The organism is Sphingopyxis indica (assembly GCF_032879645.1).
In the GTDB taxonomy this organism is placed as follows: domain Bacteria; phylum Pseudomonadota; class Alphaproteobacteria; order Sphingomonadales; family Sphingomonadaceae; genus Sphingopyxis; species Sphingopyxis indica.
In genome coordinates, this window is the sequence record NZ_CP076394.1 from 1,907,223 (window position 1) to 1,963,835 (window position 56,613).

The 56,613-nt window shown below is 64.7% G+C and carries 52 protein-coding genes (2 of these 52 running past the window's edge); 33 read left to right on the forward strand and 19 right to left on the reverse strand.

Annotation, left to right across the window (positions count from 1 at the left end):
- Positions 1-1,547 carry the 3' portion of a cation-translocating P-type ATPase gene (locus KNJ79_RS08995; RefSeq protein WP_317153657.1) on the forward strand. The gene continues 1,039 nt to the left of window position 1, outside the view, so the window shows 1,547 of its 2,586 coding nt (coding positions 1,040-2,586); its start codon lies off the left edge, out of view; its stop codon occupies positions 1,545-1,547.
- Positions 1,548-1,852: 305 nt separating this feature from the next.
- A complete protein-coding gene (locus KNJ79_RS09000) occupies positions 1,853-2,914 on the forward strand; it encodes a DMT family transporter (protein WP_317153658.1) in 1,062 nt (353 codons plus the stop codon).
- An 11-nt stretch (positions 2,915-2,925) separates the two neighbouring features.
- Here KNJ79_RS09000 and KNJ79_RS09005 read toward each other — a convergent pair whose 3' ends face one another.
- The 6 genes from KNJ79_RS09005 to KNJ79_RS09030 form a co-directional block, all read right to left on the reverse strand.
- Complete coding sequence (locus KNJ79_RS09005) at positions 2,926-3,906, reverse strand: YncE family protein (RefSeq protein ID WP_317153659.1); 981 nt, start codon at positions 3,904-3,906, stop codon at positions 2,926-2,928.
- A 9-nt stretch (positions 3,907-3,915) separates the two neighbouring features.
- Positions 3,916-4,809: a DUF1259 domain-containing protein gene (locus tag KNJ79_RS09010; protein WP_317153660.1), complete on the reverse strand. Its 894-nt coding sequence runs from the start codon at positions 4,807-4,809 to the stop codon at positions 3,916-3,918.
- A gap of 26 nt (positions 4,810-4,835) precedes the next feature.
- A complete protein-coding gene (chrA, locus tag KNJ79_RS09015) occupies positions 4,836-6,248 on the reverse strand; it encodes a chromate efflux transporter (protein WP_317153661.1) in 1,413 nt (470 codons plus the stop codon).
- Complete coding sequence (locus KNJ79_RS09020) at positions 6,245-7,099, reverse strand: sulfurtransferase/chromate resistance protein (protein WP_317153662.1); 855 nt, start codon at positions 7,097-7,099, stop codon at positions 6,245-6,247. Before KNJ79_RS09020 ends, chrA begins: the two co-directional genes overlap by 4 nt.
- 447 nt (positions 7,100-7,546) lie before the next feature.
- Positions 7,547-8,539, reverse strand: coding sequence for a L,D-transpeptidase (locus KNJ79_RS09025; RefSeq protein WP_317153663.1), 993 nt, complete (start codon positions 8,537-8,539; stop codon positions 7,547-7,549).
- A 272-nt stretch (positions 8,540-8,811) separates the two neighbouring features.
- Positions 8,812-9,369, reverse strand: coding sequence for a nitroreductase family protein (locus KNJ79_RS09030; protein ID WP_317153664.1), 558 nt, complete (start codon positions 9,367-9,369; stop codon positions 8,812-8,814).
- 255 nt (positions 9,370-9,624) lie between these two features.
- On the opposite strand from KNJ79_RS09030, the gene KNJ79_RS09035 reads away from it, so the two are divergent.
- The 3 genes from KNJ79_RS09035 to KNJ79_RS09045 all read left to right on the forward strand — a co-directional run bounded on the left by KNJ79_RS09035 (position 9,625) and on the right by KNJ79_RS09045 (position 11,825).
- Entirely contained in the window at positions 9,625-10,203 is a 579-nt protein-coding gene (locus tag KNJ79_RS09035) for a hypothetical protein (protein WP_317153665.1), read from the forward strand.
- 116 nt (positions 10,204-10,319) lie between these two features.
- Entirely contained in the window at positions 10,320-11,084 is a 765-nt protein-coding gene (locus KNJ79_RS09040; protein ID WP_001389365.1) for an IS6-like element IS6100 family transposase, read from the forward strand.
- Between the two features lie 84 nt (positions 11,085-11,168).
- The gene (locus KNJ79_RS09045) at positions 11,169-11,825 is read left to right on the forward strand and encodes a cytochrome c3 family protein (protein ID WP_317153666.1); all 657 of its coding nucleotides are present in this window, start codon (positions 11,169-11,171) and stop codon (positions 11,823-11,825) included.
- A 94-nt stretch (positions 11,826-11,919) separates the two neighbouring features.
- Here KNJ79_RS09045 and KNJ79_RS09050 read toward each other — a convergent pair whose 3' ends face one another.
- Positions 11,920-12,096 (reverse strand): hypothetical protein, encoded by a 177-nt coding sequence (locus KNJ79_RS09050; RefSeq protein ID WP_317153667.1) that lies wholly within the window; start codon positions 12,094-12,096, stop codon positions 11,920-11,922.
- 49 nt (positions 12,097-12,145) lie between these two features.
- On the opposite strand from KNJ79_RS09050, the gene KNJ79_RS09055 reads away from it, so the two are divergent.
- Complete coding sequence (locus KNJ79_RS09055) at positions 12,146-13,948, forward strand: PHA/PHB synthase family protein (RefSeq protein ID WP_317153668.1); 1,803 nt, start codon at positions 12,146-12,148, stop codon at positions 13,946-13,948.
- 273 nt (positions 13,949-14,221) lie between these two features.
- On the opposite strand, the gene KNJ79_RS09060 is transcribed toward KNJ79_RS09055, so the two are convergent.
- Positions 14,222-14,707: a hypothetical protein gene (locus KNJ79_RS09060; protein ID WP_317153669.1), complete on the reverse strand. Its 486-nt coding sequence runs from the start codon at positions 14,705-14,707 to the stop codon at positions 14,222-14,224.
- Positions 14,708-14,949: 242 nt separating this feature from the next.
- On the opposite strand from KNJ79_RS09060, the gene KNJ79_RS09065 reads away from it, so the two are divergent.
- From KNJ79_RS09065 to KNJ79_RS09085, 5 genes are all read left to right on the forward strand, one after another.
- Complete coding sequence (locus tag KNJ79_RS09065; protein ID WP_317153670.1) at positions 14,950-15,765, forward strand: universal stress protein; 816 nt, start codon at positions 14,950-14,952, stop codon at positions 15,763-15,765.
- A 1,020-nt stretch (positions 15,766-16,785) separates the two neighbouring features.
- The gene (locus KNJ79_RS09070) at positions 16,786-17,823 is read left to right on the forward strand and encodes an MlaE family ABC transporter permease (protein ID WP_317153671.1); all 1,038 of its coding nucleotides are present in this window, start codon (positions 16,786-16,788) and stop codon (positions 17,821-17,823) included.
- A gap of 110 nt (positions 17,824-17,933) precedes the next feature.
- A complete protein-coding gene (locus KNJ79_RS09075; protein ID WP_317153672.1) occupies positions 17,934-18,587 on the forward strand; it encodes an ABC transporter ATP-binding protein in 654 nt (217 codons plus the stop codon).
- Positions 18,587-19,531, forward strand: coding sequence for an MlaD family protein (locus KNJ79_RS09080; protein ID WP_317153673.1), 945 nt, complete (start codon positions 18,587-18,589; stop codon positions 19,529-19,531). Before KNJ79_RS09075 ends, KNJ79_RS09080 begins: the two co-directional genes overlap by 1 nt.
- Positions 19,528-20,178 carry an ABC-type transport auxiliary lipoprotein family protein gene (locus tag KNJ79_RS09085; RefSeq protein ID WP_317153674.1) on the forward strand — a complete coding sequence of 217 codons (651 nt, stop codon included), beginning with the start codon at positions 19,528-19,530 and terminating at the stop codon, positions 20,176-20,178. Before KNJ79_RS09080 ends, KNJ79_RS09085 begins: the two co-directional genes overlap by 4 nt.
- Before the next feature lie 43 nt (positions 20,179-20,221).
- Here KNJ79_RS09085 and lptB read toward each other — a convergent pair whose 3' ends face one another.
- Positions 20,222-20,989, reverse strand: a complete 768-nt coding sequence (gene lptB / locus KNJ79_RS09090; protein WP_317153893.1) for an LPS export ABC transporter ATP-binding protein — start codon at positions 20,987-20,989, stop codon at positions 20,222-20,224.
- A gap of 413 nt (positions 20,990-21,402) precedes the next feature.
- The gene (locus KNJ79_RS09095; RefSeq protein WP_317153675.1) at positions 21,403-21,831 is read right to left on the reverse strand and encodes a MarR family winged helix-turn-helix transcriptional regulator; all 429 of its coding nucleotides are present in this window, start codon (positions 21,829-21,831) and stop codon (positions 21,403-21,405) included.
- Positions 21,832-21,912: 81 nt separating this feature from the next.
- On the opposite strand from KNJ79_RS09095, the gene KNJ79_RS09100 reads away from it, so the two are divergent.
- From KNJ79_RS09100 to KNJ79_RS09140, 9 genes are all read left to right on the forward strand, one after another.
- Positions 21,913-22,404 (forward strand): rhodanese-like domain-containing protein, encoded by a 492-nt coding sequence (locus KNJ79_RS09100; RefSeq protein ID WP_317153676.1) that lies wholly within the window; start codon positions 21,913-21,915, stop codon positions 22,402-22,404.
- A 98-nt stretch (positions 22,405-22,502) separates the two neighbouring features.
- A complete protein-coding gene (locus tag KNJ79_RS09105) occupies positions 22,503-23,258 on the forward strand; it encodes a cytochrome b/b6 domain-containing protein (RefSeq protein WP_317153677.1) in 756 nt (251 codons plus the stop codon).
- A gap of 129 nt (positions 23,259-23,387) precedes the next feature.
- Positions 23,388-24,065 (forward strand): response regulator transcription factor, encoded by a 678-nt coding sequence (locus tag KNJ79_RS09110; protein ID WP_317153678.1) that lies wholly within the window; start codon positions 23,388-23,390, stop codon positions 24,063-24,065.
- The gene (locus KNJ79_RS09115; protein WP_317153679.1) at positions 24,062-25,078 is read left to right on the forward strand and encodes a sensor histidine kinase; all 1,017 of its coding nucleotides are present in this window, start codon (positions 24,062-24,064) and stop codon (positions 25,076-25,078) included. Before KNJ79_RS09110 ends, KNJ79_RS09115 begins: the two co-directional genes overlap by 4 nt.
- Before the next feature lie 68 nt (positions 25,079-25,146).
- Positions 25,147-26,268 (forward strand): efflux RND transporter periplasmic adaptor subunit, encoded by a 1,122-nt coding sequence (locus KNJ79_RS09120; protein ID WP_317153680.1) that lies wholly within the window; start codon positions 25,147-25,149, stop codon positions 26,266-26,268.
- 10 nt (positions 26,269-26,278) lie between these two features.
- Positions 26,279-29,350, forward strand: a complete 3,072-nt coding sequence (locus KNJ79_RS09125; protein ID WP_317153681.1) for an efflux RND transporter permease subunit — start codon at positions 26,279-26,281, stop codon at positions 29,348-29,350.
- Positions 29,343-29,642, forward strand: a complete 300-nt coding sequence (locus tag KNJ79_RS09130) for a DUF3240 family protein (protein ID WP_317153682.1) — start codon at positions 29,343-29,345, stop codon at positions 29,640-29,642. Before KNJ79_RS09125 ends, KNJ79_RS09130 begins: the two co-directional genes overlap by 8 nt.
- Positions 29,639-30,886, forward strand: a complete 1,248-nt coding sequence (locus tag KNJ79_RS09135) for a TolC family protein (protein ID WP_317153683.1) — start codon at positions 29,639-29,641, stop codon at positions 30,884-30,886. Before KNJ79_RS09130 ends, KNJ79_RS09135 begins: the two co-directional genes overlap by 4 nt.
- Before the next feature lie 96 nt (positions 30,887-30,982).
- Positions 30,983-32,218, forward strand: a complete 1,236-nt coding sequence (locus KNJ79_RS09140) for an MFS transporter (RefSeq protein WP_317153684.1) — start codon at positions 30,983-30,985, stop codon at positions 32,216-32,218.
- Between the two features lie 95 nt (positions 32,219-32,313).
- Here KNJ79_RS09140 and KNJ79_RS09145 read toward each other — a convergent pair whose 3' ends face one another.
- Genes KNJ79_RS09145 through phbB (KNJ79_RS09160) form a run of 4 tightly spaced genes read right to left on the reverse strand, consistent with a single transcriptional unit; the run spans position 32,314 to position 35,160 of the window.
- On the reverse strand, positions 32,314-32,565 hold the full coding sequence (locus KNJ79_RS09145; RefSeq protein WP_317153685.1) for a hypothetical protein: 252 nt from the start codon (positions 32,563-32,565) through the stop codon (positions 32,314-32,316).
- A 31-nt stretch (positions 32,566-32,596) separates the two neighbouring features.
- Positions 32,597-33,175 (reverse strand): HdeD family acid-resistance protein, encoded by a 579-nt coding sequence (locus KNJ79_RS09150; RefSeq protein WP_317153686.1) that lies wholly within the window; start codon positions 33,173-33,175, stop codon positions 32,597-32,599.
- A 26-nt stretch (positions 33,176-33,201) separates the two neighbouring features.
- Entirely contained in the window at positions 33,202-34,386 is a 1,185-nt protein-coding gene (locus tag KNJ79_RS09155) for an acetyl-CoA C-acetyltransferase (protein ID WP_317153687.1), read from the reverse strand.
- A 51-nt stretch (positions 34,387-34,437) separates the two neighbouring features.
- On the reverse strand, positions 34,438-35,160 hold the full coding sequence (gene phbB, locus KNJ79_RS09160; RefSeq protein ID WP_317153688.1) for an acetoacetyl-CoA reductase: 723 nt from the start codon (positions 35,158-35,160) through the stop codon (positions 34,438-34,440).
- Between the two features lie 389 nt (positions 35,161-35,549).
- On the opposite strand from phbB (KNJ79_RS09160), the gene KNJ79_RS09165 reads away from it, so the two are divergent.
- From KNJ79_RS09165 to KNJ79_RS09180, 4 genes are read left to right on the forward strand one after another with little or no spacing between them, the layout of a single operon-like run.
- Positions 35,550-37,307, forward strand: coding sequence for a PHA/PHB synthase family protein (locus tag KNJ79_RS09165; RefSeq protein WP_317153689.1), 1,758 nt, complete (start codon positions 35,550-35,552; stop codon positions 37,305-37,307).
- A 3-nt stretch (positions 37,308-37,310) separates the two neighbouring features.
- On the forward strand, positions 37,311-38,735 hold the full coding sequence (locus KNJ79_RS09170) for a bifunctional enoyl-CoA hydratase/phosphate acetyltransferase (protein ID WP_317153690.1): 1,425 nt from the start codon (positions 37,311-37,313) through the stop codon (positions 38,733-38,735).
- The gene (locus tag KNJ79_RS09175) at positions 38,732-39,961 is read left to right on the forward strand and encodes an acetate/propionate family kinase (protein WP_317153691.1); all 1,230 of its coding nucleotides are present in this window, start codon (positions 38,732-38,734) and stop codon (positions 39,959-39,961) included. Before KNJ79_RS09170 ends, KNJ79_RS09175 begins: the two co-directional genes overlap by 4 nt.
- The gene (locus tag KNJ79_RS09180; protein WP_317153692.1) at positions 39,958-41,151 is read left to right on the forward strand and encodes a phospholipase A; all 1,194 of its coding nucleotides are present in this window, start codon (positions 39,958-39,960) and stop codon (positions 41,149-41,151) included. The genes KNJ79_RS09175 and KNJ79_RS09180 overlap by 4 nt, the downstream gene beginning before the upstream one ends.
- Positions 41,152-41,235: 84 nt before the next feature.
- Here KNJ79_RS09180 and KNJ79_RS09185 read toward each other — a convergent pair whose 3' ends face one another.
- Positions 41,236-41,910: a TetR/AcrR family transcriptional regulator gene (locus KNJ79_RS09185; RefSeq protein WP_317153693.1), complete on the reverse strand. Its 675-nt coding sequence runs from the start codon at positions 41,908-41,910 to the stop codon at positions 41,236-41,238.
- A gap of 160 nt (positions 41,911-42,070) precedes the next feature.
- On the opposite strand from KNJ79_RS09185, the gene phbB (KNJ79_RS09190) reads away from it, so the two are divergent.
- The 6 genes from phbB (KNJ79_RS09190) to KNJ79_RS09215 all read left to right on the forward strand — a co-directional run bounded on the left by phbB (KNJ79_RS09190) (position 42,071) and on the right by KNJ79_RS09215 (position 49,834).
- Positions 42,071-42,799 (forward strand): acetoacetyl-CoA reductase, encoded by a 729-nt coding sequence (gene phbB, locus KNJ79_RS09190; protein WP_317153694.1) that lies wholly within the window; start codon positions 42,071-42,073, stop codon positions 42,797-42,799.
- Between the two features lie 41 nt (positions 42,800-42,840).
- Positions 42,841-43,302, forward strand: coding sequence for a hypothetical protein (locus tag KNJ79_RS09195; protein WP_317153695.1), 462 nt, complete (start codon positions 42,841-42,843; stop codon positions 43,300-43,302).
- A 68-nt stretch (positions 43,303-43,370) separates the two neighbouring features.
- The gene (locus KNJ79_RS09200) at positions 43,371-44,855 is read left to right on the forward strand and encodes an efflux transporter outer membrane subunit (protein WP_317153696.1); all 1,485 of its coding nucleotides are present in this window, start codon (positions 43,371-43,373) and stop codon (positions 44,853-44,855) included.
- Entirely contained in the window at positions 44,852-45,925 is a 1,074-nt protein-coding gene (locus KNJ79_RS09205) for an HlyD family secretion protein (protein ID WP_317153697.1), read from the forward strand. The genes KNJ79_RS09200 and KNJ79_RS09205 overlap by 4 nt, the downstream gene beginning before the upstream one ends.
- Complete coding sequence (gene rbbA, locus KNJ79_RS09210) at positions 45,922-48,708, forward strand: ribosome-associated ATPase/putative transporter RbbA (RefSeq protein WP_317153698.1); 2,787 nt, start codon at positions 45,922-45,924, stop codon at positions 48,706-48,708. Before KNJ79_RS09205 ends, rbbA begins: the two co-directional genes overlap by 4 nt.
- Position 48,709: 1 nt before the next feature.
- Entirely contained in the window at positions 48,710-49,834 is a 1,125-nt protein-coding gene (locus tag KNJ79_RS09215; RefSeq protein ID WP_317153699.1) for an ABC transporter permease, read from the forward strand.
- A gap of 610 nt (positions 49,835-50,444) precedes the next feature.
- Here KNJ79_RS09215 and KNJ79_RS09220 read toward each other — a convergent pair.
- The 4 genes from KNJ79_RS09220 to KNJ79_RS09235 form a co-directional block, all read right to left on the reverse strand.
- Positions 50,445-51,236 (reverse strand): endonuclease/exonuclease/phosphatase family protein, encoded by a 792-nt coding sequence (locus KNJ79_RS09220; RefSeq protein ID WP_317153700.1) that lies wholly within the window; start codon positions 51,234-51,236, stop codon positions 50,445-50,447.
- 11 nt (positions 51,237-51,247) lie between these two features.
- Positions 51,248-51,844: a cation transporter gene (locus KNJ79_RS09225; RefSeq protein WP_317153701.1), complete on the reverse strand. Its 597-nt coding sequence runs from the start codon at positions 51,842-51,844 to the stop codon at positions 51,248-51,250.
- Positions 51,841-52,413: a Chromate resistance protein ChrB gene (locus KNJ79_RS09230; protein ID WP_317153702.1), complete on the reverse strand. Its 573-nt coding sequence runs from the start codon at positions 52,411-52,413 to the stop codon at positions 51,841-51,843. Before KNJ79_RS09230 ends, KNJ79_RS09225 begins: the two co-directional genes overlap by 4 nt.
- Positions 52,414-52,478: 65 nt before the next feature.
- Positions 52,479-52,643 (reverse strand): hypothetical protein, encoded by a 165-nt coding sequence (locus tag KNJ79_RS09235; protein ID WP_317153703.1) that lies wholly within the window; start codon positions 52,641-52,643, stop codon positions 52,479-52,481.
- A gap of 620 nt (positions 52,644-53,263) precedes the next feature.
- Between KNJ79_RS09235 and KNJ79_RS09240 the strand changes: the two genes are divergently transcribed.
- The 3 genes from KNJ79_RS09240 to KNJ79_RS09250 all read left to right on the forward strand — a co-directional run.
- Positions 53,264-53,641 (forward strand): hypothetical protein, encoded by a 378-nt coding sequence (locus KNJ79_RS09240; protein WP_317153704.1) that lies wholly within the window; start codon positions 53,264-53,266, stop codon positions 53,639-53,641.
- 283 nt (positions 53,642-53,924) lie between these two features.
- Entirely contained in the window at positions 53,925-54,305 is a 381-nt protein-coding gene (locus tag KNJ79_RS09245) for a hypothetical protein (RefSeq protein ID WP_317153705.1), read from the forward strand.
- Positions 54,306-54,522: 217 nt separating this feature from the next.
- A protein-coding gene (locus tag KNJ79_RS09250; RefSeq protein WP_317153706.1) for an FAD-dependent oxidoreductase crosses the window boundary here: on the forward strand, positions 54,523-56,613 show its 5' portion. The gene runs 288 nt beyond the window's last position; the window shows 2,091 of its 2,379 coding nt (coding positions 1-2,091); its start codon is at positions 54,523-54,525; its stop codon lies beyond the right edge, outside the window.

Here is a 56,613-nt window from a genome sequence, read left to right on the forward strand (position 1 = left end):
AACTCGACGCCATCGCTTCCGCCGATGGGCCGTTTCGCGACCTTCTCGCCAACAGCGTGCTGGCGAGCGCGCCGGTGCCCGTCGACCCTATGGAGATCGCCTTTCACTCGGCGGCGGCCATCAAGGCCGACGACCGGCGGGTGCTGCTTCACACCTATGGCTTGCGCCCGGACCTGCTGGCGATGTCCAATGTCTGGCAGGATTCGGACATGCCCGGCCGGCAGATGATCACCGCCAAGGGCGCGCCGGAGGCGATCGCGGGCCTGTGCCGTCTTGCGGCGGACGAACGGGAGCGGCTGACGCGGGCCGTCGATACGATGGCGAGGGAGGGCATGCGGGTGATCGGCGTCGCGACAGCACGTGGCGACGGATCATCGATCGCATCCTCGCAGCGGGACTATGAATTTACGCTCTCGGGATTGATCGGGCTCTCCGACCCGATCCGGCCGGCCGTGCCGGCGGCCGTCGCTGAATGTCGCGGCGCGGGCATCAAGGTGGTGATGATTACCGGGGACTATGCCGCAACGGCGCGTTCCATCGCCGCCCAGGCCGGGATCGAGGATGGCGACGTGCTGACCGGAGAGGAACTCGACAGGCTGGACGAAGCCGCACTCGCCGACCGGCTGAGGGCAGTGACCGTGTTCGCGCGGATCATGCCCGAGCAGAAGCTCAGGATCGTCACGGCCTTCAAGGCCAACGGCGAGGTGGTCGCGATGACGGGGGATGGCGTCAACGATGCGCCGTCGCTGAAAGCGGCCCATATCGGGATCGCCATGGGCAAGCGAGGCACCGACGTCGCCCGCGAGGCGTCCGCGATCGTCCTGCTCGACGACGATTTCGGGTCGATCGTGAGGGCCATCCGGCTCGGGCGGCGGATCTACGACAATATCCGCAAGGCGATGGCGTTCATCTTCGCAGTGCACGTGCCGATCGCCGGGCTGGCGCTGCTTCCTCTGCTCACGGGCCTGCCCATCCTGTTCGGGCCGATCCATATTGCGCTGCTGGAGATGATCATAGACCCGGCCTGCGCCCTGGTGTTCGAGGGCGAGCCCGAGGAGAGCGACGTCATGCGGCGTAAGCCCCGCGATCCCGATGCGCGTCTTTTCTCGCTGCGAATGATTTCGTGGAGCGTCATCGAAGGCGGGATCGCCTTTCTGCTGCTCGCCGCGATCTTCGTCGGAGGCAGCCTGGCCGGCATGTCCGAACCCGAAGTGCGCGCCGCGACCTTCTTTGCACTGGTCGGCGCCATATTCGCGCTGATCTTCGCCAATCGCTCGTTCGACACATCATTCGTCCATGCCTTGCTCGGGGCGAACAAGGCGCTTCGCTACGTGGCGGCCGGCGTGGCCGCGGCCGCGATCGTAATCCTCTTGGTGGCGCCCATCAGGATGCTTCTCGGCTTCGGGGAGGCAACCGGCATGGGGATGGTCTCGCTCGCCTCGTCTGCGGTGGTGATGCTGATGGTGTTCGAGGCACTGAAGCGCATCGCCGGCACGGCGCGCAGGAGAGATGTGATGGAGGCCCGATCCCTTGATGTCGAAGCGTAAAAGGCCGTCCGCAGCTGGTTTGGTGCGAGAGGAGCTATCTGCAGGAAACGGCCTGTTGTCAGTTATCGGCGCCAAGAATGGCTGATGCGCGTGGATTGCGGATCTTCCGCGCAGGCCGACCGGATCGACCATGCCGTTGATGATCTCGGCGACAAACAGCCGATGGCTTGCCAGATCGATCGCGACATGCTCCCTCTCGACCTCTGCGAGCACGATCCTCCTTTGGGGCAGCCCCTGGGCGGCATAGGCGCGCGCCAAGTCACAAGGGTAAGCGATCCGCATTTCGGACATGCTAAGGAAGAGTCGTGGTTCGTGTCGTTTCCTATCCCGGCCCCGCAATGGCGCTGCTCTCGGCGGCATTGTTCGGTGCGAGCACGCCGTTCGCCAAGCTGTTGCTCGGCGGAGGCATCGATCCCTGGCTGCTCGCCGGGCTGCTTTATCTCGGCTCGGGCGTCGGGCTCGGCCTGCTACATCTCGCTCGCCGAAGCCAGCCGCAATCCGAAGCGCCGCTGGCTGCGCGCGACCTGCCCTGGCTCGCGCTGGTCGTGCTCGCGGGCGGTATCGCCGGGCCGCTGCTGCTGATGGTCGGGCTCGCCGCTACGCCGGCCTCGTCGGCGGCGCTGCTGCTCAACGTCGAGGGGCTGGCGACGATGGCCATCGCCTGGCTGGTGTTCCGCGAGAATGTCGACCAGCGCTTGCTGCTCGGCGCAGCAGCGATCCTCGCGGGCGCGCTCCTCCTGTCGTGGAAGGGCGGAGCCGAAGGCGTCGGCCTCGGCGCGCTGGCAATCGTCGGCGCCTGCCTCGCCTGGGGCATCGATAACAATCTCACCCGCAAGCTCTCAGGTTCCGATCCGGTGCAGATCGCGATGATCAAGGGGCTGGTCGCGGGCTTCGTCAATCTCGCGCTGGCGCTGGGACGCGGTGCGCATCTGCCCGCGCTTCCGGCCGTGGCCGGCGCCGGTCTGGTCGGCTTCTTCGGCTACGGGCTGAGCCTCGTCCTGTTCGTGCTGGCGCTGCGCCATCTCGGCTCGGCGCGGACCGGGGCCTATTTCTCGTCGGCCCCGTTCATCGGCGCGCTGCTGGCGATCCTGCTGTTCGGCGAGCCGGTCACGGTCCAGCTCATCGCCGCGTCGGTGCTGATGGCGATCGGCCTTTATCTCCACCTCGCCGAGCGGCACGCGCACGAGCATGACCATGAGCCGATCGAACATGCCCATGCGCATGTCCACGACGCGCATCACCAGCATGCCCATGGGCCGGACGACCCGGCGGGCGAGCCGCACACCCATGCCCATCGGCACGCGCCGCTGGTCCACAGCCATCCGCACTATCCCGATCTGCACCACCGCCACGGCCACGCGCACTGAGGGATTGGGTCTCAGGGCTGGCCCTGCGCCAGGTTCAGCCTGAGTGCCCAGATCGCGGCGGGACGGCCGCGCGACGGCACGGCCACGAACAATCGGTCCAGCTCGGGCACATAGAGTCCGGTGCGCGCGCCGCCGGATGTCTCGACCCGCACGCTCTCGCCATCGGCCCCGATCACATCGACATGGCCGGCGCCGCAGACCAGCAGGATATGGTCGCGCACCAGGAACAGGTCGTCGGCATCGCCGCAGGCTGACCAAAGCGACAGCGTGCGGCCGCTCGCCGTGTCGATCGTCGCGAGCGCCGCCGGCAGCCGATAGGCGATCGTGATCCGCTGGCCCGAGGGCTCGACCGCCATTGGGAAATTGAGCCGATGCAGCCCGGTCGGCCAGCGCGCGAGCTGGCGCCTTTGATCGAGGTCGGCCGCGATCACCGAGCCGTCGTCGGGCACGTTGATATAGGCGCGCGATCCGAACAGCCTGAACCCTTCGGGGTGGCCGGGAAGCGTCAATCGGGAGAGAACCGCGTGGCGGACGGGATCGATCGTGGCGAGACCGCCCTTGCCGTAGCCGACGACGACATGGCCGTTGCGCGGATCGGCCCGCACATTGTCAGCATCCTCGCCCAGGTCGATCCACGCCAGCTCGTGGCGATCGGCATCATAGAAACGCACCGAGCCGTCGCCGCAGGCGACCACCAGCTCGCGCTCGGCCGGGAGCCAGGCGACGCCCTGCGGCTCGGCAAGGCCGGTGATGCGGCCGACCACCTTGCCGGCATCAAGGTCGACCTCATCGACCGTGCCGTTGGCGATTTCGGCGACGAACAGCCGATGGTCCGCCAGATCGACCGCGAGATGGTCGATGCGTCCCCTGGTGTCGGGAAGCGGGATCGTCCGCTCGAGCACGAGCGGCGAACGCGGATCGGTCGGCTGCGCCTGGCTGCAGGCCGGCAGCGCCAGCAGTAGTGCCGCCGCAAATCCCCTCCAGGGCTTCACCGTTTTGCCCTAGCTCGCCGCGACCGCGACATGGCTGAGCGCGGCGGCCAGCCCGCGCGCGAGCTTCTGCGCGTCGTCGTTCGCCCAGAAGTGCATGAAGAACAGGCGCGGCTCGTCGTCGAGCATGTGGTTGTGGAGCGCCGTCACCTCGATGCCGTTCTCGCGCAGCGCGCGCAGCACCGGGTTCACCTCGGTGGCGGTCAGCACGAAATCGCCGGTGATTGCGGCCTTGCCGCCGCCGGTCGGCTGGAAGTTGATCGCCTCCGCCGACCCCATTGCCGGCGGCAGCGCCATGCCGCCGTCGCGGGGCATCTCCGCGCGCGGGATGCCGAAGGCATAGACCCCGCCGCCGATCTTGCCCTTGTGGCCGAGGATACGGTCGAGCGCGGCGGTGTCGAGGTCGATCGTCTCCGGTGTCACCGATGCTGCGGCGGCAGGCGCGGACAGCGGCGTGCCGCTCAGCGCCAGCGCATCGTGCAGCACCTTGGCGAGCTGAGCCGGATCGCCATGCCCGGCGATGTGCATGTACATGGTGTGCGGCGTGTTGCGGAGCAGATGGTTGTGGAGCGCGGTGATCTCGATCCCGCCGGCGATCAGCTTCGCCATCACCGGGTTCACTTCGGTATCGGTGAGCACGAGGTCGCCCATCACCATCGCCTGACCGCCGCCGTGGGGCGCGAACGCTAGCCACGAGCCCAATGCGAGTGCGGGTTTGAGCCTCACGCCGTCGAGCACGACATGCAGGTCGCTGCGCGGCAGGCCGATGCGATAGACGCCGCCCGGCATCTCAGTGCCCGGCTTGCCGATCGCGGCGGCGACCGCCTGTTCCCAGGGCTCGGCTGCCTGCGCGGATGCGCCGGAAAGGAGAAGGCCCAACAGGGCGAACGCGGCAATCGGCTTCATCTTGGTTTCCTTCGCACGAGAGAGATTCAGTTGACGGCACCCGACAGGAACAGCGCGACGCCGATCGCCGATGTCGCCGCCAGCGTCGGGATCATGCCGACCTTGAAGCGGAACACGGCAACCGCCGCGCCGATCGCAAGCAGCAAGGCGGGGATATGGAGCGATGCCAGCACCGGCATGTCGAAGGCGAGGTTCGCGAACCGGACCTGCCGCACCTCGCGGAACAGCGTATGGATCGCGAACCACAACGCGAGGTTGAGGATCACGCCCACCACGGCCGCCGTGATCGCGCCGAGCGCGCCCGACAGCGCCCGGTTGCCGCGCAGCCGCTCGACGAAGGGCGCGCCTGCGAAGATCCACAGGAAGCAGGGCATGAACGTGACCCAGGTGGTGAGGATCGCGCCGAGCGTCGCCGCGACCAGCGGATGCAAGGTGCCGGACTCCCGGAACGCCGCCAGGAAACCGACGAACTGCGTCACCATGATGAGCGGCCCCGGCGTCGTCTCGGCCAGTCCCAGTCCGTCGAGCATCTCGCCGGGCTTGAGCCAGTGATAGGTGCCGACCGCCTCCTGCGCGACATAGGCCAGCACCGCATAGGCGCCGCCGAACGTCACCACCGCCATCTGGCTGAAGAAGGTGGCGATGTGGGTGAACACGTTGTCGGGGCCGAGGAACGCGAACAGCGCGACGACGGGCGCCAGCCAGAGGACCAGGAACGCAGCCGAGATCTTGAGCGACCAGGCGAGGTTCGGACGGGCGTGATCGGGCAGGCCCTCACCGATCGCGGTATCGCGATCATGGACCATATTTCCGCCGGCCGGCCCGTGCCCGCCGCCGCCCCGGAACGCGGCGATCCCGCTGCGCCCGCCGATATAGCCGATGACGGCGGCTGTGAGGACGATCAGCGGAAACGGTGCGTCGAGGAAGAAGATGGCGACGAACGCCGCTGCCGCGATCCCGCGCATCGCATTGTTCTTGAGCGCGCGCGACCCGACGCGGACTACGGCCTGGATCACCACGGCGAGAACGGCCGCCTTGAGGCCGAAGAACAGGCCCGCGATCAGCGGTGCATGGCCGAGCAGCACATAGAGATAGCTCAGGCCCAGGATGGCGAGGAAGCCGGGCAGCACGAACAGCGCGCCCGCGACCAGTCCGCCCCTGGTCTTGTGGAGCAGCCAGCCGATATAGGCGGCGAGCTGCTGCGCCTCGGGGCCGGGCAGCAGCATGCAATAGTTGAGCGCGTGCAGGAATCGCTCCTCGCCGATCCAGCGTTTTTCGTCGACCAGGATGCGGTGCATGACCGCGATCTGGCCGGCGGGACCGCCGAAGCTCAGCGATGCGATCCGCGCCCAGACACGGACCGCCTCGCCGAAGGGGATGCCATGATCCGCGGACGGGACCGCGATGCCGGCCGGCATCTCCGTCACGGCGCCGGTCATGACCGCACCTTGTCTTTGGCGCGGGCCTTCGCGGGCTGATGCGACACCCAGTTGTGGGTCTCGTCGGTGGCGTCGCGGCACCAGCGGTAGAAGGCGTCGTAAAGGAGCATCCCGCCTTCGAGCTGCTCGAGATCATCCGCATACATGCGCGACAAACCGAGCGAGGCGGCGAGCAAGCCCGCCGCTTCGGGCACGAGATCCGGCCGTCCCGTATCGGCGCCGCGCACGATGGGCGCGAGGCGCGCGAGTGGTGCATGCCCGCCGAGCCCGAATGCCTCGACCATCACGTCGAAGGTGCAGGCGTTGTCGCGATGGCTCCAGACGATGCCATCGCCTTCGATGTCGAAGGGTGCTGCCCCAAACCGCTCGGCAACGCCCTGTACCTCGGATGGTGCGACGAACAAGAAGATGGCGCTCGGATCGACGAATCGACGGATCAACCAAGGGCAAGCAATCCGGTCGACCTTGGGCCGACCGCGCGTCACCCAGACCGTGCGGCCCTCCGCGTCGCGCGGCGGCAGCACGGTGTTCGGCACCATCGGCAGACCGGCCCCAGCCCAGCCGGCAACGCCGCCTTCCAGGGCCTCGGCTGAAACGCCTTCGTGACGGAGGCGGGCCGCGACGCCCTGGCTCAGAGCTCGGCCGTCGCGGCAGGCAACGACCGCAGCCCGGTCCTGGAACTCGCCTGCCCATGCCGCCACGTCGGCCGAGGGCCGTCGCAAGGTTCCGGAGATCAGGAGCGGTTCGCTGGCGAACTCGTCGTCCGGGCGAACATCGATCAGGACCGGCCCGGTCGGGATACCGATCAGGCGAGCGAATTTATCCGATGGGATCGTATTGAGAGCAGGCATGACGCGTCCTTTGCCAATGCAGGACGCGATTCTTCAGCCTGTCGCCTCGTGGGGAAATCGCGGTCCCCATGAACCGCAATAAGCCGCCGGGTTTGATTCGTGTCAACCGTTGCGCATTTTGGATAGCGCCTCAGTCTGGGGGGCTTGCTGGCATTGGCCCCCCTGCTGTGGCTCCTCGCCGAACCTTCCGTGTTCTAATTGTTCAGTTTTTTGCGGTCCGCATCGCAGCGGTTCACTATAGCGGCCGGACTACCGAAGGCACCCTTCGCTCGACTGAAGAAGACGGACCATGCGCTGAGCCTTGCCCCTCCGATGTCGATGTCCCGCTTGCGAAGGCGATCGGAGCCGAAAATTGGTGCTGTCAGCAGGCTGAAACTCTGCTGATGAAAACCTGTCCCTTCGCGGCAACGCATGTTGGTTGCACCGCGATGCGACCGCCCGTGTCGGCTATTCCTGTTCGCCGGTTATGACGGTGAGTTCTCGTCCGGTTTGACTTCTCGCCAAACTGTCGTTGGTAACCAGAACCGTTGTTCCTTCGCTCAGAACCGCTGCGACCGCACGCCGGAATTCCTCAGCGACGCGAAATCGATTTTGACTATCGGAAATCGCATCCTGGGCTGGCGGTGTCTCGCCGGATAGTGGGATTCGCAGCCAGTGAAGCCCGGCATTGTCGATAGCGCGCAATGTATAGGCAGTTGTTCGATCGACGGCAGCTCCGGCCGCAATCGATGCCGAACCGATCTGGCGGCCGTTGCGCAGCACGATCATGCGGCGGTCCGCCGTGCTGACCACGATGGATACGGGACCCGAGGGCGAACGCTCCGGGTGCCAGGTGAACTTCTCGGGAGATGGGGTATCGTCGATATCGGAGGCAGTTGGCCGCAACGGATCGGGCACCGGCGCCAAGCGGGGAACGGCCGACGCCTTCGTGATGACGACGGTCAAGCCGAGGCGCGTAATCCCGTAGAGTTGTTTGGCGAAGCCCAGCGGCAAACGGATGCAGCCATGAGATGCAGGATAGCCGGGAAGATTGCCGCCGTGCAGAGCGACGCCGCCCCAGGTGAGGCGTTGCATGTAGGGCATTGGGGCATCATCGTAGAGGTTGGATCTGTGATCGACGTCTTTTTGCAGGATGGTGAAAATCCCCGTTGGCGTTTCATATCCGGGTTTTCCAGTCGAGACTGTTGAGACGCCGATCGGAACGCCGTTTCGGTATGCGACCGCCCGCTGGTTGGCGAGGCTGACGATGATCAGCACCGGACCGGTGGGGGCGATGTCGGGTGCCCAGATATATTCCCCGGGCTTAAGCCGCTCGATTGTTTCAAGAACCGAGTTCGTATCGAATATCGGCTGCTGCGCGGGCAATGGCGCCAAGGGCGCGCCAAACAGCAACACCGACATGATGGCTAAGGCGACATGACGTTTCCAGCAATCGGTCATGCTGCAATACGCCAAAGCGTCCTTGTAGGGACCATCGATCCTCTCTTTAGGTTCACGGAAGATCGCACAGCATGAATCCTTGCGGCACAGGCATGGGGTCGACGTATCGCATCTGATTTTTTAGCGGCCATCTCTTCTCATCGCCAGGACTTCGGTGTCGCCGATGATCGTTGCCGCCGCGATCGCGTTGTCGCGGCTTAGCGAAGTTGCCAATGCGCTTCGGCTCAACCGTCAGCGGTTGGGAGGCGCGGCTTGGCCGCGCGGGCGACCAGTCAGCCGATCCATCGCAGGTGGGGCGGGCGGCGCGGGACCGACGCGATCGGCGTGGCCGAATAGCCGATGATGATCGGGGCTACCGGGACGAAATCGTCCGGAATACCGAGCGCTTGCTTGCCCTCCGGCGTCTCGAGCCATCGCTGGGCAAAACCGATCCAGCAGGATCCCAGCCCTTTTTCGTGAGCGGCCAGCATCAGGTTCTCCGCCGCCAGGGTGGCATTTTCAATGGCCCATGCTCCCTCGCGCGCCGAGATGGTGATGAGCGCGGGCGCATGGTAGAAAATATGGAAGCTCGGACTCTCGAGGCTCTCGTGCAGATGTTCAGGAAAGGATCCGCTCGGCATTGTCTCAATCATATGAGCTTTGGCCATGGTGGAAATCTTGTCGAGCAGCTGCCTGTCCTGAACGATGGCGAAATCCCAAGGCTGTTCGTTGATGGCGCTTGGAGCTTGAATGGCGGCATCGATCAGGCTCTCGATCACGTCCTTGGGGACAGGAGCTTCGCTATAGGCGCGGGTCGCGCGGCGCCCGTAGATCGCTTCGGTCAGCTCCATGTGATGCACTCCGCAGCATTTGTTCCGTCCGATTCCGCTGACCCACGTACAGCTCCGTCCCGCGGTTCTTCGGTCACTCAGATTCGATTGGAAATCGGCTCTCTCCAATCCGTATAAGAACGGAGTGTCGATGCCTTCCATGGCATTAGAATGGACTTGGGACTCCATTTTTTGGCAGCTGTCAGGATGGCCATGATCGACGCGGCAGTGGCGATACGCGAGAAGCTTTCGCGTGTTGTCGCGAAGGTCTGACCCATGAAGGGTGGCCTCCTCGTCCGGGAGATCGCCCCCTTTTATGCCTCGCTGGCAGTTCTCCTCGGCGTAGCCTTGCTGCTCGATGCCATACTGCACTTGTTCGATGCGGTGTGGATCGGCCGCTGGCTCGGCATTCCCGGGCTATTGCTGATCCTCGGCTCGTTCGGCCATTCGCTGCGCAAGCGCAAGATCATCCGCAGCGGTAATCCGATCAAGTACCTGAGGTTGCACGAGCGCATGGGCTGGGCGGGATCGCTGCTCGTCCTCGTGCATGCCGGAATTCACTTCAACGCGGTGCTGGCCTGGCTGGCGGTGGTCGCCATGCTGATCAATGTCACGAGCGGCCTGACCGGGAAATATCTGCTCCAACGCGCGCAACGCTGGCTCCGCGAAGCTCGGACACAAATGCGTGAGGCGGGAGCGGAGAGCGAGGAGATCGAGCTCAAGCTCTATTGGGACAGTCTGGCCTTCGACCTGGTGAAGCAGTGGCGCAAGGTTCACCTGCCCATCGCGCTCGCTTTCGCGGTGCTGGCCTTGGCGCATATCATAGCGATCTTCCTGTTCTGGAACTGGCGATGAGCCGCTGGTGGCTCTGGACCGCGATCGGGCTGTTTCTCGTTGCGGTGATCGCCGCGGCTCTGTTGCAAAAATCGTGAAGCTTGAGCATGCTTGGCGGAGATTGGACGGACGGAACGATGACGGATTTCAAGTGGCGCCATTTCCAGGGTGATGTGATCCTGTGGGCGGTGCGCTGGTATTGTCGCTATCCGATCAGCTATCGCGACCTTGAGGAAATGCTGGCGGAACGCGGCATTTCGGTCGACCATACGACGATCTATCGCTGGGTCCAGTGCTACGCCCCGGAGATGGAGAAGCGGCTGCGCTGGTTCTGGCGGCGTGGCTTTGATCCGAGCTGGCGCCTGGATGAAACCTACGTCAAGGTGCGGGGCAAGTGGACCTACCTGTACCGGGCAGTCGACAAGCGGGGCGACACGATCGATTTCTACCTGTCGCCGACCCGCAGCGCCAAGGCAGCGAAGCGGTTCCTGGGCAAGGCCCTGCGAGGCCTGAAGCACTGGGAAAAGCCTGCCACGCTCAATACCGACAAAGCGCCGAGCTATGGTGCAGCGATCACCGAATTGAAGCGCGAAGGAAAGCTGGACCGGGAGACGGCCCACCGGCAGGTGAAGTATCTCAATAACGTGATCGAGGCCGATCACGGAAAGCTCAAGATACTGATCAAGCCGGTGCGCGGTTTCAAATCGATCCCCACGGCCTATGCCACGATCAAGGGATTCGAAGTCATGCGAGCCCTGCGCAAAGGACAGGCTCGCCCCTGGTGCCTGCAGCCCGGCATCAGGGGCGAGGTGCGCCTTGTGGAGAGAGCTTTTGGCATTGGGCCCTCGGCGCTGACGGAGGCCATGGGCATGCTCAACCACCATTTCGCAGCAGCCGCCTGATCGGCGCAGAGCGACAGCCTACCTCTGACTGCCGCCAATCTTTGCAACAGAGCCATCGCCGCGGCCTTCCTCTGGCCGCACGCGATGGTCAGTCCCGGCAATCTCCGGCCTGAGCATGCCGCGCTGGAAGACGACTGCTTTGCCTGCCACGTTCCCTTCCGCGCCGTGTCAGCTGAGCGATGCATCGCGTGTCACAAGGTGGCCGATATCGGCAAGCGCACGACCAGAGGTCTGCCCATCGGAAATGACCGTCTCATCCCGCCCTTCCATCAGGCATTGACGGAGAAGAATTGTCTAGCCTGCCACAGTGATCATCCCGCTCCGCGCCTGACAGCGGAATCTCCGAAGTCGTTCGATCATGCGCTGCTGACGCCCGTCATGCGCGGCCAATGCCAGGCTTGCCATCGGGCGCCGCAGGACATGCTGCATCAGGGCTTCAATCTGCCTTGTGCGCAGTGTCATCAATCCACGGGCTGGGAGCCTGCAACCTTCGATCACAGCCGTTATTTTCTGCTGGACGACGATCACCGCGTAGCCTGTGTCACCTGCCACACCGGACAGAATTACCGGCGCTACACCTGCTACGGCTGTCATGAGCATGCGTCCGCGCGCATCAGGGCCGAGCATGAGGAAGAGGGCATTCGCAACCTCGACAATTGCGTTCGCTGCCACCGCAGTCCCCATGGGGAGCCAAATAAAGGCGAAAGGCGGGAGGGCCGCGGCAGAGAAAGGGACGATTAGAGTGATTTCGAGCCAGATGGAATCATCTGGCGACTCGGAAATCACGGCAAACAAAAGAAAAACGAGCGTTGATCCGGTTCAATCTGAACCGGATTCACTCTAGCTCCGCGTTCAGCGGGATCTCGATAGCCGATTGGGTTGCCCGGCGGTGGCCGCCCGCCCAACTCACTACCGTTTCCGGCTTCAACGCGCTGAGTACCAAGGTCAGATTTTGATCACTAGACAGCTCCGCCACTAATTCGCAAAGCTGCTTAGCTGAAGGGTCGGCCATCCCGGCAGGTCCGTAGGCTTACGTAATTCGTGGCCGTTTTGAAGCCTTTATGGAACCAACAACAGGCAACGAGGAGCGGCCAGTGGTTTTGCCGTCGACTCCCGAAAGGACGGAAAAATCTCCCGGTGATGCACCCGGCCAATGGGCCGAATTATTCGCTTACCCTACATCCGCGACCGTCGCGGCTCTCACAGGGGGCCTGTCGCCATCGTCGCTGGGTGACGCAATTGTCGACTGGGCGATCCATCTCGCCGCATGTCCAGGCAGCCGGATTCATATTGCCGCCCAAGCTGCCCGCGCGTTCACAGCGCTCGCCAGCTATGGCTGGCAGACTACTCTGTCCGCGGGCGAAGCCAGGCCCTGTATCGCTCCTCCAGCGGACGATCATCGTTTCGACGATCCTTCTTGGGGGGTGTGGCCCTTCAATCTGATTCATCAATCCTTCTTGTTGAGCGAGAGGTGGTGGGATGCCGCGACGTGCGATGGCCTCGGGGTCACCGCGCGGCACGGGGCGATCATGCGTTTTTCTGTCCACCGTATGCTCGACATGTTTGCACCCTCGAACTTCATAGCCGCCAACCCGGTGCTCCAGCGGCGGATGTTCGAGACCGGAGGCAAATGCCTGATCGACGGCGCGGCAACCCTGATCGAGGACTGGCGCCGCTTTATGGAAGGAGAACGGCCAGTCGGCGTCGAAGCCTATCGTCCCGGTTTCGAGGTGGCAGTCACCCCGGGCAAGGTGGTTTATCGAAACGATCTTATCGAGCTCATCCAATATGCGCCAACAACACGGTCTGTCCGTCCGGAACCTCTGCTGCTCGTTCCGGCCTGGATCCTGAAATATTATGTGCTCGACCTGTCTCCCGAAAATTCGCTGGTGCGCTGGCTCGTCGAGAACGGGCATACCGTGTTCATCATCTCATGGCGAAATGTCGGCGAAGACAGCCGGATGCTCGATCTGGAGGACTATCGGCGGCAAGGTGTCATGGCGGCGCTCGACGCGATCACCGCGATCACGGGCGCCGACAAGATTCATGGGACTGGCTATTGCCTCGGGGGAACTTTGCTCACGATCGCAGCGGCGGCGATGGCGCGGGATGGCGATGATCGCCTTGCGTCCCTGACGCTGTTCGCGGCGCAAACCGATTTCAGCGAGCCAGGCGAGGTCGATCTCTTCCTCGACGGGGCGCAGCTCGATTTTCTGGAAACAATGGCTCGCTCGCATGGCTATCTCGACAGCGGGCTGATGAGCGGCGCCTTCCAGGCGTTGCGCTCGAACGATCTCATCTGGCCCCATTTCGTCCGCGACTATTTGATGGGCGCGCGCGAGCCGATGAGCGACCTGCGAGCCTGGCACAGCGACCGTACCCGTGTGCCTATTGCCGCGCACAGCCAGTATCTCCGCTCGCTGGTCCTTGGGAACGATCTGGCCGAAGGACGGTATCGGATCGGCTGTCAGCCACTCACTCTCGAAGATATCCGGGTGCCGGTCTTCGCGGTCGGCACTGAAGGCGACTATGTCGCGCCCTGGCGCTCGGTCTACAAGATCGATCGGCATGTGCAGGGCGAGGTAACATTCCTGCTCGCCACCAAGGGTCACGATGACGGCATTGTGTCCGAGCCGGGCCAGCCGGATCGATCCTATCGAGTGCTGACGCGCGCCGCGAAAGCCGATCACCTTGATCCTGAAGCCTGGCTGGCCCGGACGCAGCCCCAGGTAGGCTCATGGTGGCCGGCGTGGGTGAGCTGGATCGATCGGCACTCGAGCGGCCCGGCTGCGCCGCCATCGCTCGGCGGCCCGAACGCTGGGACGCTCGGCAACGCGCCGGGCAGCTATGTCCTCGAAAGCTGACGGGAAGGTCGCGACCAGGCCATCGGGTGAATGGCGGTCCTGGTGTCTAGGCATCTTCCTTGTGGCGGCGCTGGCCGGTGCGGTGCTGCATTTCAGCGAAATCGAGAATTTCATCTGGCTTATCGCCTGCGTCCATTCCTGCTGGTTCGCTCTTTCCTTTCTGCTCGGGCTTCCGATCCCCGCCCGAGATGACGGCCGGTTGGTCTCACCTTTGCGCGTTTATCACAGGGTCGCAAATCGTGCGGCTGTCGCGGCTCGCCCGAACGCCCGACCTCAAACGTGTGCTCCGGCGGCTTCCTCCGGCTCGGCGATAGCGACCGGCCACGGCGTCAATATCAGATCGCCTCGTCCCTGTGCTGGTTGATCCCCAACCCCGCAACCCGCCCAGGCGCTCTGCCAATCCTGCCAAGCCTCAGCAAACCCTTCCGTGACTTCCAATCTCCATTCTTGGAGATCGGCGATGACATCGTCCCATTGGCCGGGGCGAACATCATCTCCGATGTCAGTGCGACCCAGTTCAAACGTGCGGCGTAGAACAATTCGACCTTCCGCATCGCATTCGGTCAGCACTTTCTCGCCGATCTGCCCCAATCGCTCCAAGGCAGCGCGAGACCTGTCCGCCAGCGTCAGTGCGAGACGCACATTGGCTTCGGTGAGGGTCGCAACCGCCGTTAGCGGCCAGTTCAACAGGTCGAGTTCCCCGTTGCGCGTCGATACAACCGAGCCAACATTGCATGAGCGTGTGACGTTTTTATCCATGGCGTGCCTCCTTGCACGGCGATTATTCCATCGCGCTCGCTCAGGTCTTTACGTGCTTTTCCGCAGGACGCTTGGATCGGCCTGCTATGATCGGTCCGAAGGCTGTTCGTGCAGGACATAGTCGAAAACGTCGCGTCGGGCATCATCGAACGTGCACGAACGCGACTGGCTTCTGCCCGGTCCCGACAATAGGTAAACATCCTAGATGCGAAAGCTCCGGGAGTGGGCCATTGCTTGACGATATGCTCAAGCAGATCCTTGCCATCGTTAACACAGGCGTCGCAGAGGAGCAGTTCCTGACGAACGCCGTGCGCCTTGCACGCCTCCACAATGCCGGTTTGACCGTGATTGCTCTCTCGTCGGTCTCCATGCCGAACGGCGACTTCTCGGTTAGTTCACCGGTGGTGAGAGAGGAACTGATTGCAGCGGTCGAGGCCAAGGGCGAAGAAATCGAGAAGCGCGCCCGGATCGAGGGCTTCGAGCTGCAAACTCTGCCTCAAGATTCGGCTGCGCAGCTTGCGAAAATCCCGATAGAAGCCCGTTATGCTGATTTGACGCTCCTTGCTCCGATCTCCGGCTACAGCAATCCTCGGCTCCGGCGTCATCTGTTCGAGGCTCTCGTACAATCCTCTGGGCGTCCCCTCCTCGTATTGCCGGGCGAGTGGAAACCTACATTATTCGAGCGCCTTGTCGTGGGTTGGAATGCCTCATGGGAAGCCTCCAGATCGCTTGCCGACAGCCTCATGCTCGCCGAATCAGGTGCGCAGGTGGAGGTGGTCACCGTGGACGCCCGGGAAACGCTGACGGATCATAGCAAGCATTCCAGTGTTGATATCATCCGCTATATACGCCGTCACGGGTTTGCCGCCCAATTCCACGATCTTCCCTCCGATGGCCGCAGCGATGCGGCGGCGCTGACCGACTTTGCGGCGGCTCAGGGGGCGGACCTCCTTGTGCTGGGCGCGGCCATTCATTCCCGAATGCACGAACTGCTATTGGGAGGAGTAACCCATGATTTGCTTGGCGGCGCGAAGATACCCATTCTGTTCAGCCGCTGAGCCCGTTTTGGGAGATGTGGTCCCATCTGGCGGCAATTCTGTTCGATTTCAGGCGCCGGCTGCGTCTGCGGTCCATGTGGCAAGGTCAACTCATTGCGGCGATCTGCCCGCCAAGCTTTTGTCGGGGCCATGCCTGTGAGGCGTTGGCGGGGAGTCAAGCAATATCTCGCTCATTGGAATTCGGGAATCTACGGATTGGACCGGGTCCGTCGGGTTGCAATCCTTCGCAAGGAATCAGCGGCCGAGCCTTCAAAGGCTGTTTGCGGTCCCGATTTGGCTGAAAATTCCCTTGAATGGCCGCAGGATGCACTTGGCGGCCTAGCGTCCGGGAGTAGTGCCGATGCCCTTGTTTCCCGCCGCCTTGATTTCCTGCATAAGGGAGGGGAGGGCACCCTGTGTCGCTGAAGTCGAGGCCGTAGCTCAGCACATCTGGGACGACGCCTATCGCATTTTGACAGGCCTCGCATGGCAAATGGTCGATCCTCGGGATCCTCGGCACGGCTGGATGATGAACGTAGCTCGGCTCGCGCTTTGCGGCGCAGACGGCGCGCTTTCACAGCTTTTTTCTCGGAAGATACCGAACCCTGCCGCTTCTACGGCAACCCTGCTTCAAAGGAAGCTCGTCCGATCGTGAAGCTGTACTCCGGCGCGAAAACCGATACCCCGTCGGGCCTCATTTGCTACGTAGCATTGCGGATTACTGACCAAGTCCTTTGGCACCATGAGCAAATGCCGATGGCCTCGGGAGTACGCGTCCCTAAAAGGTGGGTTTCTCGGCCTCGCTGTGCCTGGAGGCTGATGATGTCCGATGATCTGGAGATGACTGGTCTGTTCCGGCAACCAATCGCATCCTTGTACAGTTGCCTGGAGCCTACCGCGCTCCCACCTCGCGCAATGTGAGCGCAGCCTGTGGTGGCGCCCGGAAGCAGCCCCTCAGTTCAAAACTCGTCCGCGCAGGCTGATTTTGCAGTTCGCACATTGGCTCGCGGCTTCGAGCTTGTCGCGCGCGGGGATTGGACGGTGCTGACGCTCGGTAGCGTTCCTGCCCGGCTGGAGCGCGAAACCGGCAGGCACGGAGGGATGGCGGCAATCAACGTATCGGAATTAGGACGAGCCGACTGCGCCGGGGTCTACGCGCTGCTCGGCTCTGTCGCCAAGGGCGTCGCGATAGAATTCGATCGCGAGGATTTACGCAGGCTCGCGGACATCGTGCAGCCTGCGCTAGAGGGCGCGCCTGTCGCGGCGCGCGCCGACCATGGAATCAAGGCGTTTTTCGAGCGGCTCGGCAGAGCTATCCTGGCCGAGGGAATGGAAGCCTATCATGCCCTCGCCTTTGCCGGGCAACTGGTCATGGCCTTGATCCGAACGATCGCTCACCCGCGCCGGCTGCGCATAACACCGCTTGTGGCGATCATGGAGGAAGCGGGTCTCGACGGCATTCCGATAACCATGATCATGACCTTCTTCATCGGCGCCGTCGTCGCGCTGGTCGGCGTCAACATCCTTGTCGAGTTTGGAGTGTCGATCTTCACGGTTGAGATGGTCGGGGTGGGGATCCTGCGCGAATTCGGCGTCGTCATCGCCGCCATCCTGCTCGCGGGACGTTCCGCATCGGCTTTCGCCGCGCAGATCGGCGCCATGCGGATGAACCAGGAGATCAACGCCATGCAGGTGATGGGCGTCGATCTGTTCGATGCGCTTGTCGTCCCGCGCGTTCTTGCAGCGCTGCTCATGATGCCGCTGATGACATTCTGCGCGGATGTCGGCGGTATCATCGGGGGCCTGCTCGTCAGTTGGCGGACGCTCGATATCAACCCCGTCTTCTTCATCAACCGCATGCTCGAAATGGTCGACATCAAGCATTTTTGGGTCGGTATGAGCAAGGCTCCCTTCCTTGCGGTAGTGATCGCCGCCACGGGCTGTCGCCAGGGCTTCATGGTGGGGGGCGACACCGGCAGCCTCGGCCGCCGTGTCACCGCCGCGGTCGTTCAATCCGTGTTTCTCATCATCATGTTCGACGCGATCTTTGCGATGATCTTCACGGAGCTGGATCTGTGAACGATGGAGACGCCCCGCTGGTTCATGTGAAGGGCCTGCGGACCATATTCGGCCCGAAGGTCGTTCACGATGGCCTCGATCTTGATCTGAGGCGCGGCGAAATCCTGGGCGTGGTCGGCGAATCGGGTTCCGGCAAGTCGGTCCTCCTCAACACCATATTGGGTCTCAAGCAGCCGGACGCGGGGGAGGTCTCGGTCCTTGGCCACGACGTTTTCGATCCCGATCGCAAGGCCGACATCGAGCGCCGGATCGGCGTCATGTTCCAACAGGGCGCGCTGTTTTCGGCGCTCTCGGTTCAGGAGAATGTCGAGGCCCCGTTCCTCGAACATGCCGATCTGCCCATCGCCTTTGTCCGAACCATGGCAGCGTTGAAGATCAAGCTTGTCGGTCTTCCCGATAATGCCGGCGCGCAGATGCCGGCCGAACTCTCGGGCGGCATGCGAAAGCGCGCCAGCGTTGCCCGGGCGATCGCGCTCGATCCAGAACTGCTGTTCCTGGACGAGCCTACTTCGGGCCTCGACCCGATCAGCGCCAACGCATTCGACGAGCTTGTCCGCGCGCTGCGCGACGCGCTCGGCCTCACCGTCTTCATGATCACGCACGACCTCGATACACTGTACACGATCTGCGACCGGGTCGCGGTGCTGGCCGACAAGCGGGTGATCGCCCTGGCTCCGCCCAAGGAGATCGACCACTCCGCACATCCCTGGATCAGGGCCTATTTCGGGGGGCCGCGTGGACGTGCGGCACGGGAGGCGCACTGATGGAGCGCCATGCCCGCTATGCGCTTGTCGGCCTGCTGTCGATGGTGATCCTCTTCGCCGCGATGATCTTCATCGTCTGGCTGGGGCGCACCGATCTCAGCCGAAGCTATGACGAGTATCGCATCGTCTTTGATGGGCCCGTCCGCGGTCTTATCGAGGGAGGAGACGTGCAGTTCAATGGCATCACCATGGGACGGATCCAGCGCATCAGCCTCGATGAGCACGATCCCGGCCACGTCCTCACCGACATCGAGTTTCGGGCTGGAACGCCGGTCCGTACCGATTCGGTCGCCATGATGGAGACTCAAGGCATCTCCGGCGTGAACATCATTCAGGTCACCGCCGGGTCGGTGCATCGCCCGCTCTTGATGAAGGTGCCGCATAGCGGTCGGCCCGTCATCCAGAGCAGTACCGATTCCCTGACAGCGCTTTCGTCCCTTTTTCCGGGAGGCGGCGAGATGGTGCGAAGCGCGACCGAGACGCTCGACCGGATCAATCGGCTTCTCTCCGACCGGACCATTTCCGATCTGGCCCAGACCGCACATGACGTGCGCCTGACCACAGGCGCGATTGCCGCCAACCGCGAAATGTTCTCCCATGCTTCCTCAACGCTCGCCAAGCTTGACGATGCAGCAACCGACATCCAGCACACGGCTGCCTCGATCCGGACCATCGCCGATGGAGACGGTCGCCGGACGGTTTCGAACATCGCCGAGGCAGCCGATGAGCTCAAGCTCGCGATCCAGGACGCGCGTCGAACGCTGGAGAAAATCGACAGCCAGAGCCAAAGAATTTCGACGACCACGCTGCCCAATGTCGACAGCACATTGGGCAGCATTCAGCGGGCGGCAGACTCGCTCGACCGGTTGCTTCGCGAGGTTCGCCGGAATCCCAAGGGTATTCTCGGCAGGGCGAACGAACAGGAACTGGAGCTCCGCCCATGACGATGCTCCGGCCCGCCGCAATCCTACTTCTGCTGATGCTTTCCGGCTGCGCCGGCTCACTCCTGGCGCCCCAAAGGCCGGTTGCACTTTATCGGCTGGAAGGCGCGACGATCTCGCCAGCCGCTTCACCAACCTTTGTCGAGCGACGACAGACCATACGCCTCAGGGTCAGCTTCGCTGCCGAGATCGACGACGACAGACTGCTCGCAATCCGGGGACGGCGGGCGATGTACCTCAAGAGTGCGCGGTGGATCGCTTCGACGCCAGAGCTGTTCCGCAAAGGCATTGAGCAAGCCTTCGCCCGTCGGGCGCCTTGGGCTATGCTCGATTCCTCCCGCCAGCCAGCGAACATCGACTATACTTTGGAGCTGAGGGTCGATCATTTCGAGGCAGTCTACGCCGAAGCCACGGCGGCCGACGCCCCGCCGGTTGTAAGACTGGATGGAGAGGCCCGGCTTTTTCGAGGGGATGGCGGAGTGCCTCTCGCGGCCTGGCCGGTGGCAGCCCAGGCGCCTGCAAATCAGAACAGGATCGGTGCCATCGTGGATGCCTTTGGCATCGTCGCCGACGGATGCTTCGACCAGGCCGCCGCGAAGACGGCGGCGCTTATTGCCGGTGCGTCAAGCGGGGCTGGATCGACGCAATAGCTGATGGGTTGCGCCTATTGCGAATGCAAGCCGCCGGGGCCCGCTACAGCGAAAAGTCCTTCCCGAGATAAAACCGCCGGACATTCTCATCGTGGACCAGCTGCGCAGGCGTGCCTTGCGTAAGAAGCATACCTTTATAGAGGATATATGCCTTGTCGACGAGTTCCAGCGTCTCCCTGACATTGTGATCCGTGATCAGGACACCGATATCGCGCCTCTTCAGGTCACGAACCATCTTCTTGAGATCGGCGATGGACAACGGATCGATGCCGGCAAAAGGCTCGTCAAGCAGCATGATGGTGGGATCTGCCGCCAACGCCCTTGCAATCTCGCAGCGCCGCCGCTCACCGCCGGAGAGAGATTTGGCATGCGCGTTTCGCAGAGGCTCGATGCGAAATTCCTTGAGCAGAGCATCGAGCCGCTGCTGGCGCAGTCCTTTGTCCGGCTCTCTTAGCTCGAGCACGGCTTCAATGTTCTCGGAAACGGTCATCCCCCGGAATATCGACGGCTCCTGCGGAAGGTATCCCAGTCCGAGAAGCGCGCGCCGATACATGGTCAGGCGGGTCACATCGACGCCGTTGAGCAGAATTCGTCCCGCGTCAGGCTGGACGAGACCGATGATCGCATAGAAGCATACAGTCTTTCCTGCACCATTGGGGCCTAGCAATCCGACAACCTGGCCATGAGCGACATCGAGGGAGACATCGCTTAAGACCTTGCGCCCATCGTAGCTTTTCTCGATTGCGACGACCGAGAGTCCGCGGGTAGCAGTTGTCTTCGGTTCTTCGGACTTCTCATGCACATATGGCATTCCCGGCGGGACTTCAGGTCGTGCCATAGGGTCGGGTGACGTCGGCGTTCTTCGCAAGCTGTCCGCAGCAGGGCCGCTGTTCTCATAAGTAGAGATTTCAGTCATGGTCCTTCGAGGCACAGGGCGCATTGCGGGGCAGACCCCGTCCATCTCACCATCGGGCGAATAGTGGAAGGGCCAAGGGCGGTCTTTACGTAGTTCCTCTCGTCGAGCCCCGCGCTAGAAAGCGTCGGACCATCGCGATGTGACGCTGGCAGCCGTGATCGCCGGAGAGCGGCTGATCCTGATCTGCCAGCTTCAGGAAAGAGCGCACATGCACCGACCAAGAGCTTCTGGCGCTATTCGAAAATGCGGTTCCAAGCAGGTGGACTCCGGATGGGGTGGTTCCTTGCTGATGCGGAGTTTCGACCGAATCAATTCTCGTCTAGGTCGGTGGACCGCCCCCCTAGCCGCAGCGCGCAAACCCGTAGCATTCGCCCCAACGCCGCGCGGTCGGATTCCGATAGGTCGGCCAGCATATCTTCTTCGATGGCGTAGACGATCCTGTTGGCCCGGCGAAGAATGTCGCGCCCGGTGGGCGTCAGCCGCGCCTCAATGATGCGTCCATGACTCGATGACGCCGACCGGACGACGAAACCGGCCTGCACCAGGCCGCTGATCAATCCCGTCACGGTCTGCGGTGTGACAAAGCAGCGACGGGCCAGGTCCGCCCCCGACGCAACCTTCGCATCCTGCAAGGCGACCAGAAGCGCGTACTGGGCGGTAGACAGCCCCAGCGCGCGCAAGTTCTGATCCATTCGAGTCCGCAAACCATGCTGGGCCTGTTTGAGGATATAACCCACGCGGCGCGTGATGTGGGCGCTTGTCAATATCAGCTTCCTTATATAATATCAAAAACCTGATATTATAGGCGGGAGTTCGTTATGACTAGCAACGCGTTTTCGGAGAGCGAACTCACTCGCCTTCTCTTCTCTGCCAAAGCTGCGGCCTACGTCAGCCCCATGACTATCACCGCGTGGCAGGAAGAGGAGCGTTCGGATTTCATCCTGGTCGACGCGAGAAAGCGTCACCCGATGCCCGCCAAGAAGATCGTCGGCGCGCTATGGATACCTGAACCCGAGATGGCCGATCGCTGGGTCGAATTGCCGAAGGATAAGCTTATCGTCCTCTATTGCTGGGACACTTGGTGCAGTCTGGCGACCTCGGCGGCGCTGGTCTTGCTAGAGCACGGCCTGCGCGTGAAGGAGCTCTACGGCGGGGTCGCCGCTTGGGAAACTCTCCGACTGCGGGAAGACGAGATGCCACGCGCCCCAGCAGGCGATCAACAGGAGGGGAATGGCAAGGAAGCGGCCGAACAGCACCGGGTCGGCGCCCAAACGCGCCGCCAACTCGAAGGGCTGCCGGTAGAGCCATAGCGAGACCGAGTGCCAATAATCGGCCATCAGATCATGCCCGAGCAGTGCGTGATCGGTTACGGTTCGCGTTCGTCAGGGTGTCGTCAGCAAACTCCTCTATGAAAATGCCGAAGGAGACGGTGATGCTTATGGCACGTTCGGTTCACGGCGACACATTCACGGTCTGGGATGCACCGCTCAGGCTTTTCCACTGGCTGCTGGTCGCCGCGATCGCGGTTGCCTTCCTTTCCTCGGAAGGAGACAATCCCATCGCCGCCTGGCACATAGCAGCGGGCTGGATCGCCGCCGTTCTGCTGGTCTTTCGTCTTGTCTGGGGCTTCATCGGCGGCGAGCACGCCCGCTTCGCCAATTTCCTGCGCCCATCCGGCCTGTTCTCGCACATCCGGGAACTCATGACCGGACATCCGGAGCGCACGATCGGCCACAACCCGCTCGGAGCGCTCGCCGTTGTGGTGCTTCTCATCGTGACCGGCGCCGTGCTGTGGACCGGCATCAGGGTCGATGCGGGGCAGCCCGACGAGGATCTGCACGAGACGCTTGCCTATGGATTGCTCGCACTCATCGCCATCCATGTCGCGGCGGTGGTGCTGATGTCGGTTCTCACGCGCGAAAATCTCGCGCGCGCCATGGTCACCGGCCGCAAGAGCCTGGCGCAGCATCCCGGCGCGCGTGATGCCCGCGGCCCGGGCGCGATGGCGCTGCTGCTCGCCGCCGCTGTGATCGTGGCGACAACATTCGGCGTTCTGCGCTATGATCCTGCCGCGTTCGTCCCACATGCGCCTGGCGACGCGAAGGAAGGACATGAGATCGAGGGCAAGGCTGTCGACCGAGGCGGGGACGTTGATCGGGATTGAGGCTGTCTCGCTGGATCCGACTACAGGATACTTTGCATCGCGGATTTTCCGATCGCCGGTCCCCTGGTTTCAGGTCGGCCCGCGGATGCCGAAGACTTGCGCCTGACCATGCCGCGAAAGCCAGCGTAGATGCGTGTTCTTGTCGTCGAGGACAATGGCCGTCTGGCAAGGCTGGTGGCGGATGGTCTCCAGCGCCGGGGGTTCTCGTGCGACATTGCCGGGTGCCTGTCGGAGGCGGACGCCGCGATGGACGAGGCCGCCTATGATGCGATCGTGCTCGATCTCGGCCTGCCGGACGGCGACGGCATCGACTGGCTGGCCAGCCGGCGTCAGTACCGGCAGATGCCGCCGGCAATCGTCCAGACGGCGCGCGGCGCGCTTGAGGATCGGGTGACCGGGCTCGACGCCGGCGCGGACGACTATGTCGTGAAGCCCGTGGAGATCGACGAGCTGGCAGCACGCATCCGCGCGCTGCTGCGCCGCCCCGGGCCCCGTGTACAGACGGTGCTCGAGACGGGCGCGCTCCGGTTCGATACAGCCACGCGCACGGCGCGCCATGGGGACAGGGACATCGAGCTTTCCCGCCGCGAGGCCGACCTGCTGGAGCTGCTGCTGCGCCGCGCGGGCAGTGTCGTGCGCCGGGAGACGATCGAGGACGCGCTCTACAATTTCAGCGAGCCGGTGACGCCCAATGCGGTGGAAGCGGCGATCTCGCGCCTGCGCCGCAAGCTCGATGACGCCGGAGCCGGCGGCGCCCTCCACACCATCCGCGGCGTCGGCTACATGCTGAAGGACATCGCGGCGTGACCTATCGGCGCTCGGTGTCGCGCCGGCTCGCGCGCGGGCTGGGCCTGGTCGGGTTCGTCGGCACGTTGCTGCTGCTGGCCGCGGTCGTGTTCTTCTACAGCCTCACTTTCGCCGATCTGACGGCCGGGGATGCCCTGATGCGGGCAGTGCGCGAGATGCTCGAGCATGTCGCGCTTCCGGTGATCGTGCTGATGGGGCCGGTGGCCTTCGTGGGCATGCGCGTGATCCGGCAGGCGTTCGGGCCGCTGGAGGAGGCCGCTTGCGCCATCGAGGCCGCGCGCGGGCATGAACGCGGTTTCCGCATCGATACCTCGCACATGCCCGCCGAGGCGCTGCCGTTCACGGACGCGGTCAACGACCTGCTTGGACGGCTCGACGACGCGGCCACGCGCCAGGAGGCTTTCGCAGCCGATGTCGCGCATGAGCTGCGCACGCCGCTTGCCGTGCTGTCGCTCGAGCTCGACCGGTTCGATCATGCCGACGCCGTGCGCCTGAAGGGCGATGTCGCCGCGATGCGTCGTCTTATCGACCAGCTCATGCTGCTGGCCCAGATCGACGCTGCTACAGCCGCGCAACTGGCGCCGGAACCTGTTTCCCTCGCCGATCTTGCTGGCGATGTTGTCAGCTATCTTGCTCCCGCCATCATTGCGCAGGGAAAGACCATCGCGCTCGACCCCGGCGAAGGAGCCACGATCGTTCCGGGTCGGCGCGAGGCGATCGGCGCGGCCCTGCGCAACCTGATCGAGAATGCCGTCCGCGCGACGCCCGCGGGTGGGGCCGTGAAAGTCCGGGTCGGGCCGGGAGCGGTGATCGGAGTGCGTGACGAGGGACCTGGCCTCTCGTCCGAACGGCTGCGCGACCTCGTGCGGCGGCACAGCCGGGCCGACCATGCGAGCAGAGATGGGGCAGGGCTCGGTCTTGCGATCGTCGACCGGATCATGACCGCGCATGGCGGAAAGCTCGCCACGGATCCAGCCGAGCGGGAACTGTCGTTGCGCTTTTACGACGCCTGATTGCTGCATCGCGGCAAAGATTTCGGTCCCGTCAGCGTCTCGTCAGTTTCGCCCGTTAGGCGGGACCCGTGTCGAAACGAAATTATGTCCTTGCCGGCGTCCTCGTGGTCGCGCTGACGCTTGCCGGTCTCTGGTGGTTCACCACCGGCTCCGGCACGGCGCCGCCTGTCCCCAGTCCCAAACCCCCAGTAGCCGGGCAGGCGGCGCCGGGCATTCTTTCCGTCGACAGCAGGCAGGCTGCGCAGTTCGGCATCCGCCTCGCACCCGCTGCCACGGCGGGCGAGGCGCCGCTTGCCACCATTCCAGCGGTGATCCAGCCCCCCGCCAATGCCCGCGTGGCGGTAGCCGCGACCTTCCCCGGCGTGGTGGTGCGGACGCTGGTGGTGGAAGGCGACAGTGTCCGGCAGGGGCAGCCGCTTGCGGTCATCGCCAGCCGCGAGGTGCTGACCATCGGTGCGGACCTGACCCGTTCGAATGCGCGGCGCGGTGTCGCGGAGGCCAATGCCGCGCGGTTGTCGCAGCTCAGCCGCGAGGGCATCATCGCGGGCGCCCGGGCCGACGAAGCCAATGCCCTTGCGGCCGAAGCCCGCGCGGACGTATCCGAGAAGGCGCGCATCCTGCGCATGACCAACGGCCATGGTGGAAGCGGCACCTATACGCTGACGGCGCCGATCGCGGGCCGGATCACGACCAGCACCATTCAGGCGGGCAATCCGGTCGACGGCACGACCGCGCCCTATGTGATTGACGCAACAGGCCGGTACGAGGCCGTCGGCCAGTTGCCCGAGCGCATGGTGGGCGTGATCCGCCCCGGCATGGCGGTGCGGATTTCTCCGGGCATCGTCGGCCGTGTGACGGCTGTGGGGTCGACGATCGATCCCATGACCCGTTCGGCCAGTCTCAAAGCCGAGATACCGGCCGGCACCGGCATTGTCGCGGGGAAGGCGACCAGCCTGTCCGTATTCGGTCGCGCGCCGGCAGAGGCGGTGAGCGTGCCATCGACAGCTGTCGCGGCGATCGACGGCAAGATGGTCGTCTTCGTCGCTGCGCGGGGTGGTTTCGTGGTCCGCGAAGTGACGAGCGCCGGCTCCGGTGAAGACCGGGTCATCCTGCTCTCCGGCGTGAAGCCGGGCGAGCAGGTTGTGATCGTCGGCACGAGCGCGCTCAAGGCGCTCGCGACCTCGCGCTAGGGCTTCTCCGATGCTCCGCTCGCTGGTCGCCAACGCGCTCTCCTATCGCCTGCTCGTCCTCGCGCTGGCGCTGGTTACCGCCGGGCTGGGGGCTTGGGCCTTCGTCAACCTGCCGGTCGATGCCTATCCCAACATCGCCCAGACGCAGGTCAAGCTCATCCTCAAGGCGCCGGGCATGACGCCCGAGGAAGTGGAAAGCCGGGTCATCACGCCGATCGAGATGGAGATGCTCGGCATCCCCAACCAGGCGATCCTGCGCTCAAGTGCCAAATATGCGATCGCCGACATCACCATCGATTTCACCGACGGCACCGACATCTACTGGGCGCGCCAGCAGGTCGCCGAGCGTCTGTCGGGCGTGATGACCGATCTGCCGGCATCGGTCAGTGGTGGTCTCGCGCCGATCTCGACGCCGCTCTCGGACGTCTACATGTTCACGATCGAAGGGCCGCTCGGCCTTCAACAGAAGCGCGAGCTGCTCGACTGGACGATCCGGCCAGCGCTGCGCACGGTGCCCGGCGTCGCCGATGTCAATGCGCTCGGCGGCTATGTCCGCACTTTCGAGGTGCGGCCCGATCCCGTTGCGTTGGCGAGCGCAAAGCTTTCCGTGGCGGATCTGCGCGGCGCGATCGAGAGCGGCAACCGGAATGACGGTGCGGGCCGTCTGACGAGCGGCGAAGAAGCCCTGATCGTGCGCGCAGTGGGCGCCATTCGCACCGCCGAGGATTTGCAATCCCTCGTCATCGCCAGCCGCGACGGCCGTATCGTCCGATTGGGTGATGTGGCGACTGTCGGAACCGGGAGTCTCACCCGCTACGGGGCCGTCAGCAAGAACGGCAAGGCCGAAGCGGTCGAGGGGCTGGTCATCGCCCTGCGCGGCGCCGATGCGCGGCAGGTGGTCGACGGCGTGCGGGCCAGGCTCGCCGAAGTCCAGAAGAGCTTGCCCGCCGGCACGCATGTCGATGTCTTCTATGACCGTTCGGACCTGATCGAGCGTGCCGTCGGCACCGTGGAGGAAGCCCTGCTCGAGGCCACCGTCCTTGTGGTGGTGCTGCTCATCCTGTTTCTGGGCGACTGGCGCGCGGCGGCGATCGTCGCGGTGACGCTGCCGATGGCGGCGCTCATCACCTTCCTGTTCATGCGCGGCATGGGGCTGTCCGCGAACCTCATGAGCCTCGGCGGGCTCGCCATCGCCATCGGCATGCTGGTCGACGGCGCGGTCGTGGTGGTCGAGAATATCGTCGAGCGGCTGGGGCGCTCGCACGAGGAAGGCCATCCGCGCCTCAATCTGGTGTTCCAGGCGGCGAGCGAGGTCATCGTTCCGGTGTCGGCGGGCATCCTCATCATCGCGCTGGTCTTCTTGCCGCTGCTCTCCTTGCAGGGGCTGGAAGGAAAGCTGTTTGCGCCAGTCGCGCTCACCATCGTCTTCGCGCTGACCGGCTCGCTGCTCCTCGCTCTCACGCTTGTCCCTGTCCTGTCCTCACTCGGCCTCAAGAGCGGCCATCATGGCGAGCCGTGGGTCATGCGGCAGCTTTCGCCACGCTACCGGCGGCTGCTGGAGGCCGCGTTCGGGCACAAGCGCCTCGTCTATGTGCTGTCGGCGGCCGGGCTCGTAATCGCCGGCATCGCCTATGGCGCGGTCGGCAAGACGTTCATGCCGACGATGGACGAAGGCTCGGTGATCGTCCAGCTCACCAAGCTGCCCTCGATCAACCTCGACCAGTCGGTAAAGGGCGACATGGCGGCCCAGCGCGCGCTGCTTTCCGTCCCGGAGGTGCAGGACGTGATCGCCCGCGTCGGCGCCGACGAGATCGGCCTCGACCCGATGGGCCCCAACGAGACCGACAGTTTCGTCCGTCTGAAGCCCCGCTCCGAATGGAGGGGCGACAAGGATTTCGTCGTCGAGGAAATCCGCAAGGCCCTGGAAGGTCTCCCCGGCATCCAGCCGAGTTTCACCCAGCCCATCGAAATGCGCGTGTCCGAGATGCTGACTGGCGCGCGCGGCGACCTCGCCGTCAAGATCTTCGGGCCGGACCTTGCGACATTGTCCGACCTCGCTGGCCAGATCCAGCATGTGCTGTCCGGCGTACACGGCGCAACGGAAGTGATGACGGTCGCGAACGATAGCGTCGACTATCTCCAGCTCGACATCGACCGCGCCGCCGCCGGCCGGTTCGGCATGCCGGTCGACCAGATGGAGGACGCGCTGCGCGCCCAGGTCGAGGGCGTCCGGGCCGGCGTCGTGGCCGAGGGCCAGAAGCGCGTGCCCATCGTCATCCGGGGAGACGAAAGCCTGCGCTCGGACCCCGCGCGTTTCGCCGACCTGCAGCTGCGCACGCCTGAAGGCGTCCTCGCCCGCGTCAGCGACATGGCGAAGGTTCAGCGGACCGAGGGGCCGGTCAAGCTCGACCATGAGAACGGCTCACGTTTCGCGCTGGTGCAGGCGTTCGTCTCGGGCCGCGACCTTGTGGGCTATGTCGACGAGGCCAGGGCGGCGGTGGCGGCCAAGGTCAAGCTGCCGTCCGGCTACCGGATCGTGTGGGGCGGGCAGTTCGAGAACCAGCAGCGCGCCTCGGCCCGGCTGATGCTGGTGATCCCGGTGGCCTTGCTGCTGATCTTCTTTGTCCTGCTGGGAACGCTGCGATCGCTGCGCGCCTCGGTCCTCATCCTGCTCAACATCCCCTTCGCCATGGTGGGCGGCGTCGTCTCGCTCTGGGCGTCGGGCGAATATCTCTCGGTGCCGGCCTCGGTCGGGTTCATCGCCCTTCTTGGCATCGCGGTGCTGAACGGGCTCGTGCTCGTCGCCTATTTCCGCCAGCTTCGCGAGGAAGGCCGCAGCATGACCGAGGCGGTGCGCCTGGGCGCCGAGCGCCGCCTACGCCCTGTCCTGATGACTGCCAGCATCACCGCCTTCGGCCTGGTGCCGCTGCTGTTCGCCAACGGGCCCGGATCGGAAATCCAGCGGCCGCTTGCGATCGTGGTCATTGGTGGTCTCCTAACCTCCACCCTGCTGACGCTGATCCTCCTGCCGATCCTGTTCGAGCGCTTCGGGGAAGGCGCCGAGGAAGCCGGCGATGCCTGACATCCTGCTCACCTTTCATTGCGCTGCTCGCGACATGGACATTCTCATCGCAGCGATCCGGGCGGTTGCGCCAGCACCCGTCCATATCACCGAAAAGACCGTGCGCGGCCGGGATTTCGGCGACGCCAGCACGGCGGAGCAGGTCGCCGGTCGTCTTCAGCGCAACGCGCTGGAGCTGATCGTCGGGGAGGAGGTGCTGCCCGATCTGATCCGCGCTGTCACCGAAGCGAAGCGCGACCTGCCGGTGCGCTGGCATGCGGTTTCCGTGCTGACACGCGGGAGGATCGCATGAGGCGGGCCTTGCATTTGCTGACGCTTGCATCGCTCCTTGTGGCGGCTCCCGCATGGGCGCAGCGAGTGGACCTGCCGCCGGCGGAAAAGGTCAACGAGGTGCTCGACAATCACCCGATTGTCGCGGCTGCGGCCGAACGCGTGGCGGCCGCCCGCGCGCATGGCGACATGCTCCGCCGCGGCCCACATGAGGTGGCGGTGACGGGCAGCTACATTCGCCGCACCGTCGATCGCGAGGGCGGCTATGACGAGTTCGATACGACGATCAGCCGTCCGTTCCGGCTTCCCGGCAAGGCATCGCTCGACCGCGAGGCCGGCGCACTGGAGGTTGAGGTCGCCGAAAATCGCATGGAAGATGCGCGCCACCAGACCGCGCTCATGCTCTCCGGCCTCTGGCACGACTGGCTGACAGCGGGGACGCACTACCGCAACGACCTGGACACGGTGGCGAGCCTGGAACGGGCGCTCGCCGCCCTGCGCCGCCGGGTGTCGCTGCGCGATGCTGCAGCGCTCGATCTTGATCAAGCCTCGGCGGCGCTTGCGCAGGCGCGCGCCCAGGCGTCGTCATCGCTCGCAGCGCGCGAGCAGGCGCGCGTCACCCTGGCCGCGACCTTCCCCGATCTTCCACTGCCCACCGAGGCGCCCGCGCTGGCCGAGCCCGTTCTTCCGTCCCAGGGCCTGGAAGGTATGCGCGATCTGGTGATCGAGCGCAGCCATGAGATCCGCGCCGCCGACCGCGAGGCCCAGCGCCTCGGCGTCGTCTCGCGCCGCGTCCGGGCCGACCGGATCGCCGATCCCTCGTTCGGCGTGCGCCTGTTCAGCGAACGCAGCGGCATGGAGAAGGGCGCGGGCGTGGTGGCCTCGATTCCGCTCGGCGGCGGCTATCGCCGGGCAGCCGCCGATCAGGCCTCGGCGGAAGCCGGCGCCGCGCGGCTCGAGCTGGCCAATGTGCAGCGCATGGTGGCCGCCACGGCCGATGCCGACCTGTCCAATGCACGCACCCGGCTCGAGGCATGGCGGAGCGCCGACGCCTCGGCGCGCAGCGCGGCCGATGCCGTGACCAGGACCGCGCGGGGCTTCGACCTGGGCCAGATTGACCTCGCCGACCTGCTTTATGCGCGGCGGCAGGCGAACGACGCCCGCCGATACGAGATCGACGCGAGATCGGAAGCCGACCGCGCGCTGCTCAAGCTGCAGATCGATTCCCACAGCATCTGGGCGCCCGATGAAGAGAAGGGACAATAGGATAACATCGGTCTGTGCCGGACGGCCGCGCGTGGCTAATTTCCTTAGCCGTCGGATGAACGCGCCAAGCCGATCGAAGGAAAAGGGACGACTTGCATGGAGGAACCGCAACAACATCGCTTGAGCATTCCGCGCGGCGTCTGGGTTCTCGGGCTGGTCAGCCTGTTCATGGATACGTCCTCCGAGATGATCCACGCGCTGCTGCCGGTCTATCTTACGACCGTGCTGGGCGCCGGGATGATGACGCTCGGCGTGATCGAGGGCGTGGCGGAAGCTGTCGCGGCGCTGACCAAGCTCTTCGCGGGCGCATTGAGCGACTGGCTGGGAAAGCGCAAGCTTCTCACCGCGCTCGGTTATGGACTTGCGGGGCTGAGCAAGCCGGTCTTTCCGCTCGCGCCCTCGATCGGATGGATCGTCGGCGCGCGTATTGTCGACCGCCTCGGCAAGGGGATTCGCGGCGCGCCGCGAGATGCCCTGCTGGCCGACTTGACGCCGCCCGAGCAGTATCAGGCCGCCTACGGCTTGCGCCAGTCGCTCGATACCGCCGGAGCGTTCCTCGGGCCGCTGATCGCGCTGGCGCTGATGGTGGCGTGGCAGGTCGAGATCCGGACGGTATTCTGGATCGCGGTTTTCCCGGCAATGATTGCAACGGCCCTTGTCGTCTTCGCAGTCACGGACGCACCGCCGGCGCGCATGGCAGGACATGTTGACTGGCCGATCCGACGACAGGACATGGCCCGGCTGTCGCGGCCCTTCTGGGCAGTGCTCCTCATTGCGGTGCTGATGACGCTTGCGCGGTTCAGCGAGGCTTTCCTCATTCTGCGGGTGCAGGGCTTCGGACTTGCGCTGACATTCGTGCCGCTGGTGCTCGTCCTGATGAACATCGCCTATGCGCTGAGCGCCTATCCGGCGGGCCTGCTCGCGGAACGAGCCCAGCCGCCGCATGTCCTCCTGCTCGGGATGGCGGCCTTGATGGCGGCCGATATCCTGCTTGCGGCAAGCACGGGTCTCTGGATGGCTTCCGGCGGCGTGCTGCTCTGGGGGCTGCACATGGGGCTGACCCAGGGGATATTGTCGGCCATGATCGCAGGGACGACGCCGCCCGACTTGCGGGGGACGGGCTTTGGACTGTTCAACCTTGCCACGGGCCTTGCGGTGCTTCTGGCAAGCCCCATTGCGGGTGCGCTCTGGTCGGCCTGGGGACCGTCCGGTGCGTTCATCGGCGGAACGGTGCTCGCCGGGCTCACCTGCGCGGTGCTGGGCATGGTCATCCGCACCTTGCCCGAGTTCGATCAGACTGCCGGATCGCAACGACCAACCGGGAGGCCGTAAGAAGCGGAGCAGGCGGCTTGGCCAGGGTCAAGTCGCTATTCCCAGGGGTTAGGGCGTTCAAACCTCAGGCATTCTCTTCTTTGCTTGAGAAGCGATCACGAGAGATTGGCATCGTCGACCCGATTGGTCGGCGGCTTGCCCTTGCGATCGGCATCCGGAGGCCTGGAACGCTCCCGCGGCCAAGGCCGAAGCGAGGGCGCATAGATGCCGACGATGCAGCTCAACGCGAGGAAAACGAGCGCGATCACCATGGCGATAACCCAGAAGCGCGCGTCTTCGCGCGCGACGAACCACCCCGCGATCAGCGATGGAATGAACAGCAGTACCCGTGCAAACCACGCCATCATCTTTCTCCCTGGCGGCTTGCGTGCGCCGGACTCATGGTTCCTCCCAAGACGGGGTCATGCGCGCGAGCGAGCGGAGCTTGAGGGCAAGCAGGGCGAGGAACAGGCCGCGCAGGATGAAGCTCAGTCCTACGAAGGCGGCAAGAAAGACAAGAGCGTCGATCGGTCCGACAAAGAGGAGCAGGGTTCCAAGCAGGAGGTCGATGAGGCCGAGCAGCAACAGCCAGACCCGATGATGGCGGCTCTGCAGGCCGCCTGCGAATTCGAGCGCGCCGGAAAGGATGATGAAGCCGCCAATGATCCAGACGAGCGCCAGCGCGCCAGCGAGCGGGTTCCAGAACACGAACAGCGCAGCCAGGATCGAGAGAATGCCGAGCAGGATATCAAGCCAATGGCTGCGCCAGCCGAGACCGGAAGCGCCCGCGGCCAGTCCAGCAATGCCGCTAACCAAGAGAATGAACCCAAGGAACAGCCCGGAGGTGACACCGGTTGCCAGTGGCTTGGCGAGAGCTATCCCGCCGACCAGGATCAGAAGCGCGCCATAGGCAAGAACCCAGACCCAGACGCTTTGGCCTCTCCTGCGATAGTCGCTTGGCTCTCCTGATGGTTTCATCGCTTCAACCTCTGAGCATGGATGGTTCAGGCGCTCGCCTCGATGAGCAATGCGACGCCCTGTCCGCCGCCGATGCACAGCGTCACCGCACCTCTGTGAAGCCCGTCCCGGTGCAAGGAGTAGAGCAGCCGTGTCGCAAGCGCGGCTCCGGTTGCGCCGATCGGGTGCCCATGAGCTATGGCGCCGCCCTCGACGTTGACGATGTCCTCGGAAAGGCCAAGCTCCTGAGTGACGGCGATTGCGATCGCCGCAAACGCTTCGTTGATCTCGACACGCTCCAGATCGCCCGTCGACCAACCGGCGCGATCCAGAGCTTGGCGCATCGCCGGAACCGGCCCCAGACCGAACAGGCCAGGCTCGACCGCGCCCACGCCGAAGGCGACGAGCCGGCCGAGAGGTGTCACGCCATGCGTCTCGACCCAGCTCTCGCCGGCAACGATCATCGCTGCTGCGCCGGTGTTGAGGCCGGGTGCGTTTCCGGCGGTGATCGTCCCTTCGGGCCGGAAGGCGGGCTTGAGGCGGGCAAGGCTGTCCAGCGTCGTATCCGGCCGGTTCTGCTCGTCCTTGTCGAAGATCGTCGGCCCCTTCCGCCCCGGAATCTCGACCGGGACGATCTCGCTCGCGAAACCGCCTTCGGCCTGGGCGGCGCTGAACCGCTGCTGGGAGCGGAGTGCCCAGGCATCCTGCGCCTCGCGCGAAATCTGGAATTTGGCGACCAGGTCTTCCGTCACCCAGCCCGAATGCTGGTTGCAGAAGGCATCGTTGAGCCCGTCATGGAGCATGCTGTCGACGAGTTTGCCGTCGCCCATCCTATAGCCCCAGCGGCCCTTTTCGATCAGATAGGGGGCCTGGTCCATATTCTCCATGCCGCCCGCGACGACCGCGCCGGCAAGCCCCAGCATGACCTCCTGGGCCGCGCTGGCTATCGCCTGTGCGCCGGAGCCGCAGACCCGGTTGACGGTCATGGCCGGAACGCTGTCGGGTACGCCGGCGCCGATTGCGGCCTGCCGCGCGGGGTTCATCTTTGCTCCCGCCTGCACGACCTGTCCCATCACGACAGCGTCTATGGCATCGCCGCCCACGCCGGCGCGGGCCAGTGCCTCCCGGATGGCAATGGCGCCGAGCGAGGGAGCGGGCATGTCCTTGAGACCGCCGCCATAGGCGCCGATCGCCGTCCGGACGGGCGAACAGAGGAAGACGCTGGTTGCCATAATGCTCTCCTTCGAAAGGTCGGATCGGCTGAAGGCAGCCCGGGCGCGTATTCAGGCCATATATTTGCCGCCGTTGATCGAGAGGGTCGCGCCGGTCACGAAACCGGCTTCGTCCTCGACCAGAAACAGGACGCCGCGGGCGATTTCCTCGGGCGTGCCCAGGCGCCCCACGGGAACCGATGCAAGCACACCCACCATCGCCTGCTCGGGCACGGCCGCAACCATCGCGGTGTCGGTATATCCCGGCGCAATCGCGTTGACCGTGATGTTGCGCGCCGCGCCCTCGAGCGCGAGCGCTTTGGTGAAGCCGAGGACGCCGGCCTTGGCCGCGGCATAGTTGGTCTGGCCGAACTGGCCGGAGAGCCCGTTGACGGAGCTTATGTTGACGATACGCCCGAAGCGGCGCTCGCGCATCCCCTCGATCACGGCCCGGCACATATTGAAGCAGCCGCCGAGATCGACATCGATGACGCTGCGCCACTGCTCTTCGGTCATCTTGTGCAATGTGCCGTCGCGGGTGATGCCCGCATTGTTGACGAGGATGTCGATCGGGCCGACGTCCGCGACCACCTTGGCGACCCCGGCCTGGCTCGCAGCGAAGTCCGCCACGGTCCAGCTGTAGACAGGGATGCCCGTCTCCTGTGCGAAACTCTGGGCCTTGTCATCATTTCCGAAATAGTTAGCGACGACGGTGTATCCCGATTTGCGCAGAAGCTTCGCCGTCGCGGCGCCAATACCGGTCACACCACCTGTGATAAGCGCTATGCGAGCCATGGTTTCTCCTCTGCACACCAGATCAACCGAGGCGGCTCTCCGCGGGTCGGCCCATCCGACGCTGTCCAAGGAGAACTGGGGCACATGGTCCGATTCCCCTATCCGTATGTATACTTATTGGTATCAAAAGGTGGGATGCATATTCGTTGGAGCGCCAGGGCGAAGCGCATTCGTTCCGCAAATTCCCGCGACTTATCGCGGATCAGAAGATGGCATGAGGGGAAAGTCAGCCCCAAAACGCAAACCAGCTTGCTCAGAATCTACTCCTCATATTACCGTTTGTCGAAAGCAATGTCGCTGCCGCTATCGCGCGTGAGCCCGGACGTGCGCATGGACGGTCGGCTCTGCCGGCAGGGATTGTCGGGCGACAAGGAACCGGAGAACAAGCAATGCCCCCATCGGATTGCGCAGCGCAGTGTGACCCGCTTGACGGAGTCGCCGAAACGCTCGACCGCGCTGCGGCGGCGGCGATCGCTCAGATCACGCACGGCCTGTCGCCGGCGACGCTGACCCAGGCCTATTCCGACTGGATGCAGCATCTCGCCTGCTCACCGGGTAAGCAGTTGCAGCTGGCGGCCAAGGCGACGCGCAAATATATGCGATTCTCGGACTATGTGCTGCGCGAAGCGCACGATCCCGACGCCGCGCCCGCGATCGAGCCGCTGCCGCAGGACCACCGGTTCGACGATCCCGCCTGGCGGCAACCGCCCTACAATATGCTGGTGCAGGCCTTTCTGCTGACCCAGCAGTGGTGGCACGCCGCGACCACGGGCGTCATGGGGGTCAACCAGCACCATGAGGACATGATCACTTTCGCCGCCCGGCAGATGCTCGACGTGCTGGCGCCCACCAACTTCATCGCCACCAACCCCGTGCTGCAGCAGCGCATCGTGGAGACAGGGGGACGTTGCCTGATCGACGGCTTCCAGCACTTGATCGAGGATATGAGCTCCCTGGCGCGCGGCGAGCAGCCGGCGGGTACCGAAACCTTCCGGGTCGGCGAGGCGGTCGCCGTTACGCAAGGCACGATTGTCTACCGCAACGAATTGATCGAACTGATCCAGTATAAGCCCACGACCGAGAAGGTCCGGCCCGAGCCGGTGCTCGTCGTGCCGGCCTGGATCATGAAATATTATATTCTCGACCTGTCGCCGGAGAATTCGCTGATCCGCTGGCTGGTGGGGCAGGGCTATACGGTCTTCGCGATTTCATGGCACAATCCGGGCAGCGCCGACCGCAATCTCGACATGGAAGCCTATCGGCGGCTCGGTCCCCTGGCCGCGCTCGACGCGATCACGGCGATCACCGGAGCTTCGGGCATCCACGCGCTGGGCTATTGCCTCGGCGGCACGCTGCTCGCGATCGCGGCGGCGGCAATGGCGCGCGACGGCGACGAGCGGTTGGCGAGCATCACGCTGCTCGCGGCGCAGACCGAGTTCAGCGAGCCGGGCGAACTCGGCCTTTTCATCGACGAATCCCAGCTCAACCTGCTCGAGAACATGATGTGGAGCCGGGGCTATCTGGACAGCAGCCAGATGGGCGGCGCTTTCCAGATTCTGCGCTCGAACGATCTGGTCTGGTCGCGCGTGCTCACCACCTATCTGATGGGCGAGCGCGAGCCCTTGAACGACCTCATGGCCTGGAACGCGGACGGCACCCGCATGCCCTACGCGATGCACAGCCAATATCTGCGGCGCCTTTTCCTCGACGACGACCTCGCCGAGGGCAGATACCATGTCGATGGCCGCGCGATCTCGCTATCGGCGCTGCGCAGGCCGATGTTTGTCGTCGGCACCGAGCGCGATCATGTGGCACCTTGGAAATCGGTTCACAAGATCCACTTGCTTGCGCCGGCCGACATCCGTTTCGTGCTGACCAGTGGCGGCCACAACGCCGGTATCGTCTCGGAACCGGGGCACAAGGGCCGTCACTATCGCATGCTGGACCGCCCGCAGGATGGGCCCGTGCTCGATGCCGAGGAATGGCTGGCTCGCGCCGACAGCTTCGAGGGAAGCTGGTGGACCGCATGGGGAGACTGGCTCGGCAGCCATTCCGGGGAGCCGATCGCGCCCCCGCCCGAGGGTGCCCCCGACAAGGGCTATCCTCCGCTCTATGCGGCGCCCGGCCAATATATCCGGGAGCACTGAGCGATGGCCGACGGCGCGCTGATCGAGAACCGGACTTTCGACGAGATCGCGGTCGGCGATACCGCCAGCCTCACCCGGACCCTCAGCGAGGAGGATATCCAGCTCTTCGCGCTCGTGTCGGGCGACGTCGATCCCGCGCATCTCGACGCGGACTATGCCGCCACCGACATATTCCGCCGCGTGATCGCGCACGGCATGTGGGGTGGGGGGCTGATCTCGGCGGTGCTGGGCACGGAGCTGCCAGGACCAGGCGCGATCTATCTCAGTCAATCGCTACGCTTCGCTCGGCCCGTCGGCATCGGCGACACCATCACCGCGTCGGTGACGGTCAGCGAGAAGCGGGCCGAGCGTCATGTGGTCCTGCTCGACTGCCGCTGCGTCAATCAGGAGGGCGAAGAAGTCATTTCCGGCCAGGCCGAGGTCGAGGCGCCGATCGAGAAGGTGAGGCGGCCGCGCGCCGCCCTGCCCGAGGTCCGACTCGCCCGTCATGACGGCTATCGCAGGCTCATCGAGCTGACCTCGCACGGCGAGCCGATGCCGACCGCGGTGGCCCATCCGTGCAGCGCGGCGGCGCTGTCGGCTGCCCTGGAAGCGGCCGAAGCAGGCCTGATGGCGCCGCTGCTGATCGGTCCGGAGACGCGCATCCGCAAGGCGGCGGAGGAAGCGGGCAGGGACATTTCCGGCTTTGCCATCGTCCCCGCCGACCATAGCCACGATGCAGCAGCCAAGGCTGTCGCGCTCGTGCGCTCGGGCGAGGCGAAGCTGCTGATGAAGGGATCGCTCCACACCGACGAGCTGATGAGCGCGGTGGTTCCGTCAGCGACGGGCCTGCGCACCGAGCGCCGGATCAGCCACGCCTATGTGATGGAGGTGCCGGGCCATCCCACGCCGCTCATCATCACCGATGCGGCGATCAACATCGCGCCCGACCTCGAAGAGAAGGCCGACATCATCCGCAACGCCATCGACCTTGCCCATGTGATCGGCATCGAGAGGCCGAGGGTCGCAATCCTCTCGGCGGTCGAGACGGTTAATCCGGCCATGCCTTCGACACTGGACGCCGCGGGCCTCTGCAAGATGGCAGATCGCGGGCAGATCACCGGCGGCGTGCTCGACGGGCCGCTTGCGTTGGACAATGCCATCAGCGAGGCGGCAGCCCGGGAGAAAGGGATCGACTCGCCTGTCGCGGGCAAGGCGGAAATCCTGGTCGTGCCCAATCTCGAGGCCGGCAACATGCTGGCCAAGCAACTGACCTTCCTGGGCGGCGCGGACGCGGCAGGCATCGTGCTCGGCGCACGAGTGCCGATCATCCTCACCAGCCGCGCCGACAGCCTGCGCACGCGCCTCGCGTCCTGCGCGGTCGCGGTGCTGTTGGCCCGCGCAGCGACCAAGGCGGCGCCCGGCCTGCCTGAAAAGGCATCGGCATGAAGGCGGTCGTCAGCCTGAATTCGGGATCGTCGAGCATCAAGTTCGCGCTGTTCACGGTCGATGAGCAGGGGCTGCCGACCCTCTCGGCGGGCGGCAAGATCGAGAAGATCGGCATCGCGCCGCATCTCGAGGCGCGGTCGGCTGACGGAGTGGCGCTTCTCGAGCGGGACTGGGCCGATGGCGCGGCGCTCACGCACGCGGATCTGCTGAGGGATCTCTTCGCATGGGCGAGCGACCATCTGGATGATCATGAGGTCATCGCGGTGGGTCACAGGGTCGTTCACGGCGGCACCGAATTTGCCGCGCCCCGGCTTGTCGATGCCGCGCTGATCGACAAGCTCGACGCGCTTTGCCCGCTGGCGCCCCTTCATCAGCCCCACAATCTGGCCGCCATCCGCGCGATCGCCGAACTTCGTCCCGACCTGCCGCAGGTTGCCTGCTTCGACACGGCCTTCCATCATGACATGCCGGCGGTCGCCTCGCGCTTCGCTCTGCCGCGCACCTTTCACGAGCAGGGCATCCGCCGCTACGGCTTTCATGGCCTGTCCTACGAATATATCGCCCGCCGCTTGGCCGAGATCGATCCCGTGCTTGCCTCCGGCCGGGTGATCGCGGCCCATCTCGGCAACGGCGCAAGCCTGTGCGCCATGCGAGCAGGCAAGAGCGTCGACACGACGATGGGCTTCACGACGCTCGACGGCCTGATGATGGGCAGCCGGAGCGGCAGTCTCGATCCCGGTGTCGTGCTGCACCTTCAGATGCAGCTCGGCATGAGCGCGGCTGAAGTGGAGGAGCTTCTCTACAAGAAATCCGGGCTCCTCGGCGTGTCCGGCCTATCCAGCGACATGCGCACGCTTTCGCAGAGCGGAGCGCCGGAGGCCGAGGAAGCGATAGAGCTCTTCTGCTGGCGGGCGGCGCGGGAGGCGGGCGGGCTCATCGCCTCTCTCGGCGGGCTTGACGCCATCGTCTTCACAGCCGGGATTGGGGAAAACCACGCCGATGTCCGCAGCCGGATTTGCCGAAGGCTCGCCTGGCTAGGCGTGGAAATCGACGAACTGGCAAATGCCGGTGATGGTCCACGCATCACCGTGCCTGACAGTCCGGTGGCGGCGCTCGTCATTCCCACGGATGAAGAGCGCATGATCGCGCTCCACGCGCTCGATGCGGCGAAAAGGATCACCGGCACGGTCATGCCGGTCGGCGGCGCCCAGCATCTGCTGGCATGATCGTCCGGGCCTCAATTCTCGCCATCGCTGCCGCGGCAATACCGGGCTCCGCCCTGGCTCGGGGCGACGTCGAGATTCTCATCGGCCGTGCAGGCGAGCGCGACCCCGTAGGAGGAGTGCTCGTGGACCTCCGCCTGCTCAACGCCGGCGTCACGCCGCAAGATATTGTCCTGCCCGACAGCGTCGAGGCCGAGCTTGTCAAGGACGGCATCCGTCGGCGCGTCTGGCTGGAGCGCATCGCGCCGACGCATACGGACATAAGGGTCGCACCGAAGGAATTCGCCTCTGCTCGCTATCGGCTTCCCGCGACGGACGCAGCCGACGGCGCACTGCTGTCGGTGCCGTCCTGGGACGCGCAGCCGGTCGCGCTCGCGCCACGCCCCATTCCGGCCGAATCCCCCTCATACCAAAGCGTGTCGGGAGCCACCGAACCGCAGACGCCGCCTCCCGCTGATCGGGCCGCAGGAAACGCTTTTGTCGACAATCTGTCGGTCTATGAGCCGATCTACGCCGTTTTCGGGCCTGGCACCGACAGCGACGCGCGGATTCAGATCAGCTTCAAATATCAGCTCTTCGGTAGCCGGGAACGGGAAGACCGGCCGTCCTCGCTGCTCGATGGGCTCTATTTTGCCTACACGCAGCGGATGTTCTGGGATCTCGGCGCACGATCCTCCCCGTTCCGCAATGTCGACTATCAACCCGAGCTCTTCTATCTGTCGTCGCCGATCGGCCTTTCGGACAAGGCGACGCTCAGCGCGCAGGTCGGCCTGCGCCATGAGTCGAACGGGCGCGACGGTGCGGCATCGCGCAGCTTCAACACGCTTTACGTGGCGCCGATGGCGGCTCTCTCGCTCGGTGGCGACCGCAGGCTGATCATAGCGCCGCGCCTCTGGCTCTACGTCGGCGGTCGCTCGGACAATCCCGATATCCGCCGCTACCGAGGCAATAGCGGACTGTTCATGGAGGTTGGGGAGGATCACGGACTGCGCCTTTCCACCTCCACCCGTTTCAATTTCGCCAGCGGCAAGGGTTCGGTCTCGGCGGATATCTCCTATCCATTGAACCGGATCCTGGGTGGCGGCCCGGATTTCTACGTCTTCGGGCAGAGCTTCATCGGCTATGGTGAGAATCTGCTCGACTATAATGTGCGGACCACGCGCTTTCGCATCGGTGTGGCCCTTGTGCGATGAGGACCCATTGCATGGACATCGCCCGAGGCGAGCAGCGCGCTCGCCCTTCAATCCGCTGGCGAATGAGCTGGATCGGATACGAGGTCAGGTTGCCAGCGCCTTGAGCAGCAATTCCACTGCACGGTCCAGATATTCCCGCCTGGCCCGCGGGTGGTTCGCCAGTTCGCCGACGCGAAGGATGCGATATCTCGGAGACCGGACCAGCGCATCAAAAGCGAATCTGGTCGTGAATTCCATGTCGGACACTGCGATCTCCCCGTCCCGGACCCCTTCCTCGAGGACGGACCGGATGAGCGTCACCGGACCGTCATTCATCATGTTCTGCAGTCTGTCGAAAATGTCCGGCGCATGCTCGAGCGCCCAATCGGCCAATTTCTCGAGGTTGCACACCCCTGGCTTCAACGAAGCATTCAGGAACTTCGTGGCGACATAGAGCAGACGTTCCTTCAAGGGACCGTCAGGGGGACGCGCCGCGGCCACGGGATCGAAATGGCATGCGAAGCCATGTTCGATGGCGCGCAGTATGATGTCCCTTTTGGATCCGAAACGGAGATAGATCGTGCGCTTCGAAACATTGGCCGTCGCAGCTATGGCGTCCATGGTCGTGCCCTCGACACCGGTCCTTCCGAACTGGTCGAGCGCGACCGAAAGAATGTGAGCGCCTAGTTGAGCAGCCACCTCCTGGGTCGGCCGTCCCCCTTTCGGTGAACGTCGTGACATTCTCTGGATGACGTTGCCCGGCTCCGTGCTCATTCGCATCCTCGTCCCCTATCCGGTGTAGCGGAATTTCGTCAATCATCGCGCAGGCACGCGAACATGGCGCACAAATAACAAAACTTGTAAGTATAGATACGGATGGAGCCGCCGAGCATGCCTGCCTAGCTAGCCTCCGCTGCATCAAGCTTTTCCGAGAGGGAATATGGCGGACGTCGCAATCGTGACCGGTGGCACACGTGGCATCGGCGCCGCAATCGCCCGGGCGCTGCAAGCGGCCGGCTGCAGGGTCGCGGCGATCTATCACGGCAACGACGAAGCGGCGGCCCGGTTTTCCGGCGCAGCCGACATTCCGGTGTTCAAATGGGATGTCGGCGATGAGGCCGCCTGCCTCGAGGGCATCCGCAAGGTCGAGGAGGCGCTCGGACCGACCTCGGTGCTGGTCAACAATGCCGGCATCACCCGCGACGGCATGTTCCACCGGATGAGCTGGGAGCAGTGGCGCGCGGTGCTCGGCACCAATCTCGACTCGATGTTCACGATGAGCCGCGCGGTCATCGAGGGAATGCGGGAACGGCGGCACGGCCGGATCATCAACATCTCCTCGATCAACGGCCAGAAGGGCCAGGTCGGCCAGGTCAACTACTCGGCCGCCAAAGCGGGCGTCATCGGCTTCACCAAGGCGCTTGCCCTGGAGAATGCCGCACGCGGGATCACCGTCAACGCCATCTGCCCGGGGTATATCGACACCGACATGGTGGCGGCGGTTCCGCAAGAGGTGCGCGACTCCATCGTCGCCCGGATCCCCGTGGGCCGGTTGGGTCAGGCCGAGGAGATCGCCCATGCGGTAGCCTGGCTTGCGACGCCCGCTGCCGCCTTCTGCACGGGTTCCGTCCTTACGATCAACGGCGGCCAGTACATCGCCAACGGATGAGCCTGAAAATACACGTGACATTACCGATATTGCATTGCAACATGGCATCCAAAGTAGGGGTGCCTCTCATAGGAAAGGACCAGACCATGTCATATCCAGTTGACCAGATCCTCGCGCTGACCAAGGCGAATGGCCAGTTCCTGCTCAAGCTCGCGGAAATCACCCGGAGCGTCGGCGCGGACTATGCCGGCATCGGCAGGCAGGGTTTCGCGAGCGCCGTCGATCAGATCAAGGCGTTCGAGCCCGGCAAGGTGCCGAACTTGTCCGGAGCGCCCGCTGCCACTATTCTGGCTGAAATCGAAAAAAGCCGGGACGCCGCCGCCGAAAAGGCGAAGGCCGCCTTCGAGGAATGGCAGGGCGTGTGGCAGGATGCATTGTCCGGCGCCGGCTCCCAGGAGGCAAGCGATGCCTTCCAGAAGCTGATCGCGCCCTGGTTCAGGAATGCCGCCGCGGCCAAGCCGGCGGAGCCGGCACGTCCGGCGGGTAAGGCGCAGGAAGCCTGAGGGCCGCGGGCGAAGACCGCTTCCTCCCAAGGAAGGAACAGGTCGACACGTACTTTACTGGGGGGAAAATGCGGTTTGTGCCCTGCGAAGGAGGAACGCGAAGGCGCGGGTCCGGAAAGTATCGATCCGGGCATCTTCTGCTCGGCCTCGCGCTCCTCTCCAGCGCGGGCTGCTCCTTCGCGCCGCCGCATGCGCGCCCGCCGCAACCCGTCCCGCAAAACTATGCTGCGGCTTCGTCGACCGCTCCCTCCGTAGCCCGCATCGGCTGGCATGACTTCTTTCGCGAAGACCATCTGCGCGCGCTGATCGCGACCGCGCTCGAGAACAATCGCGACATTCGGGTCGCGACCGCCCGCGTGGCCGAAGCGCGGGCGGCATGGCGGATCGAGGGGACCGCGCTTTATCCGGAACTCAATGCGGTCGGCACGGGAACGCGCGGTCGGTCGCTCATCAACCTGCCGGGGCTCGGCTCGCAGAGCTACGACATCAAGCAGGTCACGGCGCAATTGAGCGCCGGCTGGGAGATCGACTTCTGGGGCCGTCTGCGCAACCTCAGCGAGGCGGCCCGCAACCAGTATCTCGCGACCGAGGAAGCGCGCCGCGCGGTCGCCACCGACCTCATTGCCCAGGTCGCCAACGGCTACCTGCTGGAGCGCGAATATGAGGAGCGCGCGGCGCTCGCCACACAGACGATCACGACGCGTGAGGAAGCGCTTCGCATCATGCGCCGCCGCTATGAAGTGGGGTCGGGCTCCAAGCTGGAGATGACACAGGCGCAGACGCTGCTCGGTCAGGCGCAGGCAGCGCTGGAAGCGCTCGACCAGGACCGCGAGATCAACCGCAACGCGCTGGCGCTGCTGGTCGGCCAACCGGTCGAGATCGCGCCCGGACCACTGGGGCTTGCCGGAACGGCGCCTGAGATCGACCTGCCGCCCGGCCTTCCTTCCGAACTGCTCGTCAATCGCCCGGATATCGTGGCGGCGGAATATCGGCTGCGCGCTGCGGAGGCGAACATCGGCGCGGCGCGCGCCGCCTTCTTTCCCACTATCAGCCTGACAGGGGCCTTCGGGTCGACCAGCACCGATCTTGACGGGCTGTTCGGAAATGGCAGCCGTTCATGGAGCTTCACGCCGACGATCACCATGCCGTTGTTCAATGCCGGACGCCTCGCCGCCAATCTCGACGTGGCGAAGGCGCGCCAGGTCGGCGCTGTGGCCGACTATGAGAAGACGGTGCAGGGGGCGTTTCGCGACGTTTCCGATGCACTCGTCCGGCGGCGGCAGCTGGCCCGGCAGATCGAGACCACGCGCACCGTGCTCGACGCGCTCCGGGAAAGGGCGCGGCTTGCCCAGCTCCGCTTCGACAATGGGCGTTCGGCCTATCTGGAGGTGCTCGATGCGCAGCGCGACCTGTTCGATACCGAGCAGACGCTGGTGCAGTTGCGCCGCGCCCATCTCGCGAGCGCCGTGGCGCTCTATGCCGCGCTCGGCGGCGGCTTCGTCAATGCAGCATTCGACACCAACACGGAGCAGACAGGGGAACAGGCGCGATGAAAATGCCCCAGAAAAGCTGGATCGTCAGGGGCGGCATCGCCGTGGCCGTCGTGGCCGCGGCCCTCCTGTTGTGGCTGCTGCTGAAGCCTGGCGAGCTGCCCAATGGCATCATCGGCGGCAATGGCCGGATCGAGGCGATCGAGATCGACGTATCGGCCAAGACGCCGGGACGCATTCGCGACATCGTCGCGGACGAGGGAGATTTCGTGAAGGCCGGCCAGGTCGTCGCGCATATGGATACCGATGTGCTGAACGCGCAGAAGGCGGAAGCCCAAGCGCAACTGGCGCAGGCACAAAACGCGATCTTGATCGCTGAGAGCCAGGTCTCCCAGCAGCAGAGCAACCGTGCGGCCGCGCTGGCCGGGGTGCGCCAGCGCGAGGCCGAGCTCAACGCCGCCCGCAAGCGGTTGACCCGGTCGGAGACGCTGGCGCGCGAGGGCGCGACAGCCGTCCAGGAACGCGACGACGATCAGGCGCAGGTCGAGGGCGCCACCGCCGCCGTCGAGGCCGCCCGGGCCCAGCTCGCCGCGGTCGATGCCGCGATCGGCACCGCCCGAAGCCAGGTGATCGGGGCTCGCTCCAATGTCGATGCCGTGCGCGCCACGATCCAGCGGATCGAGGCCGATATCCGCGACAGCGACCTGCGCGCGCCAACTGCCGGCCGTGTCCAGTATCGCGTCGCGCAACCCGGTGAGGTGGTTGCGGGCGGTGGGCGCGTGCTCAACCTCGTCAATCTCGGCGATGTCTACATGACCTTCTTCCTGCCCGAGACGGTGGCGGGACGCGTCGCCCTGGGAAGCGACGTCCGCATCGTGCTCGATGCCGCGCCGGATCTCGTTGTCCCGGCCAAGGTCTCGTTCGTGGCGGATGTCGCCCAGTTCACGCCCAAGACCGTCGAGACCCAGAGCGAGCGGCAGAAGCTGATGTTCCGCGTCAAGGCGCGCATCGATCGGCAACTGCTCGAGCGCAACATCACCATGGTGAAGACCGGGCTGCCCGGCATGGCCTATGTGCGCGTCGATCCCGGCGCCCAATGGCCGGCGAGGCTGACCGTCAACGTCTCGCGATGATCGACGCCGCCCCACCGGCGCCTGTCGCCCGCCTGTCCGGCGTCAGCCTCCACTATGGCAAGGTGCCGGCGCTCGCGGGCGTGGACCTCGAAATCCCTGCGGGCCGGATGGTCGCGATGATCGGACCCGACGGGGTGGGCAAGTCGAGCCTGTTCTCGCTGATCGCCGGAGCGCGGGTGATCCAGGAGGGGACGGTCGAGGTGCTTGGGGGCGATATGCGCGACGGGCGGCACCGCGATCGGGTGTGTCCGCGGATCGCCTACATGCCGCAGGGGCTGGGAAAGAACCTCTATCCCACGCTCTCGATCGAGGAGAATCTGGAATTTTTCGGCCGACTCTTCGGTCAGGATGCGGCGGAGCGCGAAAGGCGGATCTCCGAGCTGACCGAAAGCACCGGTCTTGCCGAGTTTCGCGATCGGCCGGCCGGCAAGCTCTCGGGCGGCATGAAGCAGAAGCTCGGCCTGTGCTGCGCGCTCATCCACGACCCCGACTTCCTGCTACTCGACGAGCCGACCACCGGTGTCGACCCGCTGTCGCGTGCGCAGTTCTGGGATCTGATCGACCGCATCCGCGCAGAGCGCCCGCAGATGAGCGTGCTGGTTGCCACCGCCTATATGGAGGAGGCCGAGCGCTTCGACTGGCTGGTCGCCATGGACGCGGGCAGGATCCTCGCCACGGGCACCTCGGCCGACTTTTACGAGCGTACCGGCACGAAGACGCTGGAGGAGGCCTTTATCGCGCTTCTCCCCGAGGAGCGCCGGCGCGGCTATAAATCCGTCGACATAGCTCCGCGCAGCGATGGCGGCGACGCTGAGATCGCCATCGAGGCCAAGGGGCTGACGATGCGCTTCGGCGACTTCACCGCCGTCGATCATGTCGACTTCCGGATCGAACGCGGCGAGATCTTCGGCTTCCTCGGCTCGAACGGCTGCGGCAAGTCGACGACCATGAAGATGCTGACGGGCCTCCTGGCCGCCAGCGAGGGCGAGGCCTGGCTGTTCGGCCGCGAGGTCGACAGCCGCGACATCGCCACGCGCAGGCGCGTCGGCTATATGTCCCAGGCCTTTTCGCTCTATTCGGAACTGACCGTCGGGCAGAATCTGGAGCTCCACGCCAAGCTGTTCCATGTGCCGCCGGCCGAGCTTCCGGGGCGCGTCGAGGAGATAGCCGGGCGCTTCGGGCTGACCGACATGATGGACGCCGTGCCCGATGCCTTGCCGCTCGGCCAGCGCCAGCGCCTGAGCCTCGCGGTCGCGATGATCCACAAGCCGGAAATGCTGATCCTCGACGAGCCGACGTCGGGGGTCGATCCGATCGCTCGCGACCAGTTCTGGCAGATGATGATCGACCTCTCGCGAAACGACAAGGTCACGATCTTCATCTCCACGCATTTCATGAACGAGGCCGAGCGCTGCGACCGCATCTCGCTGATGCATGCGGGCAAGGTGCTGGTCAGCGACACGCCGGCGCGCATCGTCGAGGGCAGGGGCGCTGCGACCCTGGAGCAAGCCTTCATCGCCTATCTGGAGGACGCATCCGCAGAGGTGCCGAACGGTAGCGACAGCCATGTGACGCCTGACGCCGCGACCCCCCAGGCCGCCCCGCCAGTGCCCGATCCGCCATCGGGCCAGGCGCCGGCGCCCAACTTTTCGCGCTTCTTTTCCATCCGCCGCATGCTCGCCTATACGCGGCGCGAGCAGCTCGAGCTGCAGCGCGATCCGATCCGCGGGCTGCTCGCGCTGCTCGGCAGTGTCATCCTGATGTTCATCGTCGGCTACGGCATCAGCCTGGATGTGGAGAATCTCCCTTTCGCCGTGCTCGATCGCGATGGGACGACGACCAGCCAGAACTACACGCTCAACCTGGCAGGCTCGCGCTACTTCATCGAGCGGCCGCCGATCACCGACTATGCCCAGCTCGACCGGCGGATGCGGTCGGGCGAGCTCAGCGTCGCGATCGAGCTTCCGCCCAATTTCGCGCGCGACCTGCGCCACGGCACTCCCGTCGAGGTCGGCGTGTGGATCGACGGCGCGATGCCGATGCGCGCGGAGACCGTCCAGGGGTACATCCAGGCGCTGCACGCCCAGTGGCTGAGCGAGATGAGCGTGCAGGAGCTGGGCATCCGTCCCTCTTCCGGGCTGATCAACATCGAGATCCGCTATCGCTACAATCCCGACGTCAAGAGCCTGGTCGCGATCGTGCCGGCGGTGATCCCGCTTCTGCTGCTGCTGCTGCCAGCGATGCTGACGGCGCTGAGCGTGGTGCGCGAGAAGGAGCTGGGCTCCATCATCAACTTCTATGTGACGCCTGCCGGACGCGCCGAGTTCCTGCTCGGCAAGCAGATACCCTATGTCGCGCTCGCGATGCTGAACTATGTGTTGCTGGTCCTGCTGGCGCTCACCATATTCCGGGTGTCGATCACTGGCAGCGTGCTGGCGATGACGCTGGGCGCGTTCCTGTTCACGCTCTCGTCGACCGCGCTCGGTCTCCTGTTCTCCGTCTTCATGCGCAGCCAGATCGCCGCCATGTTCGCCACCGCGATCGGCACCATCCTGCCGGCCGTCCAGTTCTCCGGGCTCATCAATCCCGTCTCGTCGCTGGAGGGCGCGGGCGCCGCCATCGGCCATATCTTTCCCGCGACGCATTTCATCACCATCTGCCGCGGCGTCTTCTCGAAGGGGCTGGGCCTGACCGACCTTCTCTCTCCACTTGCGGCCCTGGCGATGGCCTTTCCGGTGATCCTGGGCGCGTGCGTCGTGCTGCTGAGGAAACAGGAGCACTGATATGCGCAAGATCGCCAATATCTTCAATCTGGGGATCAAGGAGCTGCGCAGCCTCTGGCGCGATCCGATGATGCTGTTCCTGATCGTCTATGCCTTCTCGCTCGGCATCTATATCGCCGCCGCCGGCATTCCCGAAACGCTGCACAAGGCGGCGATTTCCATCGCCGACGAAGACCAGTCGCCGCTGTCGAGCCGCATCACCGGCGCCTTCTATCCTCCCTATTTCACGCGGCCCGCCATGATCGGGCTGGACGAGGTCGATCCCGGTCTCGATGCCGGACGCTACACCTTCGCGCTCGATATTCCGCCAGACTTTCAGCGCGACGTCCTGGCCGGCCGCCAGCCGACGATCCAGCTCAACGTCGACGCGACCCGCATGAGCCAGGCGTTCACCGGCGGCGGCTATATCCAGCAGATCGTTCAGACCGAGGCCGCCGAGTTCATGGCGGGCACTCGGGCGACCGCCGCGCCGCCCGCCGGTCTCGCCATGCGCGCGCGGTTCAATCCGACGCTGGCGCAGAGCTGGTTCGGCGCGGTGATGGAGATCATCAACAATGTCACCATGCTCTCGATCGTGCTGACGGGCGCCGCGCTGATCCGCGAGCGCGAGCATGGCACGATCGAGCATCTGCTGGTCATGCCGGTGACGCCGTTCGAGATCATGGCGAGCAAGGTCTGGGCGATGGCTCTCGTCGTGCTCGTTGCATGCGCATTTTCGCTCTACGTCATTGTCCAAGGGGTTCTGGGCGTTCCGATCGAGGGTTCGATACCGCTGTTTCTGGTGGGAGCAGGTCTTCATCTCTTCGCGACGACGTCGATGGGCATATTCATGGGGACCATCGCGCGCTCCATGCCGCAGTTCGGGCTGCTGCTGATGCTCGTCCTGCTGCCGCTCATGCTGCTTTCGGGCGGGATCACGCCGCGCGAAAGCATGCCGCAATTCGTGCAGACGGTGATGCTCGCCGCGCCGACAACCCACTTCGTGAAGATGGCGCAGGCGATTCTCTATCGCGGTGCCGGTCTTGATGTGGTCTGGCCGCAGTTTCTGGCAATCACGGCAATCGGTGCCGTCTTCTACACAATAGCTCTCGCGCGATTCCGTCGCACGATCGGGATGATGGCGTGAACCGATAGCCGGACCATGCCACGTGCACTGTGAAGGTCGTGTTGCCCATGGAGCCTCCGTGGGAGACTCTCGACTATCCTGGCTGGATTCATCGTTCCGGTCATCTCGGCCTCTTGGTCTGCGGGCATGAAGTTCGTCTTGCGAGATTGGTTCTCGTATGCTCCGCCGTCTGGACGCGAGGGATCAGGCGCTTCATGTACGCTCGATGGCGGCGGAGTTGCCGCGGATCAGCATATCGTCAGCCCTCTCTTGTTTCGGGACCGCGCGCATGGAGACCTCGATGGCTGTCGCTTGAACGGGGGGGGGGGGGGGGGACGATCGACCTGCACCCGAAGGGCGGAACGAAATGGCTGGCGGGGGCGGGCGGCGCTCTTGCTTCGCGATGCAAAGCCGGCTTGCCGGCGGTGGAAAAAAGCCTCCCGACGGCGTTGCGGGAAGGCGGGCGGACCTCGGCCAGACAAGCCTTTCGAGAGGCCGTGTGGACAACGCTCCGATGATTGGAAGCTCGCCTATTGCGCCAATCGCAGCCGCACCGAGGGCATAGACATCGTTCACGATGATGCCCGCGATTATCGCCCATCCCGTCAGACGGCGGAACGACCGTGGAGCGCTAGGCGACATCACACAGAATAGGGTAATGATCGGACGCCTCGCCAGCGCCGCCGCCGGTGAGCACTCGATAGTCGCGCGCACGATCCGCCAGCGCCTTGCTCGCGAGCAGGTAATCGCAGCGGAACGGGACGAACTCGCTGCCCTTGAAGGCGGCGCCGGGCACCGTCGGCACCGCATTGCCGTCCAGACCGAATCCGATGTCGGTGAAGCCCGCGCGCTCGAGCGCGGCAAGCGTGCCGCGGTCGGCCTTGCCATCCGGGTCGGCGTAGCGGAACCGGAAACGCGCCGGCAGGTCGGAAAGCTCGGGCTCGGCGTCGTGCGGCGACACCGAATTGAGATCGCCACCGATGATCGTATAGCTGTCGTCGACGGCGAAATTGGCGAGGTAGCTCGCTTCGCGCAGCCGCACGCTGGACCCCATCGGGCAGAGGTGGACGCTGATCGCCGTAAGCGGCTTGTCGAGTTGCGGCACGCGCAGTGCGGCGATCGCGGCGGCATGGTGGAAATGGTCGGCATCGGCCTCGAAGCGAAGCACCTCGATGCCGGGCTTGAGCAGGACCGCCGTGTTCTGCCCGGTGACGGCAGCGGCGGCGACGAGCGCGCGGCGTCCCAGCCGCCGCTCGGCCTCATAGAGCCGCCGGCCGCCATCGGCGAGAAAACCCCGCCACTCCTGGACGAACAGCACGTCCGGATCGGCCTCGTGGATGATCTCCACCTGCAGCTCGAAGCGGCGGCCGTCCTCACCGTCGAAGCCGCCGAACAGCGTATTGTAGGTCATGACGCGCAGCATGGCGGGCTCCTTCAGGATACAGCGCTGGCGAGCCGGTGTTCTTCGCGTGCGGCCGTCCAGACCACCCGTGCCGCGTCGAGATTCATGATCGCGATGCCGAGGCCGACGACGATGTCGGGCCAGACCGAATGAACCCGGAGCGTGACAAGGCCGGCAATGATGATCGCGACATTGGCGAGCGCGTCATTGCGGGCCGAGAGCCAGGCCGCCTTGGCGAGACTGCCGCTATGCTGCCGATGGCGGGCAAGCAGGATGGCGGCGAACAGATTGACCGCGAGCGCGCCAAGGCCCGTTACGGAAAGCGACACCGCGTCGGGCGGGATCGGCGCGCCGAGCTTGTGCCAGAGCGTCCAGAGGAATGCGATCGCCGGCGCCAGCAAGACCGCCGCGAGCAGCATTCCCACCCTGGCGCGCCGCGCCGCGCTCCATCCCAGCGCCGCCACGATCAGGAAGTTGACCGCCGCATCCTCGAAAAAATCGGCGCTGTCCGCGAGCAGCGAGACCGAACCGATCCGGAGCGCGACGGAGAACTCGACGCCGAAATAGGCGAGGTTGAGCAATGCGACGATCAGGACGGCGCGCTTGAGAGCCGACGTGTCGATGGTCATGATTTCGCCTCCGGCGCATCGGGCCGGGTCCGGTTTTCCTCCTGGGCGTCGAAGACCTGGCGGGCGTAGGTTTCGAGCAGCGCGACGCACTCGCGCAGCCGCGCTTCGGCCTCCTGTCCGAGCGGTGCCTGGTAGAAATCGAGCCGCTGGATCTTGGCGAGCCAGCCTTTCAGCTTCTCGAGGTCCTCGTCATTCTCTTCGAGCTCGGCATAGGTGAAATGCTCGGCTGCCGTTTCCTTGGCGATCTCCGCCTCGAAATCGGCGCACTTGTCGATGAACTCGCGATAGGCTTCGTCGCGATCGGCGGTGAAGCGCCGGACGACTTTCTCGCCCTGCGCGCGATCGAGGCCGACCGTCTCCAGCAGGACCGCTTCGCCGGGAATCGACTCGATTTCGTTCTCGATCACCTTGAGCCGCCGCAGATGATCGTCGGTCTTGGGCAGCAGGCAGACGCCGTTTTGAAGGTAGACCGCCCCCATGCCTTTCAGCTTGCGCCAGAGCGCGACCCGCTTCGCGGCGGGTTCGGGAGGCACTTTATAGGTGAGTAGGAGCCATGCCTGAGTTTCCATAGGCACGTTAGTATTGTAACGGTAGTAACAAATCAAGAGTATGATTAGTATCTTTTGACAAGGTGCTATTTGCTGGATGCGATCACCGGCTGGTGAATGAACCGGTATGCGATCCGGTCGATCACGTGCCTGTCGGCAAAGCTGCTGTGGCTGGTTTCAGGCGCCCGCAATCGTTCTGTGCGGAACCACAATGACGGTGTTCCGCCTTCGTGCGAACCCAGCACGATCATGCGATGCCGGTCGCGCGGTGGACGCTCGTCCTCATGCCCTTGACCATCGCGGTTGGAGGGTACGCGCAATCTCTAGTTTAGCATTTGGTCCTTGACCGATCGTAGCCCCAAGGCGTATTCCTCCACATCGGAGTGAGCGCTCATTCCGATGTGGAGGATGCATGAAAACGGTGCGCGACATACCGTATCGAGCTGAAAATAGCGCAGCCGCGGCCATGTTGGGTCCATATGCCTCCCGATCCACAAGCATCCTGCCCTCGGGCGATGATTGCCTGGCAACCCCCTACGGCCGCGATCATTGCCCGTCACCTGCCAGCCGACATCGCTTCCCGGCCCCAGAGGGTTCCCTGTCCCTCTACCGCCCCGATGTCGGCTGGCAGGACCAGTCTCGCGCCGAAAGTCGCGGTGCAGCGCGCTCGCGAGCGGCGTGATATTGAGGGAAGATCGGATGATGGAAGCGAAAAAGAAGCGCCCAATCCTTAGACTTCGATCCATCAGAGAAGAGCCGCCGGCTGCTGACCCCGTAGCCGGCGTACGGGCCGTGCAGGCGAAATCGATCCGGGACAAGGCGCGCCGGCAGTTGCGCGGACGCTCTGGGGCAAAATGCGAAAGAAATGTGGATGAAGGATAGAGATTCTGCCTACAGATGGATGCCTGTGGGAATTGGCCTGGCGATTGCCGCTGCATTGTCAGCCTGCGACGGCGGGTCCCAAGGCACCAACGCGGCAGACAACACGGCCAATCAAAGCGCGCCCGTCGCGCTGCCGCCCCCGATCAAAGAGAGCCGCACCTATCGCTGCAAGGACAACAGCGTCGTTTCCGTCGACTTCCTTGCCGACGATGTAACCGCCAATCTCCGAACGGATGCCGGCATGTTCCGCCTCCAAGCCGCGAAGAAGGGTGACCCGTTCAAGGGCGATAGTCAGACATTGGTCGCTGAAGAAGGCAGCATCACCCTGACGGAAGCTGGGAAGGAGGCCCTCCATTGCAAAGCGTAGCGCTAGCTCAAGGAGAGCATGCGAGGAGACGACAAAGGAGCCAGTCCCGCTGCCGCATCTCTTCTTTTGGCACCTGAGGCCATTTTTACCGACAAAGCCGGGGATCAGCTGCGGCGACATTGAGTGCTGTCCGCGGCGCAGCAACGGCCGGCGTGTTCAGCAATCTCGCATCGAGGGAAAGCGGAGATCGCTGGGACCACGGGCCGGCCCGATGATCGGCGCGCTATTCTGCGACCATTCGTCCACCGCGTCGGTCGCCAAATGGGCCGGAGCCTCATAGCCCATGCACGACACTCTCATCGATGCTCATCATGGGCTTGCAGTAACTGCGGTTCTGTTCACGGCGTTCTGGGTCCTGATTGTGCTGGGAGCACCTCGACGTCCGGTGCGGCTGGGCAGGCTCGGCCGGCCGGTCTTTACTGGCGCGATGATGTCGACCGGAGCTGCGGGCATCACGGGGCTTCTTCTCCTGGCAAGCGGCAAATGGTTGACGATGGCCTTTCCCTGGGTGGGCGTCGCGGCCGTTACGGGCTATGGCATGGCCGGCGCGCATAGTCGCCGATCACTCAGGTCTGGGCAGAAAGCGTCGGCGGGATTCGCCGCCGTTGTTCAGCTTCTGCTTCTTGCCGCCGCTTTCGCGCTGATGGAGGCGAAGCCGTTCTGAGTCAGGGCCAATCAGCGGCAGTTTTTAGGGCGAGGCTCGGAAAAGGCCCGAGGGAGGCACAGCGATCCCGGAAGGCTTGCCGAGGCGTCCACTCCTATCGCGAAGATATATCCAGCCAGGCTCCGCAGCCAGGTCGGGAGCAACAAGGCGAACTATCGGCCAATGACATTGCATGTGCGATCGATAAGCCGATAGCCGCCCAAGGAAGGATTCTCACATGACTGTGCTTGCGATCGACCACCTGATCCTCGGCGGCGGCGGCGCGGCCGCGACGGCCGCCACGACGCTGCGCCTTGAGGACAGCACTGCTTCGATCATGATGGTCTCGGCCGACGACAGCCTTCCCTATTACCGGCCGGGACTGTCCAAGCAGTTCCTCCTCGGCACGCAAACGGAAGAACAAGGCCTTCTCCAGCCCGAAGACTTCTATCGCGAGCAGCAGATCAGGGTCGCGCTTGGCAGCGAGGCCGTGTCGCTCGACCTCGCCGGCCAGACGGTGACGACCAGCACGGGCGAGCAGTTGCACTACGGCCGGCTGCTCATCGCGACCGGGAGCCGACCCAAGCGGCTGGACATACCCGGCTCGACGCTCCCCGGCGTCCATCACATGCGCACCCTTTCCGACTGCGCGGGCGTGCGGCGCGAGATCGCGGGCGGCGCCAGGCGGGCCGTCGTGCTTGGCGCCAGCTTTCTTGGCATGGAGATCGCCATGTCGCTGATCGACCTCGGCCTCGAGGTCACAATCATCGAATGCCGCAATATCGTGCTGCCCCATGTCGAATCCGCGCGGGTATCCGAGTATTTCCGCCGCCACGCCGCGGAACGCGGAGCAACCATTCTGCTATCCGACACCATCCGGGCGATCCGCGGCGCCGGACGGATCCGCGAAGTGGAAACCGAGTCGGGCCGGCGATTGCCGTGTGACCTCTTGATGGTCAGCATCGGCGTCGAAGCGAGCACCGCATTTCTGCAGGGAAGTGGCGTTGCGCTCGAGGACGGACTTGTCGTCGTCGACGATCGGTTGCGCACAAGCGCTCCCAACGTGTTCGCCGCGGGCGATGTCGCGAGCTTCTACGATCCGGTCTTCGCGCGCCGTCGCCACATCGCGCATTGGGACAACGCCATCAAGCAGGGGCGGCTCGCTGCCAGAAACATGCTCGGTCACCGGCTGCGCTATGATGACGTGTCCTATTTCTTCTGCGATATCGGCGACATCAGCTTCAGCATGCTCGGCGCGCCCGAGGAAGCCGATGAGCGTATCGGCCGCGGATCGCTGGAAGCGAAGTCGCTTGCTCTCTTCTATCTCAAGGACGACGTGCCCCGCGCGTTGCTCTCGGTCGGCCGCCCGGCCGAGGAGACGCGCAGCACCGAGGGACTGATCCGCTACCGCGTCAATCTGCGCAACGAGAAGGACAGTCTTCGCGACCCCGAATTCCCGCTCGATCAGATTCCCACCCAGACCGTGCTCGTCCTTCAGGGCGGTGGCGCACTGGGCGCCTTCGAATGCGGTGTCGTCAAGGCACTCGAGGAAGAAGCGATCTTCCCCGACATCGTCGCCGGCATCTCGATCGGCGCGCTCAATGGGGCGATCATCGCCGGCAATCCGCGCAACGCCACGCAGGCGCTCGAATCTTTCTGGTCGGAAATCGCGGTCTCCTCTCCGGCGCTGTTCGGCGAAGATGCTGCGCGCGCGATCGCGGCGATGCAGATCGTGACCTTCGGTGTGCCAAAATTCTTTCAGCCACGCTGGATGTCGCCCGCGATCCTCACATCCGCGAGCTGGACCAGCTTCTATGACGTCGCGCCGATGAAGGCGCTGATCGCCCGCTATGTCGACTTCGCGAAGCTCAAGGCCAGTCCGGTCCGCCTGCTTGTCGGAGCCGTCAACGTGGCCTCGGCGGAGCTGGAGGTATTCGACAGCTATGTCGATGACCTGACACCCGACCATGTGATCGCCAGCGGCAGCCTGCCGCCCGGTTTCCCCTGGACCGAGATCGACGGCAAGGCCTATTGGGATGGCGGCATCGTGAGCAACTCACCGCTCGACATCGTGATCGATCGTTGCGGTCCCGATGGCAAGCGCGTCTTCATCGTAGACTTGTTCGCGGGCCAGCGCCCCTTGCCCTCCAACATGATGGAGGTCCTGGCCCGCCGCGATGAAATCGTCTATTCCGAGCGGGTCCGCAGCGATCTGCGCTTCCGGGAAATGTCGGGCGCCTATCGCGAGCTTGTCGAGCGCATCCTCGATCTCGTCGATCCCGCGACCCAGGCGAAGGTCCGGCAGCGTCCGCTCTATATCCAGCTCATG

What these genes read in the sequence shown, in the direction of transcription:
- KNJ79_RS09010 (WP_317153660.1), bottom strand. Translation starts at nt 4,809, where the DNA reads ATGAAGCCGATTGCCGCGTTCGCCCTGTTGGGCCTTCTCCTTTCCGGC.
- chrA (WP_317153661.1), bottom strand. Translation starts at nt 6,248, where the DNA reads ATGACCGGCGCCGTGACGGAGATGCCGGCCGGCATCGCGGTCCCGTCC.
- KNJ79_RS09020 (WP_317153662.1), bottom strand. Translation starts at nt 7,099, where the DNA reads ATGCCTGCTCTCAATACGATCCCATCGGATAAATTCGCTCGCCTGATC.
- KNJ79_RS09025 (WP_317153663.1), bottom strand. Translation starts at nt 8,539, where the DNA reads ATGACCGATTGCTGGAAACGTCATGTCGCCTTAGCCATCATGTCGGTG.
- KNJ79_RS09030 (WP_317153664.1), bottom strand. Translation starts at nt 9,369, where the DNA reads ATGGAGCTGACCGAAGCGATCTACGGGCGCCGCGCGACCCGCGCCTAT.
- KNJ79_RS09035 (WP_317153665.1), top strand. Translation starts at nt 9,625, where the DNA reads ATGAAGGGTGGCCTCCTCGTCCGGGAGATCGCCCCCTTTTATGCCTCG.
- KNJ79_RS09040 (WP_001389365.1), top strand. Translation starts at nt 10,320, where the DNA reads ATGACGGATTTCAAGTGGCGCCATTTCCAGGGTGATGTGATCCTGTGG.
- KNJ79_RS09045 (WP_317153666.1), top strand. Translation starts at nt 11,169, where the DNA reads ATGGTCAGTCCCGGCAATCTCCGGCCTGAGCATGCCGCGCTGGAAGAC.
- KNJ79_RS09050 (WP_317153667.1), bottom strand. Translation starts at nt 12,096, where the DNA reads ATGGCCGACCCTTCAGCTAAGCAGCTTTGCGAATTAGTGGCGGAGCTG.
- KNJ79_RS09055 (WP_317153668.1), top strand. Translation starts at nt 12,146, where the DNA reads ATGGAACCAACAACAGGCAACGAGGAGCGGCCAGTGGTTTTGCCGTCG.
- KNJ79_RS09060 (WP_317153669.1), bottom strand. Translation starts at nt 14,707, where the DNA reads ATGGATAAAAACGTCACACGCTCATGCAATGTTGGCTCGGTTGTATCG.
- KNJ79_RS09065 (WP_317153670.1), top strand. Translation starts at nt 14,950, where the DNA reads ATGCTCAAGCAGATCCTTGCCATCGTTAACACAGGCGTCGCAGAGGAG.
- KNJ79_RS09080 (WP_317153673.1), top strand. Translation starts at nt 18,587, where the DNA reads ATGGAGCGCCATGCCCGCTATGCGCTTGTCGGCCTGCTGTCGATGGTG.
- KNJ79_RS09085 (WP_317153674.1), top strand. Translation starts at nt 19,528, where the DNA reads ATGACGATGCTCCGGCCCGCCGCAATCCTACTTCTGCTGATGCTTTCC.
- lptB (WP_317153893.1), bottom strand. Translation starts at nt 20,989, where the DNA reads ATGCCATATGTGCATGAGAAGTCCGAAGAACCGAAGACAACTGCTACC.
- KNJ79_RS09100 (WP_317153676.1), top strand. Translation starts at nt 21,913, where the DNA reads ATGACTAGCAACGCGTTTTCGGAGAGCGAACTCACTCGCCTTCTCTTC.
- KNJ79_RS09105 (WP_317153677.1), top strand. Translation starts at nt 22,503, where the DNA reads ATGAAAATGCCGAAGGAGACGGTGATGCTTATGGCACGTTCGGTTCAC.
- KNJ79_RS09110 (WP_317153678.1), top strand. Translation starts at nt 23,388, where the DNA reads ATGCGTGTTCTTGTCGTCGAGGACAATGGCCGTCTGGCAAGGCTGGTG.
- KNJ79_RS09125 (WP_317153681.1), top strand. Translation starts at nt 26,279, where the DNA reads ATGCTCCGCTCGCTGGTCGCCAACGCGCTCTCCTATCGCCTGCTCGTC.
- KNJ79_RS09130 (WP_317153682.1), top strand. Translation starts at nt 29,343, where the DNA reads ATGCCTGACATCCTGCTCACCTTTCATTGCGCTGCTCGCGACATGGAC.
- KNJ79_RS09135 (WP_317153683.1), top strand. Translation starts at nt 29,639, where the DNA reads ATGAGGCGGGCCTTGCATTTGCTGACGCTTGCATCGCTCCTTGTGGCG.
- KNJ79_RS09140 (WP_317153684.1), top strand. Translation starts at nt 30,983, where the DNA reads ATGGAGGAACCGCAACAACATCGCTTGAGCATTCCGCGCGGCGTCTGG.
- KNJ79_RS09145 (WP_317153685.1), bottom strand. Translation starts at nt 32,565, where the DNA reads ATGATGGCGTGGTTTGCACGGGTACTGCTGTTCATTCCATCGCTGATC.
- KNJ79_RS09150 (WP_317153686.1), bottom strand. Translation starts at nt 33,175, where the DNA reads ATGAAACCATCAGGAGAGCCAAGCGACTATCGCAGGAGAGGCCAAAGC.
- KNJ79_RS09155 (WP_317153687.1), bottom strand. Translation starts at nt 34,386, where the DNA reads ATGGCAACCAGCGTCTTCCTCTGTTCGCCCGTCCGGACGGCGATCGGC.
- phbB (WP_317153688.1), bottom strand. Translation starts at nt 35,160, where the DNA reads ATGGCTCGCATAGCGCTTATCACAGGTGGTGTGACCGGTATTGGCGCC.
- KNJ79_RS09165 (WP_317153689.1), top strand. Translation starts at nt 35,550, where the DNA reads ATGCCCCCATCGGATTGCGCAGCGCAGTGTGACCCGCTTGACGGAGTC.
- KNJ79_RS09170 (WP_317153690.1), top strand. Translation starts at nt 37,311, where the DNA reads ATGGCCGACGGCGCGCTGATCGAGAACCGGACTTTCGACGAGATCGCG.
- KNJ79_RS09175 (WP_317153691.1), top strand. Translation starts at nt 38,732, where the DNA reads ATGAAGGCGGTCGTCAGCCTGAATTCGGGATCGTCGAGCATCAAGTTC.
- KNJ79_RS09180 (WP_317153692.1), top strand. Translation starts at nt 39,958, where the DNA reads ATGATCGTCCGGGCCTCAATTCTCGCCATCGCTGCCGCGGCAATACCG.
- KNJ79_RS09185 (WP_317153693.1), bottom strand. Translation starts at nt 41,910, where the DNA reads ATGCGAATGAGCACGGAGCCGGGCAACGTCATCCAGAGAATGTCACGA.
- phbB (WP_317153694.1), top strand. Translation starts at nt 42,071, where the DNA reads ATGGCGGACGTCGCAATCGTGACCGGTGGCACACGTGGCATCGGCGCC.
- KNJ79_RS09195 (WP_317153695.1), top strand. Translation starts at nt 42,841, where the DNA reads ATGGCATCCAAAGTAGGGGTGCCTCTCATAGGAAAGGACCAGACCATG.
- KNJ79_RS09200 (WP_317153696.1), top strand. Translation starts at nt 43,371, where the DNA reads ATGCGGTTTGTGCCCTGCGAAGGAGGAACGCGAAGGCGCGGGTCCGGA.
- KNJ79_RS09205 (WP_317153697.1), top strand. Translation starts at nt 44,852, where the DNA reads ATGAAAATGCCCCAGAAAAGCTGGATCGTCAGGGGCGGCATCGCCGTG.
- rbbA (WP_317153698.1), top strand. Translation starts at nt 45,922, where the DNA reads ATGATCGACGCCGCCCCACCGGCGCCTGTCGCCCGCCTGTCCGGCGTC.
- KNJ79_RS09215 (WP_317153699.1), top strand. Translation starts at nt 48,710, where the DNA reads ATGCGCAAGATCGCCAATATCTTCAATCTGGGGATCAAGGAGCTGCGC.
- KNJ79_RS09220 (WP_317153700.1), bottom strand. Translation starts at nt 51,236, where the DNA reads ATGCTGCGCGTCATGACCTACAATACGCTGTTCGGCGGCTTCGACGGT.
- KNJ79_RS09225 (WP_317153701.1), bottom strand. Translation starts at nt 51,844, where the DNA reads ATGACCATCGACACGTCGGCTCTCAAGCGCGCCGTCCTGATCGTCGCA.
- KNJ79_RS09230 (WP_317153702.1), bottom strand. Translation starts at nt 52,413, where the DNA reads ATGGAAACTCAGGCATGGCTCCTACTCACCTATAAAGTGCCTCCCGAA.
- KNJ79_RS09235 (WP_317153703.1), bottom strand. Translation starts at nt 52,643, where the DNA reads ATGATCGTGCTGGGTTCGCACGAAGGCGGAACACCGTCATTGTGGTTC.
- KNJ79_RS09240 (WP_317153704.1), top strand. Translation starts at nt 53,264, where the DNA reads ATGAAGGATAGAGATTCTGCCTACAGATGGATGCCTGTGGGAATTGGC.
- KNJ79_RS09245 (WP_317153705.1), top strand. Translation starts at nt 53,925, where the DNA reads ATGCACGACACTCTCATCGATGCTCATCATGGGCTTGCAGTAACTGCG.